Source organism: Paraplanobispora takensis (assembly GCF_016863195.1).
Lineage (GTDB): Bacteria > Actinomycetota > Actinomycetes > Streptosporangiales > Streptosporangiaceae > Planobispora > Planobispora takensis.
In genome coordinates this window covers 1-57,671 of record NZ_BOOK01000024.1, presented here as the reverse complement: position 1 = coordinate 57,671, position 57,671 = coordinate 1, and the positions used below count along the sequence as shown (strand labels likewise).

43 protein-coding genes (1 of these 43 running past the window's edge) are annotated in these 57,671 nt (G+C 73.9%); 33 read left to right on the top strand and 10 right to left on the bottom strand.

The window, feature by feature from the left end; all coding sequences use genetic code 11:
* A protein-coding gene (locus tag Pta02_RS17010; protein WP_239130767.1) for an FAD-dependent oxidoreductase crosses the window boundary here: on the bottom strand, positions 1–541 show its beginning. Its footprint begins 965 nt before the window's first position; the window shows 541 of its 1,506 coding nt (coding positions 1–541); it begins with the start codon at positions 539–541; its stop codon lies beyond the left edge, outside the window.
* 319 nt (positions 542–860) lie between these two features.
* On the opposite strand from Pta02_RS17010, the gene Pta02_RS17005 reads away from it, so the two are divergent.
* The 5 genes from Pta02_RS17005 (at position 861) to Pta02_RS16985 (ending at position 7,291) form a co-directional block, all read left to right on the top strand.
* Complete coding sequence (locus tag Pta02_RS17005; protein WP_239130764.1) at positions 861–2,120, top strand: extracellular solute-binding protein; 1,260 nt, start codon at positions 861–863, stop codon at positions 2,118–2,120.
* A 96-nt stretch (positions 2,121–2,216) separates the two neighbouring features.
* The gene (locus Pta02_RS17000; RefSeq protein ID WP_239130763.1) at positions 2,217–3,122 is read left to right on the top strand and encodes a carbohydrate ABC transporter permease; all 906 of its coding nucleotides are present in this window, start codon (positions 2,217–2,219) and stop codon (positions 3,120–3,122) included.
* Positions 3,123–3,207: 85 nt separating this feature from the next.
* Positions 3,208–4,089, top strand: a complete 882-nt coding sequence (locus Pta02_RS16995) for a carbohydrate ABC transporter permease (RefSeq protein ID WP_203875813.1) — start codon at positions 3,208–3,210, stop codon at positions 4,087–4,089.
* Between the two features lie 52 nt (positions 4,090–4,141).
* Positions 4,142–5,173 (top strand): hypothetical protein, encoded by a 1,032-nt coding sequence (locus Pta02_RS16990; RefSeq protein ID WP_203875812.1) that lies wholly within the window; start codon positions 4,142–4,144, stop codon positions 5,171–5,173.
* A gap of 201 nt (positions 5,174–5,374) precedes the next feature.
* Positions 5,375–7,291 carry an N-6 DNA methylase gene (locus tag Pta02_RS16985; RefSeq protein ID WP_239130761.1) on the top strand — a complete coding sequence of 639 codons (1,917 nt, stop codon included), beginning with the start codon at positions 5,375–5,377 and terminating at the stop codon, positions 7,289–7,291.
* A gap of 45 nt (positions 7,292–7,336) precedes the next feature.
* Here the strand turns inward: Pta02_RS16985 and Pta02_RS16980 are convergent, their stop codons facing one another.
* The 5 genes from Pta02_RS16980 to Pta02_RS16960 all read right to left on the bottom strand — a co-directional run bounded on the left by Pta02_RS16980 (position 7,337) and on the right by Pta02_RS16960 (position 11,567).
* Complete coding sequence (locus tag Pta02_RS16980) at positions 7,337–7,777, bottom strand: nitroreductase family deazaflavin-dependent oxidoreductase (RefSeq protein ID WP_203875810.1); 441 nt, start codon at positions 7,775–7,777, stop codon at positions 7,337–7,339.
* Positions 7,778–7,968: 191 nt separating this feature from the next.
* Entirely contained in the window at positions 7,969–8,274 is a 306-nt protein-coding gene (locus Pta02_RS16975; protein ID WP_203875809.1) for a class I SAM-dependent methyltransferase, read from the bottom strand.
* Between the two features lie 73 nt (positions 8,275–8,347).
* Positions 8,348–9,661, bottom strand: a complete 1,314-nt coding sequence (locus Pta02_RS16970) for a 2-oxo acid dehydrogenase subunit E2 (RefSeq protein WP_203875808.1) — start codon at positions 9,659–9,661, stop codon at positions 8,348–8,350.
* The gene (locus tag Pta02_RS16965) at positions 9,658–10,644 is read right to left on the bottom strand and encodes an alpha-ketoacid dehydrogenase subunit beta (protein ID WP_203875807.1); all 987 of its coding nucleotides are present in this window, start codon (positions 10,642–10,644) and stop codon (positions 9,658–9,660) included. Before Pta02_RS16965 ends, Pta02_RS16970 begins: the two co-directional genes overlap by 4 nt.
* A complete protein-coding gene (locus Pta02_RS16960) occupies positions 10,641–11,567 on the bottom strand; it encodes a thiamine pyrophosphate-dependent dehydrogenase E1 component subunit alpha (RefSeq protein ID WP_203875806.1) in 927 nt (308 codons plus the stop codon). The genes Pta02_RS16965 and Pta02_RS16960 overlap by 4 nt, the downstream gene beginning before the upstream one ends.
* 592 nt (positions 11,568–12,159) lie before the next feature.
* Between Pta02_RS16960 and Pta02_RS16955 the strand changes: the two genes are divergently transcribed.
* The 18 genes from Pta02_RS16955 to Pta02_RS16870 all read left to right on the top strand — a co-directional run bounded on the left by Pta02_RS16955 (position 12,160) and on the right by Pta02_RS16870 (position 40,068).
* Positions 12,160–17,817, top strand: coding sequence for a non-ribosomal peptide synthetase/MFS transporter (locus tag Pta02_RS16955; RefSeq protein WP_203875805.1), 5,658 nt, complete (start codon positions 12,160–12,162; stop codon positions 17,815–17,817).
* A complete protein-coding gene (locus Pta02_RS16950) occupies positions 17,814–17,993 on the top strand; it encodes an MbtH family protein (RefSeq protein WP_203875804.1) in 180 nt (59 codons plus the stop codon). Before Pta02_RS16955 ends, Pta02_RS16950 begins: the two co-directional genes overlap by 4 nt.
* A complete protein-coding gene (locus Pta02_RS16945; RefSeq protein WP_203875803.1) occupies positions 17,990–18,235 on the top strand; it encodes an acyl carrier protein in 246 nt (81 codons plus the stop codon). Before Pta02_RS16950 ends, Pta02_RS16945 begins: the two co-directional genes overlap by 4 nt.
* Entirely contained in the window at positions 18,232–19,725 is a 1,494-nt protein-coding gene (locus Pta02_RS16940) for a class I adenylate-forming enzyme family protein (protein WP_239130750.1), read from the top strand. Before Pta02_RS16945 ends, Pta02_RS16940 begins: the two co-directional genes overlap by 4 nt.
* 7 nt (positions 19,726–19,732) lie before the next feature.
* The gene (locus tag Pta02_RS16935) at positions 19,733–21,373 is read left to right on the top strand and encodes a condensation domain-containing protein (RefSeq protein WP_203875802.1); all 1,641 of its coding nucleotides are present in this window, start codon (positions 19,733–19,735) and stop codon (positions 21,371–21,373) included.
* Between the two features lie 26 nt (positions 21,374–21,399).
* Positions 21,400–22,824, top strand: a complete 1,425-nt coding sequence (locus Pta02_RS16930) for a condensation domain-containing protein (RefSeq protein ID WP_203875801.1) — start codon at positions 21,400–21,402, stop codon at positions 22,822–22,824.
* Entirely contained in the window at positions 22,821–24,311 is a 1,491-nt protein-coding gene (locus Pta02_RS16925) for a condensation domain-containing protein (RefSeq protein WP_203875800.1), read from the top strand. Before Pta02_RS16930 ends, Pta02_RS16925 begins: the two co-directional genes overlap by 4 nt.
* A gap of 34 nt (positions 24,312–24,345) precedes the next feature.
* Entirely contained in the window at positions 24,346–26,310 is a 1,965-nt protein-coding gene (locus tag Pta02_RS16920) for a non-ribosomal peptide synthetase (RefSeq protein ID WP_203875799.1), read from the top strand.
* A complete protein-coding gene (locus Pta02_RS16915; RefSeq protein WP_203875798.1) occupies positions 26,307–29,516 on the top strand; it encodes a non-ribosomal peptide synthetase in 3,210 nt (1,069 codons plus the stop codon). Before Pta02_RS16920 ends, Pta02_RS16915 begins: the two co-directional genes overlap by 4 nt.
* 193 nt (positions 29,517–29,709) lie before the next feature.
* Positions 29,710–31,521 (top strand): ABC transporter substrate-binding protein, encoded by a 1,812-nt coding sequence (locus Pta02_RS16910; protein ID WP_203875797.1) that lies wholly within the window; start codon positions 29,710–29,712, stop codon positions 31,519–31,521.
* Positions 31,522–31,524: 3 nt separating this feature from the next.
* Positions 31,525–32,565, top strand: a complete 1,041-nt coding sequence (locus Pta02_RS16905; RefSeq protein WP_203875796.1) for an ABC transporter permease — start codon at positions 31,525–31,527, stop codon at positions 32,563–32,565.
* A 46-nt stretch (positions 32,566–32,611) separates the two neighbouring features.
* Positions 32,612–33,514, top strand: a complete 903-nt coding sequence (locus tag Pta02_RS16900) for an ABC transporter permease (RefSeq protein ID WP_203875795.1) — start codon at positions 32,612–32,614, stop codon at positions 33,512–33,514.
* Positions 33,515–33,516: 2 nt separating this feature from the next.
* Positions 33,517–34,671 carry an ABC transporter ATP-binding protein gene (locus Pta02_RS16895; RefSeq protein WP_203875794.1) on the top strand — a complete coding sequence of 385 codons (1,155 nt, stop codon included), beginning with the start codon at positions 33,517–33,519 and terminating at the stop codon, positions 34,669–34,671.
* Positions 34,668–35,678, top strand: coding sequence for an ABC transporter ATP-binding protein (locus Pta02_RS16890; RefSeq protein ID WP_203875793.1), 1,011 nt, complete (start codon positions 34,668–34,670; stop codon positions 35,676–35,678). The genes Pta02_RS16895 and Pta02_RS16890 overlap by 4 nt, the downstream gene beginning before the upstream one ends.
* Positions 35,675–36,643 carry a GNAT family N-acetyltransferase gene (locus tag Pta02_RS16885; protein ID WP_203875792.1) on the top strand — a complete coding sequence of 323 codons (969 nt, stop codon included), beginning with the start codon at positions 35,675–35,677 and terminating at the stop codon, positions 36,641–36,643. The genes Pta02_RS16890 and Pta02_RS16885 overlap by 4 nt, the downstream gene beginning before the upstream one ends.
* Before the next feature lie 77 nt (positions 36,644–36,720).
* Positions 36,721–37,638, top strand: a complete 918-nt coding sequence (murQ, locus tag Pta02_RS16880; RefSeq protein ID WP_203875791.1) for an N-acetylmuramic acid 6-phosphate etherase — start codon at positions 36,721–36,723, stop codon at positions 37,636–37,638.
* Complete coding sequence (locus Pta02_RS16875; protein WP_203875790.1) at positions 37,631–38,905, top strand: serine hydrolase domain-containing protein; 1,275 nt, start codon at positions 37,631–37,633, stop codon at positions 38,903–38,905. The genes murQ and Pta02_RS16875 overlap by 8 nt, the downstream gene beginning before the upstream one ends.
* A 167-nt stretch (positions 38,906–39,072) precedes the next feature.
* Positions 39,073–40,068 carry an alpha/beta hydrolase gene (locus Pta02_RS16870; protein WP_203875789.1) on the top strand — a complete coding sequence of 332 codons (996 nt, stop codon included), beginning with the start codon at positions 39,073–39,075 and terminating at the stop codon, positions 40,066–40,068.
* A gap of 4 nt (positions 40,069–40,072) precedes the next feature.
* Here Pta02_RS16870 and Pta02_RS16865 read toward each other — a convergent pair whose 3' ends face one another.
* Positions 40,073–40,894 carry a hypothetical protein gene (locus tag Pta02_RS16865; RefSeq protein ID WP_203875788.1) on the bottom strand — a complete coding sequence of 274 codons (822 nt, stop codon included), beginning with the start codon at positions 40,892–40,894 and terminating at the stop codon, positions 40,073–40,075.
* A gap of 124 nt (positions 40,895–41,018) precedes the next feature.
* Here Pta02_RS16865 and Pta02_RS16860 point away from each other — a divergent pair, with 124 nt between their 5' ends.
* The 3 genes from Pta02_RS16860 to Pta02_RS16850 all read left to right on the top strand — a co-directional run bounded on the left by Pta02_RS16860 (position 41,019) and on the right by Pta02_RS16850 (position 44,330).
* Positions 41,019–41,507: a GNAT family N-acetyltransferase gene (locus Pta02_RS16860; RefSeq protein WP_203875787.1), complete on the top strand. Its 489-nt coding sequence runs from the start codon at positions 41,019–41,021 to the stop codon at positions 41,505–41,507.
* Positions 41,508–41,705: 198 nt separating this feature from the next.
* A complete protein-coding gene (locus Pta02_RS16855; protein WP_203875786.1) occupies positions 41,706–42,185 on the top strand; it encodes an NUDIX domain-containing protein in 480 nt (159 codons plus the stop codon).
* A 177-nt stretch (positions 42,186–42,362) separates the two neighbouring features.
* Positions 42,363–44,330: a hypothetical protein gene (locus Pta02_RS16850; RefSeq protein ID WP_203875785.1), complete on the top strand. Its 1,968-nt coding sequence runs from the start codon at positions 42,363–42,365 to the stop codon at positions 44,328–44,330.
* Here the strand turns inward: Pta02_RS16850 and Pta02_RS16845 are convergent.
* From Pta02_RS16845 to Pta02_RS41925, 3 genes are read right to left on the bottom strand one after another with little or no spacing between them, the layout of a single operon-like run.
* Positions 44,315–45,397 (bottom strand): radical SAM family protein, encoded by a 1,083-nt coding sequence (locus Pta02_RS16845; RefSeq protein ID WP_203875784.1) that lies wholly within the window; start codon positions 45,395–45,397, stop codon positions 44,315–44,317. The two genes, Pta02_RS16850 and Pta02_RS16845, sit on opposite strands and share 16 nt — an antisense overlap.
* On the bottom strand, positions 45,394–46,455 hold the full coding sequence (locus Pta02_RS16840) for a radical SAM protein (protein WP_203875783.1): 1,062 nt from the start codon (positions 46,453–46,455) through the stop codon (positions 45,394–45,396). The genes Pta02_RS16845 and Pta02_RS16840 overlap by 4 nt, the downstream gene beginning before the upstream one ends.
* A gap of 44 nt (positions 46,456–46,499) precedes the next feature.
* Positions 46,500–48,395, bottom strand: coding sequence for an AfsR/SARP family transcriptional regulator (locus Pta02_RS41925; RefSeq protein ID WP_203875782.1), 1,896 nt, complete (start codon positions 48,393–48,395; stop codon positions 46,500–46,502).
* Positions 48,396–48,662: 267 nt separating this feature from the next.
* On the opposite strand from Pta02_RS41925, the gene lanKC reads away from it, so the two are divergent.
* The 7 genes from lanKC to Pta02_RS16800 form a co-directional block, all read left to right on the top strand.
* On the top strand, positions 48,663–51,272 hold the full coding sequence (gene lanKC, locus Pta02_RS16830; protein ID WP_203875781.1) for a class III lanthionine synthetase LanKC: 2,610 nt from the start codon (positions 48,663–48,665) through the stop codon (positions 51,270–51,272).
* Positions 51,273–51,833: 561 nt separating this feature from the next.
* Positions 51,834–51,974 (top strand): hypothetical protein, encoded by a 141-nt coding sequence (locus Pta02_RS16825; protein WP_203875780.1) that lies wholly within the window; start codon positions 51,834–51,836, stop codon positions 51,972–51,974.
* Positions 51,975–52,012: 38 nt separating this feature from the next.
* The gene (locus Pta02_RS16820) at positions 52,013–53,287 is read left to right on the top strand and encodes an MFS transporter (RefSeq protein WP_203875779.1); all 1,275 of its coding nucleotides are present in this window, start codon (positions 52,013–52,015) and stop codon (positions 53,285–53,287) included.
* Complete coding sequence (locus Pta02_RS16815) at positions 53,274–55,346, top strand: prolyl oligopeptidase family serine peptidase (RefSeq protein ID WP_203875778.1); 2,073 nt, start codon at positions 53,274–53,276, stop codon at positions 55,344–55,346. The genes Pta02_RS16820 and Pta02_RS16815 overlap by 14 nt, the downstream gene beginning before the upstream one ends.
* Positions 55,347–55,449: 103 nt before the next feature.
* A complete protein-coding gene (locus Pta02_RS16810; protein ID WP_203875777.1) occupies positions 55,450–56,175 on the top strand; it encodes an iron-containing redox enzyme family protein in 726 nt (241 codons plus the stop codon).
* Positions 56,148–56,336: an aroma-sacti cluster domain-containing protein gene (locus tag Pta02_RS16805; RefSeq protein WP_203875776.1), complete on the top strand. Its 189-nt coding sequence runs from the start codon at positions 56,148–56,150 to the stop codon at positions 56,334–56,336. The genes Pta02_RS16810 and Pta02_RS16805 overlap by 28 nt, the downstream gene beginning before the upstream one ends.
* Positions 56,336–57,671, top strand: a 1,336-nt coding sequence (locus Pta02_RS16800; RefSeq protein WP_203875775.1) for an AAA family ATPase, incomplete at its 3' end; no start/stop codon positions are given. The genes Pta02_RS16805 and Pta02_RS16800, both read left to right, overlap by 1 nt.

The window sequence follows — 57,671 nt, the reverse complement described above, 5'->3', positions numbered from 1 at the left end:
GCGCGCCGCGCGAGATCATGGTCTCGGTGAGCCCGAGCAGGTACTTGCGGGGGTGGAACTGGACCTGGTCCTCGACCCTGACCGCCCCGGCGATCGGGAAGGGCAGCGTGGAGGAGGTCGTGAACGAGGCCGGAAGGCCCGCCTCCGCGGCCGCCTCCGCCTCGGCGCGGACGTCGTCCACGCCGTCCTGCGACTCGACGTAGGTGTAGGAGGGGACCCGTTCCAGGTCGCAGTCGATGCCCAGTTCCCCGGCGGTGGCGACGACGTGCTCGACGGCCTCCCGCTGGGACCGGGCGTACAGGGCGGCGGCCTCCGCGCCGGCGGACTTGGCCAGCTTCGCGTAGATCATGGTGTGCTGGGCCGAGAGCTTGGCCGTGGTGAAGCCGGTGACCCCCGCCGCCACCCGGTCGGCCTCCAGGACCGCGACCGACCGCCCCGCCTTCGTGAGCTCCCAGGCCGCGCTGAGCCCGGCGATGCCCGCGCCGACCACGGCCACGTCGACCTCTATGTCCTCGTTGAGCGCCGGATATGACCGGCCCATAGCCGATTCCATCCAGAAGGATTGCGTCATGGGCTGCCCCTTCCCGGGCGGCGCGACATCACTCCTCGATCCGCGTTCTCTCCAGCTGGTATAGACCAGCTGGGTGGCTCGGGGGTCAGCGTTGCGAAACCGATACAGGGCGGTATGGACCAGGTGGCTTCCGCCACCTAACGTTATCCGCACCGCGGAAGCCCCGGGAGGACGGCCGGTCGGAAGACCGCTGCCGGTCCACCCCCGCCGCTTCCGCTCGCCGAGGGTCCTCGGCACCCAGAACTGGTACGGACCAGTGTGGTCCGTGGATGACCAAGGTGGTAGTCACGTGAACAAGAGACTGGTCGGCGCGGTCACGCTCGGGCTGTCCGCCGCACTGGTAATGACCGCCTGCGGCTCGGAGAGCCCCGCCGGCGGCGAGAAGGCGGCCGACGGCTCGGTGACGCTGAAGCTCGTGGCCGCCGACTACGGCGACGGCCCCACCGCCGAGAACAGCGGTGAGAAGTTCTGGAAGGGCGTCGTCGACGAGTTCCAGGCGGCCAACCCCGGCATCAAGGTCGAGGTCCAGGTCATCAACTGGAACGACATCGACAAGCAGGTCGCCACCATGGTGCAGAACGGGCAGGTGCCCGACATCCTGCAGACCGGCGACTACTCCGGCTTCGTCAAGGACGGCCTGCTGTACAAGACCGACGAGGTCCTGTCCCCGGCGACCTCCTCCGACATGCTGGAGAAGTTCGCCGACTTCGGCAAGGTCGACGGCGTCGGCTACGGCATCCCGTTCGTCTCCTCGGCCCGCGCCCTGTTCTACAACAAGGACCTGTTCGACAAGGCCGGCATCACCGAGGCGCCCAAGACCTGGGACGAGCTCAAGGCCGCGGCCGAGAAGCTCAAGGCCGCCGGCGTCAGCCAGCCGTTCGGCCTGCCGCTGGGCAACGAGGAGGCCCAGGCCGAGTCGTTCCTGTGGTTCATGGGCAACGGCGGCGGCTACAAGGACACCTCCGGCAACTGGGCCGTCGACTCCGCGGCCAACGTCGAGACCTTCACCTACCTCAAGGGCCTGGTCTCGGCCGGTCTGACCACTCCCAACCCCGGCACCAAGAACCGCAAGGACGTCTGGGCGGACTTCGCCGCCGGCAAGGTCGGCATGGTCAACGGCGGCCCCATGTCGATCCCGATCTTCGAGAAGGGCGGCCTGAAGAACTTCGGCGTCGCCCCGATCGCGGGCAAGAGCGGCCCGCTCGACACCACCCTCGGCGTCGAGGACTGGATCATGGCCTTCAACAAGAACGGCCACAAGGAAGAGGTCAAGAAGTTCTTCGACTTCTTCTACGGCGGCACCGCGGCCCAGAAGATCAGCGACACCTACAAGCTGCTCCCGGTGACCAAGTCCGGCATCGAGAAGCTCTCCTCGGACGAGAAGCTCAAGCCGTTCCTGGCCGCGCTGCCCAACGCCACGTTCTACCCCTTCCAGGACCCCAAGTGGTCCGAGGTGAACACCCAGATCAAGCAGACCATCGGCGGCGCCATCGACGGTGACCCCAAGGAGGTCCTCGGGGCCATCCAGAAGGTCGCCACCGCGAACTAGCCCGGTTCGATCCCCGGTCCGATCACCGGCGAACGGATGCGGCGCGCGTCTTCTCCGGGCGCGCGCCGCATCCGGCGCCCACCGAAAGCAGGACTTATGCAGCAGACACTCACCCCGGTGCGGGTGATGCGCGCGCTGGGCCCGCTGGCCTGGATCGGCCCCGCCATCGTGCTGATCGGCGTGGTCGTCGTCTGGCCGGTCGTGGTGATGATCCAGTCGTCGTTCCTGAAGATCAGCCGGTTCGGCGTGGTCCAGGGGGCCAACGGGACCGACAACTACACCAAGCTCTTCGCCGAGCCCGACTTCGCCGGGGTCATGTTCAGGAGCCTGGTGTGGGTGGTCGCGGTGGTGAGCATCACGGTGGTGCTCTCCCTGGCGCTGGCGCAGCTGTTCAACCAGCGCTTCCCCGGCCGCCGCTTCGCCCGCTGGGCGCTGATCGCGCCGTGGGCGGCCTCGGTGCTGATGACGGCGATCATCTTCAAGTGGATGCTCGACCCCGAGGTCGGCCTGATCAACATGATCCTGCACAAGGTCGGCGTGCTGGACGCGCTCGGCGGCGCAGACGCCGACCCGCTGGGCAACGCCTCCACCGCGATGCCCTGGCTGGTGTTCGTGGCGGTGTTCGTGTCGCTGCCGTTCACCACCTACGCGCTGCTGGCCGGCCTGTCGGCGATCCCCGCCGACGTCTACGAGGCCGCCAAGATGGACGGCGCCTCGAAGCTGCGCACCTACTGGTCGATCACGCTCCCGCTGCTGCGGCCCGCCCTGACCGTGGCGGCGCTCATCAACGTGATGAACGTCTTCAACAGCTTCCCGATCATCTGGGCCATGACCCACGGCCAGCCCGGTTACTCCACCGCCACCTCGACCATCTTCATGTACATCCTCAAGGGCTCCGACATCGGCGAGTCGGCGGCCATGTCCGTGGTCAACTTCGGCATGGTCATCATCCTGACCGTCATCTTCCTGAGGGTCAGCAAGTGGCGGACGGAGGTCCGATGACCGAGCCGAGCCAGGCCGTCGGCGAGCACGGCACCCCGGTCACCGAGCACGGCACCCCGGTCACGAGGCCGGCGAAGGAGGTCTCATGACCCTCACCGAGAGCGCCCCCGCGGTCCGCCCGGCGGCCGTGCGGCCCCCCGCCCCGGCGCGGCGGCTCCCGTCGATCAAGACCGCGATCGTGGCGGCGAGCGCCTACCTGATCGCGTTCATCTTCCTGTTCCCCTATCTGGTGATGATCCTCACCGCGCTCCGCCCGCAGGAGGAGCTGCGCGAGGCGACCTTCTTCCCGGAGACGTTCGCCTGGTCCAACTTCGCGAACTTCTGGACCGGCGGGCTGGCCCAGAACCTGGGCGTCACCCTGCAGGTCGCGGCCGGATCGACGGTCCTGGTGCTGCTGGTGGCCCTGCCGGCCGCGTACTACACGGCGCGGCACGAGTTCCGGGGCCGTACGGCGTTCCTGATCCTGGTGCTGATCACCCAGATGTTCCAGCCCACCGCCATGCTGGTCGGCATCTACCGCGAGTTCTACCAGTTCGGCCTGGTCGACTCGATCTGGTCGCTGATCCTGGTCAACAGCGGCTTCAACCTCGCCTTCGCGGTGTGGATCCTGCACGCCTACTTCTCCTCGATCCCGCGGGAGCTGGAGGAGGCGGCCTTCATCGACGGCAACGGCCGCTTCGGGGCGCTGTTCCGGGTGACGCTCCCGCTGGCGATGCCCGGCGTGGTGACCGCGCTGATCTTCACCTTCATCGCGGCGTGGAACGAGTTCGTCGTGGCCCTCACCCTCACCACGACCCCGGCCAACCAGCCGCTGACCGTGGCGCTGAACTCCTTCATCGGCCAGTACCAGGTCGACTGGCAGAACCTGTTCGCGGGCTCGGTGATCGCCACCATCCCGGTCATCATCCTGTTCGCGCTCATCGAGAGGAAGGTCGTCGGCGGCCTGACCGCGGGGTCGATCAAGTGACCGGCCTCCCGGTAGGGTGCACTCCGATCTTGATCTAGCGGAGGCGGGCGGGATGCGGCGGTCGCGGTGGTTCGGGCTCCCGAGGTCCGCGGTGGCCGCGGGAGCCGTGGTGCTCCTCCTGTCCGCCGCCGTGGTGTTCCCGGCCGTGCGGGGAAGCGGATCGGTGGCCGTCTACGGCTACGAGGACGTCCCCGAGGGCGGTTACGGAGGCGCGGAGGCCGAGAGGATCGGGAAGTGCGCGCCCTGGGTCGTCTCCGGGCAGGGCTTCGGGGAGACCCGCTTCGCGGACCGGGAACGGGCCTTCCTCTGCCTGGCGACCGCGGAGCCGGGGGTGCCGCCGCTCTTCGGCGCGGTGCGGGAGAAGGAGGTCCTCGCCCACGGCAAGAGGCTCTGCGGGGTGATGCACCTGCGGACCGAGGACCCGCGCGTCAAGGCGGAGCTGGACAAGACCGGGGACGGCCCCTACTGGAGCACGGTGATGCTCGACGCGCTGGTCTACCTCTGCCCGGACCTGGTCGCCCGGCACGGCCCCGACCGGTTGCGGCCCGAGGCCGAGCTGCTGCGGGAGGAGAAGGAGCACGAGGACCGGGTCGCCGCGCGCTGCCCCGACCGGTGGCGGGGCCCGCGTCCCGGCAGCCGGGTCACCGTCGCGGCCTTCACCGGCGAGGGCGGCGAGTTCACGGTGGGCGACGTCGGCGGGGAGTGGGGGAGCGAACGGCCCGTCCTCGGCGGCCTGGTGGAGGTCTACGAGAAGGTGGTGCGGGTGCGCACCTACGATCTGAACGACTACGCCTGCGTGACGACGATGGACTTCGCCGAGGCGCCGCCGCTCCTGCCGCGGGGCTGGGAGCAGATCGTCGAGACCGGCCTGCGCAGCACCGGTGAGCGGATCGAGGTCGTCGGCTCCGAGGGCGGGACCGGGACGGCCAACCTCGGCGCGGCCGGGCCCGGGGAGTACCGGATCAGGATCTACGCCCGCGACCTCCCCGACGGCGGGCTGGAGGACCTGGAGAAGCCCGGAAGTGAATATCTGGTGGTCGCCTTCCCCGGGCGTTCGGGCGGAACCGTGGTCCACCGCCGCTGAGCTGCGGGTCGACGGCGTGTCCGAAACCTGACTGAATTCGGTCTTGCGCCGCCTATGGTTTCTGAACCGGTACAGGTCGAATGTGAAAGACGTCGCGGAGAGTGCGAAGATGCACGCCTGACCTGCTTTCAGCGACCGGTATCGGGAAAGCGGGGCAGCGCGGCGAGGGTTTCGGTCCGACCTGTCGATTCAACTGGAGGGGTGAGATTGACCACGGAGGACGCTACGGTTACCGCGGGAGACATCGCCAGGCTGGCCGGCGTCGGGCGCGCCGCGGTGAGCAACTGGCGCCGCCGGTTCGGTGACTTCCCCGCGCCGGTCGGCGGCACCGCCTCGAGCCCCCTGTTCTCCCTCTCCGAGGTCGAGACCTGGCTGCGCGCCCAGGGGAAGCTGCAGGAGCTTCCCGGCGACGAGCTGCTGTGGCAGCAGGTCCGCAACTCGGCCGACGACCTCCAGCTGCTCTCCCTCGTCAGCAGGCTGGCCGCGGCCATCGCGCACCGCAAGCTCGGAACGCTGCTCCAAGGGGAGGACGCCGAGATCGCCGGAGCCCTCCCCGAACTGGTGACGGACGAGAGCGACGTCCCGCTGATCCGCGCCACCGCGGAGCTGGCGGCGGAACGCGGGCCGCAGGAGGCGGTGGAGTTCCTCTACACGCGCTACACCCAGGCGCATTCGCGCCGGGTGCAGGTGATCTCCCCTGACATCGCCCGGCTCATGGCGGCGTTCGTCGAGCCCCGGGCCACCCAGGTCTTCGACCCCTCCTGCGGCCACGGCGGGCTCCTGATCGCCGCCGGAGGCGAGCCGGGGAAGGTCCGCACGGTGGGCCAGGAGCGCGACGCCGCCGCGGCACGCCTGGCCGGGGCCCGGCTGGCGGTGCGGGGCATCCCGGCCGACGTCCGGACCGGAGACGCCCTGACCCGCGACGCCTTCCCGCACTTGCAGGCCGACGCGGTGCTGTGCAGCCCGCCGTTCAGCGAGCGCGGCTGGGGCTACGAGGAACTGGCCAACGACCCGCGCTGGCAGTACGGCCTGCCGCCGCGCGGGGAGTCCGAGCTGGCCTGGGTCCAGCACTGCCTCGCCCACGCCAGGCCGGGCGGTCAGGTGGTCGTGCTGATGCCGCCCGCCGCGGCGAACCGGAGATCCGGCCGCCGGGTCCGCTCCCAGCTCATCCGGGCCGGCGCCCTGCGGGCGGTCGTGGCCCTGCCCTCCGGGGCGGCGCCCCAGTCGACCATGCCGCCCCACCTGTGGCTGCTGAGACGGCCGGTCGCCGGTGACCGGGCGCCCTCCCACGTGCTGATGATGGACGCCACCGGGTCGCCGGAGACCGTGATCCCGATGTGGTCCTCCTTCGAGGAGGACCCGCACCGCGAGACGGCGGGCGGCGGCCGTACCGTCCCGGTCATCGACCTGCTCGACGACGAGATCGACCTCACCCCGGCCCGCTATCTCACCCGGTCGGTCGTCAGCCCCGGCGGCGTCGGCAGGACCCGCGAGGAACTGCTGCGCGCGACCGCCGAGCTGACCCGGCTGCTGCCCTCGGCCGCCGAGTCCCCGCACGGCCCCTTCTCCATGACCTCCCTGGGGGAGCTGGCCCGCGCGGGGAGCCTGCAGATCCTGCAGACCCCGGTGCGGATGGAGACCGGGTCGGGGGAGCTGAGGCTGCTGACCGCGGCGGACGTGGTGCTGGGACAGGAGCCGACCGGCCGGGGGAAGGAGGAGCCCGGCCTGGTCATCGCCCGGCCCGGTGACATCGTCGTGCCCGTCGCGAGCCGCGTCCCGGCCGCCAGGGTGATCGACGAGGAGGTCGCGCTCGGCCCGAACCTGACCGTCGTCCGGCCCGACCCGGATTTCTTCGACCCCCACTTCGTCGCCGGCTTCCTCAAGGTCTCGGCCCGCCAGCCGTCCGCCTCGGCCTCGGGCGCCTCCCGGCTGGACGTGCGCCGCGCGCCGCTGCCCCGGCTCTCCCTGGCCGAGCAGCGGCGCTACGGCGAGGTGTTCCGGCAGCTGGAACGTTTCGAGGGCGCGCTGCGCCGGGCGAACGAGGCGGGCGAGCTGCTGGGGCGCATCGTCCTGGACGGGCTGACGAACGGTGACCTGCAGCCCGACCCCCGCCTGTGAGGGCCGTCCCCCGTCACCGCATGCCTGCGCGGAGAGGGCGTGCCCTCACTGCGCGCGTTCGAGGATGACGAGGGGGATGTCCCTGGAGGTCTTGGCCTGGTAGCCGTCATAGGTGGGGAAGACCTCGGCCATCACCGGCCAGAGCGCCCGCTTCTCCTCGGCGGTGGCGGTGCGGGCCCTGGCGGCGAACTTCTCCGGGCCGACCTGGACCTCGACGGCGGGGTCGGCGGTCAGGTTGAGATACCAGGCCGGGTGGCCGGGTGACCCTCCGTTGGAGGCGACGAGCAGGTGGCGGTCGCCGTCGCGGCCGTAGATGAGGGCGGTACGGCGCAGCTTGCCCGACCGGCGTCCCCGGGTGGTCAGCAGCAGGGTCGGCACTCCGTGGTAGAGGTGCCCCTTCGCGCCGTCCGACTCGACGTAGGTGCGCACGTGCGCCGCCACCCAGCCCGTGGGGCTGTCGAGGATCTCTTCCGTACGCCCGTCCATGGGCACCTCCCCGTTGCAATCGATCTTCCAACTGTAGAGGGCGCGCGGCCGTACGGCGCACCCCGGCGGACGGCCGCCCGCACGGGGCCCGCGGCGGCGCGGCCGGTCACCCGGGTCTGCGCGCCCGTACGGCCAGCACGAGCGGCGTCGGCCCGCGGCCCTCGGCGAACCGCTCCAGGATCAGGCCCGCCTCAAGGAAGGAGTGCATCAGCTCCGGCAGGGGCCGGTGCACGGCGCCGACCCTGGCCCGCACCCCCCGGTCCGTCCAGGAGTCCGACGCCCACCGGCCTCCAGCCCAGCGCGCGGACCCCGGCGGCGTGGAAGCCGGTGCCGCAGCCGATCTCCAGGCACGGGCCGCCGCCCGCACCGAGGAGGTCGCGCAGGACCGGACCGACGCCGAGGGGATCGCCGCCGGTCTCCTCATGGGCCCGCCACCCGCCGAGGAAGTCGTTCTCGTACCAGTCGGCGATCTCGTCGTAGGCCGCGGCCGGTGTCATCGGTCTCCTCCTTCGCGTGCGGGCCGGCCCGGGTCCGCCCGGGCCGGAAGGAGCATTCCGACCCTACGGCCGCTTACGGGAGATCCACGGCCTCCCGGCGTTCGCCCGCCGCTGAAGCCGCCGGAGCCACTCCCGCCGGAGTCGCCACCGCCACCGCCGGCGCCGGCGCCGGCGTCGAAGTCGTCGCCGAGGCCGCAGCCGGAACCGGCTCCGGACGCTCCAGCGCCGCGCGCAGCGCGCCCAGGAACTCGCCCGCCTCGCGGCCGTTGACGAACCTGTGGTCGTAGCACAGGCCGAGGGAGACGACCTTCCTGGTGGTGAAGCCGTCGGCCGTCTCGACGACCTCCGGGCGCGGGGCGGTGAGGGAGAGCGCGCAGACCTGGCCGGGGAAGACGATCGGGACGGCCATGGTGACGGCCTCCTCGGTGTGCAGGGTGAGCATGATGGACCCGCCCCGCAGGTCCTCCTCCCGCAGGCTCCCCTCCATCGCGGCCCGGCGCAGCCGCATCAGGTCGCGGGCGATCTCCGCCAGCGGACGCCCGCCCGCGTCCCGGACCACCGGCACGACCATCCCCCGGCCGACGTCCATGGTCACGCCCACGTCGGCGGTGACCGCGGGCCGGGCCCGGCGCTCGTCGACCGGGGCGGCGAAGAACAGCGGGAAGCGCCCGAGCAGCTCACCGGTCGCCTTGACCAGCACCTCGGGGACGCCGATGAGCGCGCGCAGCCGTTTGGTCTCCCGGCGGGCGAAGGCGAGCGTCTCGGTCACGTCGACCCGCATCACGGTGAACGCGGCCGGGATCTCCCGGTGCGAGCGGATCACCACCTCGGCGACCCGCCGCTGCCCCCGCGACAGCTCGATGAGCCCCTCGGCCCCGGACTCCGGGGCGGAATCGGTGGATTCCGTTACCGGGGCGGGCAGGAGGGACTCCAGCTCGGCGCGGCGGATCACCGTACGGCCGAGCGCTCTGACCTGCTCCATGGAGATGCCGTGCTCGTCCATGAAGCGCCGCGCGGGGGCCGTGACGACCGGGTCCTGCCCATCGGGGCCCTCGCCGTCCCGTTCCCCGCCGCCTTCCGCGTGGTCGGCACCCACCTGGCCGTCCGGCGCGTTCCCGGATCCCTCCCGGCCTTCCTGCGGGGCGGCGGCCAGGCCGTCTCCGCCGAGGCGGGCGATGACCTGGCCGGGCTCGCATTCGGCGCCGGCGGGCAGGAGGTGCCGCAGGACGCCGTCCTGCTCGGCGGTGAGCTCCTCGGCCGCCTTGGAGGTCTCCAGCACCGCGACGGGGTCTCCGGCCCGGACGGCCTGGCCGTCCGCGGCGGCCCACTCCACCAGCAGGTAGGCGGAGTCGTTGTTGTTGAGCTTGGGCACCCGGATCTCGGTCAAGAGAGGGCCTCCATGATCGCATGCCTGATGTGGCCGGGCTGGACGAGGACCTCGCGCTCCAGGTGCGGGGCCGCGGGGATGACGCTGGGTGCCGAGGCGACCAGGGTGATCGGCCGCCGCAGCGTGGACCACAGGCGGGGGTGGAGCACCCGGGCGACCTCCGCCCCCCAGCCCCCGCCCTCCGAGCCGTCCTCCACCACGCACACGTGCCCGGCGCGCTCCAGGCCGGGAAGGTCGGGCAGGGGGTACAGCTGCGAGGGGACGAGCAGTTCGCAGACCACGTCCTCCTCCAGGAGCAGGTCCCGCATGGCGGCCAGGGCCCGGTGGGCCATCCCGCCGTGGACGACCAGCGTGCAGTCGGGCTCGGCGGCGCCCTCCAGGAAGACCCGGGCGACCCCGCCGGTCACCTCGTAGCGGAACAGCTCGTCCACCACGCCGTCCTCGTACATCCTGCGCGTGTAGAGGACCTTGTCCTCGAACAGCAGGCAGGGCCGCCCGAGGGCGAGCATGGTCTCCAGCAGCCGGCCGGCGTCGTGGAAGGGGGACAGCTCGAACACGTGCAGGCCGGGGACGCCGAGGAAGTGCTTCTGCGGGCTCTGGCTGTGGGTCGGGCCGTAGCCGCGGTTGCCGCCGGAGGGGCAGCGTACGACCAGCGGGATCGGCACGGGCCTGCCGTACATCGAGGTGGAGGCGGCGGCGAAGTTCACCAGCTGGTCGAAGGCCAGGGTGGCGAAGTCGGCGAACATGATCTCGACGATCGCCTTACGCCCGGCCAGGGCCAGCCCGGCGCCGACCCCCACGACGGCGCCCTCGCTCAGCGGGGTGGAGCGCACGCGGTCGCCGAACCTGCCGGACAGGCCCCGGGTGACCTTGAAGGCCCCGCCGTACGGGTCGGTGATGTCCTCGCCGAGGAGGTGCACGCCCGGGTCTGCCGCCAGCAGATCGTGCAGGGCGCGGTTGAGGTGCTCGGAGACGCGGGTCACGGCCGCTCCCAAACCGACGGGGGCCGGGCGGAGACGTCGGCGGCGGCGCGCTCGACCAGCTCGCGCATCTCCCGGTCGAGGCGGCCGAAGGCCTCCGGGAACAGTCCCGCGTAGCGGGTGTACCAGTCGTGGTCGGCGGCCAGGGCGATCTCCTCGGGGGTTCTGGTGTCGTCGCCCTTGCTGTGCGGGCCGATCCGGTGGGTGGCGAACTCCACGACCAGCGGGACCGACGCGCTGCGCACCTCGGCGACGAGGAGGGCCAGCTCGGCGCGGATCTCGTCGATCTCGGTCGAGGCCGTGCGGTGGTGGGGGATGCCGAAGGCGGCGGCGCGGCCGGCCACGGTCCCGGCCATCTGCGCCGTCGTCGGGGTGGACTGGGCGATCCCGTTGTGCTCGACGACGACCAGCAGCGGCACCTCCCACAGCCGCGCCATGTTGAGCGCCTCGTAGACCGACCCCTCGCCCCAGGTGCCGTCGCCGATGTAGACGCACGTCAGGGCGCCGGTGTCCTTGAGCGTGAGCGCCGTGCCGACCGCGACCGGCAGGCTCTCACCCTGCACCCCGGTGGACAGGAAACGGCGGTGGTAGACGTGCTGGCTGCCGCCCACCCCCGAGCACAGCGCGCCCTCGCGGCCCATGATCTCCGCGAGCAGGCCGTGCGGGTCGGTGTGGCGGGCCAGGAAGTGCCCGTGGCCGCGGTGGTTGCTGAAGACGAAGTCGTCGCCTTCCAGCAGCGGTTTCAGGGCGACGGGAATGTACTCCTGGCCCAGGCAGGTGTGGGTGGTGCCGCTCAGCTGCCCCGCCTCGAACAGGCGCAGCAGCGTCAGCTCGAAGTGCCGGATGAGGAGGAGGAGCCGGAGGTCCTCCTCCGCCGGCGGCGGTGCGCTCCGCGGGCTCGCGAAGGGGGGAAAGGTGTCGATCACGTGTGCGCTCCTGGCATGGCGACCGCGGGCACGCCCGGTCGCCCCGGTACGGGGATCGGGGTGGGAGCGCTCCCAGCGGAGCGTAGGAGGAGTGGAGGGGGCTGTCAATCGATTCAGCGCAATCGTGAAACCCGGTAAATGCGGCAAATCGCCCGTAGCTGCGTAAACAAGTTAACTACTCCTTTACTCGGATTGTTCGGATCCGAAAACATGCGAGAAACCTTGACTCATTTGACGGAGCATCCTTAGCCTCCTCCGTGGGAACGCTCCCACAGATTCGTACTCCTGTGCGAGAACCTGCCACGCCCGGAGGATCTCGCTCATCCCTTCCAGGACTTCGGTCACCCGTGACCGATCTCCTGATCCGCCGACCACCAGGTCTCCCGATCCGCGGACCGTCATGTCCGCTGGCGGGCGGGCCGCCGGGTCTGCTGATCGACCACCTGGGTCATCCACCGCACGGAACGGCCGCCTCCCCCTCGGGACCGGGCCCGCCCGCCCGTGCGGACCTCCGGGACCGTCCACGAGGACGGTCCCGTCCTCCGCCGTCCCGGAACGCACGTGGTTCCCTCATCGCCCGTACGGAGGCGCCGTGACGCACACCGGCCTGTCGCCGGCCAAGAAGGCACTGCTCGCCCGGCGTCTGGGCGGCCAGGCCGTCGCGGAGACCGTCCCTCCGCGCCCGCCCGGCACGCCGCCGCCGCTGTCCCCGGCGCAGGAGCGGCTGTGGTTCCTGGAGCAGTACGCCCCGGGGACGGCCGCCTACACCGTCGCGTTCGCCGTCCGGCTGGAGGGGGAGATCGACCCCGAGGCCCTGGACCGCGCCCTGCACGAGGTGGCGGCCCGGCACGAGAGCCTGCGCATGCGGCTGGTCACCACGGCCGACGGCCGCCCCGAGGTCGTCGTCGACGAGGCCCCCTCGGTGGAGCTGCGGGTCACCGACGACCCCGCCGCGCTCGACGAGGAGCCGGCCCGGTCCTTCGACCTGGAGCGCGGCCCGCTGCTGCGGGCCCTGCTGGTCCGCCTGGCCCCCGGCGTCCACATCCTGCTGCTCACCATGCACCACGCCGTCACCGACGGCTGGTCCTGCGACATCGTCATGGAGGAGCTGCTCACCCTGCACGCCGCCCACCGCGAGGGGCGGCAGGCCGACCTCGCCCCGGTGCGGCTGGGCTACGGGGACTACGCGCACTGGCTGCGCGGGCGCGCCGAGGACGGCGCCCACGACGCCGACGTCCGCTACTGGAAGGAACGGCTGGAGGGGCTGGCGACGCTGGAGCTGCCCACCGACCTGCCGCGCCCGGCCGAGCAGCGCTGGGACGGCGCCACCTGCGGGATCGCTCTGGACCCCGAGCTCAGCGAGGCCGTGGCCGCGGTGGGCCGCGCCTGCGGCGCCACGCCGTACATGACGCTGCTGGCGGCCTTCGAGGTGCTGCTCGGGCGCTACGCGGGACAGCACGACTTCGCGGTGGGCAGTCCCGTCTCCGGACGCGACCTGCCCGAGCTGGAGCGGGTGGTCGGGGTCTTCGTGAACTCGCTGCCGATGCGCGCCGACCTGTCGGGCGACCCGACCTTCACCGAGCTGCTGGCCAGGGTCAGGGAGACGGCCCTGGACGCCTACGCCCACCAGGGGCTCCCCTTCGACCGGCTGGTCGGGGAGCTGGCCGTGGAGCGGGACGTCAGCCGCTCGCCGGTGTTCCAGGTCATGTTCGCGCTGCAGAACTACCGGTCCAAGCCGCTGGACACCCCCGGTCTGACCATGACGCCCTTCCCGGTGGAGATGGGGACCAGCCGGTTCGACCTGGCCCTGTACCTGTTCGAGACGCCCGAGGGGCTGCGCGGCAACCTCACCTACAGCACCGCCCTGTTCCGCCCGGACACGATCGAGCGGATGGCGGCCTGCCTGGAGACCCTGCTGCGGTCGATCGCGGCCGACCCCGGAGCGCGCGTCTCCGAACTGGAGCTGCTCCCGGCCGGGGAGCGCAGCCGGGTGCTGGCGTTCGGCTCCTGCGACCCGGCCCCGTCCTTCGAGGCCGGGCTGGTCCACGAGGTGATCTCCGCCCAGGCCGGGCGGACCCCGGACGCGGTCGCGGTGACGGCCGGCGGGCGGTCGCTGACCTACGCGGAGCTGGAACGGCGCGCCGGGCTGCTGGCCCGCCGGCTGCGGCGGCGGGGGGTGCGCACGGGGGACCGGGTCGCGATCTGCCTGGAGCAGTCGGCCGAGCTGGCCGTCGCCGTCCTGGGCGTGCTCAAGGCCGGGGCCGCCTATCTGCCGCTGGACCCCGACCACCCGCGCGACCGGCTGGCGTTCGTGCTGTCCGACGCCGGGGCGGTCGCCGTCGTGGCCGATCCCGGGCTGCGCGACCGGATCCCGGACGACGCGGTGATCGTGCCGCTCGGCGGGCCGGAGGAGGACGGGCCCGAGGACGCCGACGGGCCCGCGGACGGAGAGCTCCCGGACGGAGAGCCGGTCGGCGGCGGGGTCACCCCCGACGACCTGGCCTACGTCATCTACACCTCGGGCACCACCGGGCGGCCCAAGGGCGTGGCCGTACAGCACCGGCAGGTCATGGTCTACCTGGCGGGCGTGCGCGAGCGGCTGGAGATCGAGCCCGGCGGCGTCTACGGGCTCCTGCAGTCGCTGGCCTTCGACTTCGGCGTGACCGTCTTCTACCTGTGCCTGATGACGGGCGGCACGCTCCACCTCATCCCCTCCCGTACGGCGGGCCGCGAGCTGGCCGCCTACCTGCGCGAGCACGGCGTCGGCCACCTCAAGCTCACCCCGTCCCACCTGGCCGCGCTGCTGACCGACGCGCCCGCCGCCGAGCTCCTGCCGGACAAGCTGCTGATCCTCGGCGGCGAGGCGGCGCCCCAGGGCTGGGCCGCCGAGCTGGCCGCGGCCGGCCGGTGCCGGGTGGTCAACCACTACGGCCCGACCGAGGCCACGGTCGGCGTCACCACGTACGCGGTCCCGCCGGCGCCGCGCCCGGCGGCTCCGGGCGCCGCGGGTCAGGCGGGTGCGGGTACGGCCTTGCCGATCGGCAGGCCGCTGCCCGGCGCCCGCGTCCACGTGCTCGACGACGCGCTGCGCCCGGTGCCCGTCGGCGTCCCCGGTGAGATCTACCTCGGCGGCGACCGCCTGGCCCGCGGCTATCTGGGCCGTCCCGGGCTCACCGCCGACCGCTTCCTGCCCGACCCCGAGGGCGCGCCGGGGGCCAGGATGTACCGGACCGGCGACCTCGGCCGCTGGCTGCCGGGCGGCGACCTGGAGTTCCTCGGCCGCCGCGACCTGCAGGTGAAGATCCGCGGATACCGGGTGGAGCCGGGCGAGATAGAGACCGTGCTGGCCGAGCACCCCGGCGTGGCCCACGCGGTGGTGGAACCGCGGGGCGAGCGCCTGATCGCCTATCTCGTCGGCCACGACCGGCCGCAGACCGGCGAGCTGCGGGCGTGGCTGGCCGAGCGGCTCCCGGATTACATGATCCCGGCCCGCTACGTCTGGCTGGACGAGCTGCCGCTGAAGTCGCACGGCAAGGTCGACCGCTCGAAGCTGCCCGAGCCGGACGCCGGGGACGACGGTCAGGAGGCGGCCGAGTACGTGCCCCCGGCCGCCGGGACCGAGGAGATCGTCGCCCGGATCTGGGCCGAGGTCCTGGAGGTCGACCGGGTCGGCGCGCTGGACGACTTCTTCGACCGGGGCGGGCACTCGCTGCTGGCCATGCGGGTGATCGCCCGGCTGCGCCGGGAGATCCCCGAGCGGACGGTGACGGTGCTGGAGCTGTTCAAGCACCGCACGGTCAGAGACCTGGCCCGGCTGCTCGAAGGCGGCGACGACGGGCCCCGCGGGCTGCTGCACCGGCTCACCCCGGCCCGGACGACGACCTCCAGCCTGGTCTGCGTCCCCTACGGCGGCGGCAGCGCGGTCATCTACCAGCCGCTGGCCGAGGCGCTGCCCGAGGACTGGGCGCTGTACTCGGTGGCGGTCCCCGGCCACGAGCTGGGGGAGGAGTCCCGGCCGCTGGAGGAGGTCGCGCAGGGCTGCGCGGAGGAGATCCTCGCCGGCGTCGAGGGGCCGCTGGTCCTGTACGGGCACTGCGGGCTCGGCGTGATGCTGGTGACGGAGGTCGCCCGCAGGCTGGAGGCGGCCGGCCGCGAGATCGACGCGATCTACCTGGGCGGCATCTTCCCCTTCGCCCGTCCCGGGCGCGGCCTGGGCCGGATCGGCCACCTGATGGACCGGCTGACCAGCGACCAGGGGCGGATCAACGCCCTGGCCGCCGGCGGCCTCGACCTGGAGGACTTCGACCGCGACCAGCTCAAGCTGCTCATCCGCAACCGCCGGGAGGGCACGCGCGAGGCCGAGCGGTACTTCACCCGGCTGTTCGAGGAACGGACCGAACGGCTGCGCGCCCCGATCGTCGCGGTGGCGGGGGAGCGCGACCCGGCGATGGAGTTCTACCAGGAGCGCTATCTCGAGTGGCTGCGGCTGTCCGACACCGTGGCCTGCGTCGTCCTGGACGAGGCCGGGCACTTCTTCCTGAAGTACCGCGCCCGGGAGCTGGCCGCCATCGTGACCGGCACCCACGGGGCCGTCGCCGCGGGCCGTACCGCCGAGCTGGAGCGCACGCAGGACTCCACCTGGTGGCTGCAGGGCTCCGTCGGCCCGCGAACGCAGCCGGACGGGCCGCACACACAGCCGGACGGGCCGCCCGCACGGCCGGACGGGCCGCCCGCACGGCCGGACGGGCCGCCCGCACGACCGGACGGCCCGCGGCTCCAGGTGGTCGACGGGGCCGGCCGTCCGGCCGGGGCGGCGACCGCGGGAGCGCCGGAGCCCAGCATGCGGCGCTTCCTGCTGGTCGCCGCCGGGCAGCTGGTCTCGATCACCGGATCGGCGCTGACGGAGTTCGCGATCCCGATCTGGATCTATCTCACCACCGGCTCGCTGGCGCGCTTCGCGCTGTTCGCGGTGCTCGGGCTGGTGCCCGGCATGCTGGTGGCGCCGCTGGCCGGGGCGATCGTGGACCGCTACGACCGGCGCAAGGTGATGCTCTGCGGCGACGTCGCGGCGGGCGGCTCGCAGTTGATACTGGGCCTGCTGCTGTGGACCGGCAATCTGCAGATCTGGCACATCTATCCGCTGCTGGTGTGCCTGTCGATCGCCCTGACCTTCCAGCGCTTCGCCTACGGCTCGGCCATCCCGCAGCTGGTCCCCAAACGGTTCCTGGGCCACGCCAACGGCGTGGTGCAGATGGTCACCGGCACCGCCCAGCTCGTCGTGCCGCTGATCGCCACCGGGCTGATGGCCTCGATCGGGCTGGAGGGCATCCTGATCATCGACGTGGTGAGCTACGTGCTCGCCACGCTGATCCTGCTGACGGTCAAGTTCCCCGCCGCCATGCCGTGGCGGCGCCGCGAGGGCGTGGTGGCCGAGATGCTCGGCGGCATCCGCCACTCCTGGGGCAACCGCGGCTTCCGCGGGATGCTCGTGTTCTTCGCGGTGCTCAACGTCTTCCTCTCGCCGCTCTTCCTGATGATCTCCCCGCTGGTGCTGTCGTTCGCCACCCTCGACGACGTCGGCCGGGTCTCGTTCGCGGGCGGGCTCGGGGTCTTCCTCGGCGGGCTGGCGATGACCGTCTGGGGCGGGCCGCGCCGGCGCAGGCTCTGGGGCGTCCTGCTGTCCACGCTGGCCCTGGCCGTCTTCTGCCTGGCCATGGGGCTGCGGCAGGACCTGGTCCTGATCTCCGTGGGCGCGTTCGGGATGTCGTTCTGCCTGACCGTGCTCAACGGCGTCTACGCCACGATCATCCAGGTCAAGGTGCCGCAGCGCTTCCACGGCCGGGTGATCGCGCTCAACACCCTGGTGGCCTGGTCCACGCTGCCGATCGGTTTCGGCCTGGTCGCGCCGTACGGCTCGCAGGTGTTCGAGCCGCTGCTGGCGCCGGACGGCCCGCTCGCCGGCACCGTCGGAGCGGTGATCGGGGTCGGGGAGGGACGCGGCATCGCCTTCATGTACCTCTGCTTCGGCCTGGCCATCGCGGCCGTCGCGCTGGTCGCCATGCGGGTGCGGACGCTGGCGCGCTTCGACGAGGAGGTGCCCGACGCCGTCCCCGACGACCTGGTCGGGTTCGAGGTCCTGCAGGACCGCCTCCGCACGGCGCAGGCCGGAGAGGGCACCGCGCAGACCGCCGGCGGCACCGCGGCGGACACCGCACAGAACACCACGGAGAAGGAGGAGGTCCGGGCATGAGTTTCCTGGTGGTGCTCAACGAGGAGGAGCAGTACTCACTCTGGCCGGCGGGCCGGGAGCTGCCCGCGGGCTGGCGGGCCGAGGGCTTCGAGGGCGAGCGGGAGGACTGCCTCGCCCACATCGAGCAGGTCTGGACGGACATGCGCCCGCTCAGCGTGCGGCAGGCCCGCCGATGAGCGGCCCGCTGGCGGACAGGATCGCCGAACTGGTCCACGCCGCCTCCGACGGACGGCTGCCCGCGCAGGAGGTGCTGCGCTCGCAGGGCTCCCTGTCCGCGCTCGGCCTCACCTCACTGGGGCTGCTGCGGCTGATCGACGCGATCGAGGACGAGTTCGGCGTCGTGCTCGACCTCGGCTCCGGCGCCCACATCGACAGCTTCCCGCTGCTGGTCGGCCGCGTGGCGGAAAGCGTCCCGTGACCCCGCGCACGGTTCCCCAGATGCTGGCCCTGCGCGCCGAGCAGGAGCCCGGCGGGGTCGCGATCGTCGTCGAGGGCGAGGGGACGCTGACGTTCGGCGAGTGGGAGCGGCGCTCCCACGCCGTCGCGCACGGGCTCCTCGACCGCGGCGTGCGGCCCGGCGACCGGATCGGCCTGCTGTTCGGCGGCCGGGACTGGGCCGACTTCGCCGTCTCCTACTGCGCGGTCCAGCTGGCCGGGGCGGTCGCGGTGCCGCTGTCGGACCGGCTCGCCCCCGCAGAGGTGCGGCACATGCTCGATCACTGCGAGGCCTCGGCCGTCCTGTGCGGCCGGGACCTGGAGGCGCCGGACGGCGGGCGCTGGACGGCCGCCCCGGCCGAGCTGGAGGGCGGCACGGCCGGCCCGCCCGGCGTGCCCGTCGGGCCGCAGGACCTGGCCCAGATCCTCTACACCTCCGGCACGACCGGGCTGCCCAAGGGCGTGGGCGCCACCCACGCGAACCTCACCTTCGGGTGCGAGACGCGCCCGAAGCGCCGCAGGTTCGGGCACTCGCGGCACCTGCTGCACGCCTTCCCGATCGGGACCAACGCCGGGCAGACGATGCTGATGAACGCGCTGGACGCCCGCCCGGCCATGCTGACCCCGGCCCGGTTCACCCCGGCCCGGTTCACCCGGCTGATCGAGTCGTACGAGGTCGGCACCGTGTTCGTCGTGCCGGCCATGGCCATCGAACTGCTCAACGCCGGGCTGCACGAGCGGCACGACCTGTCGAGCGTCGTGCTGCTGGGCTCGGCGGCCTCGGCCCTTCCCCCCGCGGTGTCCGTACGGCTCGCCGCCGCCTTCCCCAACGCGACGGTGACGAACTACTACACCTCGACCGAGGCCGCCCCCGCCCAGACCATCATGATCTTCGATCCCGCCCGGCCTGACGCGCTCGGCCGCCCCGCGTTCGGCGGCGCGCTGCGGATCACCGGCCCGGACGGCGGGACGCTGCCGCCGGGGGAGGCCGGGGAGGTCTGGATGCGCTCGCCCGCCGTGTCGCGCTCCTACTACCGCGACGAACAGGCGAGCGCCGAGTCCTTCCGCGGCGGCTGGGTGCGCATGGGCGACATGGGCTACCTGGACGCCGAGGGCTACCTCCACCTCGTCGACCGGGAGAGCGACGTGGTGAAGTCGGGCGCGTTCAAGGTCTCCACCCTGCAGGTGGAGGCCGCGCTGTACGAGCATCCGCAGGTGGCGGAGGCCGCGGTGGTGGGCGTCCCGCACCCGGTGCTGGGCACCGTGCTCGCCGCCGCCGTCGTACCCCGCTCGGCCGGGATGTCCGAGACGGGCCTGCGGGCCTTCCTGATGGAGCGCCTGGCCGGGCACGAGCTTCCCGACCGGGTGCTCGTCGTCGACGCCCTGCCCCGCAACCAGTCAGGAAAAGTCATCAAAAGGGAGTTGCGGGGGCTCTTCGGCGCCGCCGTGACGGGTCAGACGGAAGGCACGTGAGATGTCGGTGTCCCTGGTAGAGGAGTGGGAGCGGGCCTCGCTCGCCCAGCACGGAATGTGGATCACCGAGCGGACGGGCGCGGGCGGCCCGGTCTACCGCATGCCGCTCGCGGTCCACCTCGACGGCCCGCTCGACGTGGAGGCGATGCTCGCCGCCTGCGCCGCCGTGGTCCGCCGTCACCCGATCCTCGCCTCGGCGCTGGCCGAGCGGGACGGGCAGGTGTGGAGCGTCCCCGCCGAGGTCGCCCCGCCGATCCTGTTCGAGGACGTCTCCGGCGACGGGCTCGGCCCGGAGGCCGGGGGCACGATCGCCGGGGCCTTCGCGGAGGTCACGGCGGGGGTGACGGCGGAGCTCGCGGCGGGCGTCCCCGGCTCGCCGGAGTGGGTCGCGGCCCGGGCCGCCGAGCCCCTCGACGTGCGGACGGGGCCGGTGTCGCGCTTCACCCTGTTCCGGCTGGGACCCGACCGGCACCTGCTGCTGGTCGTGGCCCACCACGCGGTTTTCGACGGCATGTCGAAGGACGTCCTGCTGCGCGACCTGGCCGCCGCCTACGGCGGTGCCGGCCTCGACCCCCTCGCGGTCCCGTACGGCGAGGCGGCCCGGGCCGAGCAGGACCGGGTGGAGGCCGACCTGGCGGCGGCGGCGGAGTTCTGGCGGTCCCGCTGGCACGACGACCGGGACGTCCTGCTGCCGGGGGCCGGCCGCTCCTCGCTGCGGGCCGCCCCCGGCGACGCGGTGGACCTCGCCCTCGGCGGGGAGGTGGCCGAGGCGGCCGGACGGCTGGGCGTCACCCGCTTCGAGCTGGTGCTGGCTGCCCTCCAGGTGCTCCTGCACGCCTACGGCAACGAGCCGGTCACCGTGGCCGTGGACCTGTCCACCCGGACCGAGGAGACGCGCGACCACGTCGGGCCCTTCGTCAACGAGCTGCCCGTGACCTGCGCGCCGTACGGCACGTTCGCCGAGTTCGCCGAGGCCGTCAGGCGGGAGCTGCGCGCCGTCTACCGCTACCGCCACGTTCCGCTGGCGCGGGCCCTGGGCGGGATCGGCCCGCGCACCGCGCTCACGCCGGTCTCGGTGAGCTACCGGGCGCGCTCCGGCGCTGACCCGCTCTTCCCCGGCCTCGACGCCCGCGTCGAGTGGGCGATGTTCAACGGGACCGTGCGCAACACGCTGCACCTGCAGGCCGTGGACGGGCCCGCGGGACTGTCGGCGCGGCTGCAGTTCAACCCCGCGGTCATCGACCGCGCCGGGTGCGAGGCCGTGGCCGGGCACCTGCGCGCCCTGCTGGCGGCCGTGGCCGCCCGCCCGGACGCCCCGATCGGCGAGCTGCCCCTGCCCCTGTCCGAGTCCCGGCCGGCGCAGACGCCGGTGAGCGGTACGGAGACCGCGCCCGCCGGGCAGCCGGTGACGGGCACCGGGACGGACGCCGCGCTCGTCGGGCAGGTCGCGGCGATCTGGCGTGACGTCCTTGGGCTGGAGGAGGTCCTGCCGGACGACGACCTGTTCGACCTCGGCGGGCACTCCCTGACGATCACCCAGATCATCGCGCAGGTGCGCGACCGGATGGGGGTCGAGCTGTCCTTCGAGGTGTTCATCGACGACCCGACCGTGACGGGGGTCGCCGACGAGATCGCCAGGTCCCGATGACGGCCCGGACCACGCCGGAGCCGGCGGTGACGCCGCAGACCGCGCCCGAGCGGACGGTGAGGCTGGAGTTCGCCGGTGAGCGGGGCGGCGAGTCCCCGCTCACCTGGGGCCAGCGGGCCTTCTGGCGGCTGATCACCTGGCTGGAGGAGGGCGACCCGTACTACAACCTGCCCTGGACCCTGCCGGTCCACGGCAGGCGCGACCTGGACACCGTGCTGAACGCCCTGCGCGGGCTGATCGAACGGCACGAGAGCCTGCGCACCACCTACCGGGAGACGCCCGCCGGGCCGGTCCAGCGCGTGGCGCGCGAGGGCAGGCTGACGGTCGGCGTCCTGGACGCCGGGGACGACAGACCTCTGGCCGTGGCCGGGCGGCAGGCCGCCGCGCTGGCCGCCGAGGGGTTCGACTACGCCGGGGGAGACGCCGGGGAGCCGCTCATCCGGTGCACCGTCGTCACCGGCGCCGGGCGGCCCCGGGCGGTCGCCTTCGCCCTGACCCACCTGGCGGTGGACGCCTGGGCGCTGGAGATCCTCGCCGCCGACTGGAAGGCGCTGCTGGCCGGGGAGGAACTGCCCGCCCCCGCCTGGCAGCCGCTGGACCAGGCGGCCTTCGAGCAGGGCGAGGGGGCCGTACGCGGGCAGCGGGCGCTGCGGCACTGGCGCGCCGCGCTGGAACGGGTCCCGCTGACCCTCTTCGACTTCCCGCAGCGCACCCCCGAGGAGCCGAGGTTCGTCCGGGTCGGCATGGAGTCCGCCGCCGCGGCCTCGGCCGCCCAGACGCTGGCGGAGCGGTGGTCGGTCAGCACGGCCAGCGTGCTGACCTCGGCCAGCGCGGTGCTCCTGGCGACGCTGACCGGTCACCGGGAGGTCGCCATGCAGCTCATCGTGGCCAACCGGCACGATCCGCGGACCGCCGTCATGGTCGGCACCGCCGTACAGGACGGGCTGTTCACGCTGGCCCTGACGGAGGGGACGTTCGCCGACGCCGCGCGCGCCGGGCACGGGCAGGCGCTCACCTCCTACCGGTACGCGCACTACGACCCGGCCGCGATGCGGGCCCTGCGCGCGGAGGTCGGGCGCGCCCGGGGCGGGGACGTCGACCTGTCGGGCTACTTCAACGACACCCGGGCGATCGGCCACTGGCCCAACCTGCCCGCCGGGGACCTGGCCTCCCTGGCCGGGCGGACCAGGACGTTCTCCGTCGGAGCCTGGCCGATGGTGGAGGCGACCGCCTTCTTCGCCACCGGTCCCGCCACCCACACCTGCCAGCTCTACCTGCTGGTCGACACCGCGTTCCTGTCCCGGTCGACGGCCTACACCCTGCTGCGGGGCATGGAGACCCTGCTGGTGCGCAGTGTCACCGGGGACGTGCCGCTCGGTGAGGTCGCCGCGCTGTGCGGCCTGACCCCGGTGACGCGGGACGGGCAGCCCGTACCGGAGACCGCCCGATGACCGGGCGGCATGCGAGCGGGCCGGACGCCGCGGACCTCCGGGCGGCGCTGCTCGCCCGGCTGGCCGAGCTGCCGCCGGAGCGCCGTGAGGCGCTGCGTGCCCTCACCCTGGGCGAGGCGGCACCGGCCGGAGGAGGCCCCGGCAAGAACGCGCCGGCCGGAGGAGGGCCGGGGGAGAACGGGACCGCAGGGGCGTCCCGTTCGTGGCCGCTCTCCCACGGGCAGGAGCGGCTGTGGTTCCTCAACCGCTTCGATCCGGCCGACACCTCCTACAACACCCCCTGGTGCGTACGGCTGCGCGGCGCGGCCGACCCCGGGGCGATCGCCGCCGCCCTCACCCGCGTCGCCGAGCGGCACCACGTGCTGCGGGCCCGGTTCCTGCCGTCCGGCGACGGGCCCGTGCAGACCGTCGAAGCCCCCGGGCCGGTGCTCCTGGAACTCGCCGAGGTCCCGGGCGACCCGGCGCCGGCCGTGGTGGAGTTCGTCAACCGGCCCTTCGACCTGCAGACCGGCCCGCCGCTGCGGGCGGCGCTGATGCGCCTGGACGACGGCGACGCCCTGCTGTGCATCGTGCTGCACCACATCGTGGTCGACGGCTGGTCGCTGGACGTCCTGATGCGGGAGCTGGCCGAGTGCTACGCGGCCGGGCGCGAGGGGCGCGAACCGGTGCTGGAGGAACTGCCCCTGCAGTACACCGGCTTCGCGGAACAGGACAGGGAGCACGAGCGCACGGCCCAGCTGGAGTACTGGACCCGCACGCTCACCGGGGTCCCCGTGCTGGACCTGCCGGCCGACCTGCCCCGCCCGGCGCGCTGGACGGGCCGGGGCGGGCAGGAGCCCCTGCTGGTGCCCCGGGAGGCGCTGATGCGGCTGGAGACGGCGGCCCGGCAGGGGCGCTGCACCCTGTTCATGGCGTTGCTCGCCGCCTACCAGGCCGCGCTCGGGCTGCTGGCCGGTCAGGACGACCTGTGCGTGGGGGTGCCCGTCGCGGGGCGGACCCGGACCGAGCTGGCCCCGCTGATCGGTTACTTCTCCACCACGCTCGCGCTGCGCGCCGACCTGTCGGGCGACCCGTCCTTCGGTGAGCTGCTGCGCCGTACCCGCGCCTCGCTGCTGCGCGGCATGCAGCACGCCGACGCGCCCTTCGAGCAGGTCCTGGGGTCGCTGCGGCTGCCCCGCGACCTGAGCCGCCCGCCGCTGTTCCAGGCCATGTTCAACCTGCACAACATGCCCAAGGACGACCTGCTGCGCCCGACCATGGGCGACCTGGCGGTGGAGGTCTACCCGATGCCGGCGACCGGCCGGACCAGGGCGGAGGTGTCGGTGGACGCCTGGCGCACCGACGAGGGGCTCGGCGGGGTCCTCGACTACGCCGCCGACCTGTTCACGGCCGCGACCGCGCGGCGCTTCGCCCGCGCCTTCACCACCGTGGTGGAGCGCGCCGGGGCGGACCCCGGTCTGCGCCTGTCCGAGCTGGGAGACCTCTGAGATGACGATCGGTGAGTTGAAAGGTGTGCCACGCGTGGTGACGACGCTGGAGCTGATACGGCGCTGGCGGGACCTGGCGCCCGGCGCGGTGGCGGTGAGCGGGCCGTCAGGCCCCCTCACCCACCGCGAGCTGCACGAACGGGTCGACCGCCTGACGGCGGTCCTGCGCGCCCGGGGCGTGGGCCCGGAGGTCCCCGTCGGCCTGTGCATGGAACGCGACGTGGCGATGGTCGTCGCGGTCCTCGCCGTCTGGGCCGCGGGCGGCGCGTACGTCCCGCTCGACCCCGCCTTCCCCGAGGACCGGCTCCGCCTGATGCGCGAGGACGCCGGGGTCGGGCTGGTGCTGACCGGCCCCGGCGTGGACGGGCGGCTGCTCGACGGCGTGCCCCGCGTCCTCACACTCGCCCCGGACGGCACGGTGCCCGGCGGGAGTACGGACCCGGGCGTGCCGGTCCCCGACCTGCCGGTCCCCGGCGGGCCCTCGGGCGACCTGGCCTATCTGATCTACACCTCGGGGTCCACCGGGCGGCCCAAGGGGGTGGCGATCCCGCAGAGCGCCGTGGTCAACCTGATCAGGTCGTTCGGCTCCCTGCTGGCGGTGACCCCGCAGGACCGCTGGCTGGCCGTCACGACCCTGTCGTTCGACATCTCGGTCCTGGAGCTGCTGCTCCCGCTGGCCTGCGGCGCCCGCGTGGTCGTGGCCCCGGCGCGCACGGCGGCCGACGGCCCGGCGCTGCGCGCGCTGGCCGCCGCGGAGCAGGTCACGATCATGCAGGCCACCCCGGCGACCTGGCGCCTGCTGCTGGAGTCCGGCGGGGTGCCCGAGTCGATCACCACCCGGCTCTGCGGGGGCGAGGCCCTTCCCCGTGACCTCGCCGACGCGCTCGGCGGGGCGGGCACGCGCCTGTGGAACGTGTACGGCCCGACGGAGACGACCGTGTGGTCCACGGCCGGGCCCGTCGCGCCCGCGCCGGCCCCGGTCGACCTCGGCGAGGCCATCGCGGAGACGACCCTGTACCTGCTGGGCCCGGACGGGCGGCCCGTGCCGGAGGGGGAGGAGGGAGAGCTCCACATCGGCGGCGCGGGGGTGGCGCGCGGCTATCACGGCATGCCCGCCCTGACCGCGGCCCGCTTCGTGCCCGACCCGTTCGCCGAACGGCCGGGCGCCCGCATGTACGCCACCGGCGACCTGGTGCGGATCGGCCCCTCCGGACGCCTGGAGTATCTGGGCCGGGCCGACCAGCAGGTCAAGATCCGGGGTTTCCGGATCGAGCTCGGCGAGATCGAGACCGTCCTGCGGTCGGCCGGCGGGGTACGGCAGGCCGCCGTGGCGGTGCACGACGGGCCGGACGGCCTGCCCCGGCTGGTCGGCTATCTCGTCCCGGACACCGGCGGATCCGGTGATCTCGCCGGGTCCGAGGATCACGGCGGCCGGGGCGATCCCGGTGCCGGGGTCTCCGACGAGCCGGAGGGGCTGCGTGAGGAGGTGCGCGAGGAGGTGCGCGAGGAGGTGCGCGCCCTGCTGCGGTCGCGGCTGCCCGAGTACATGGTCCCCGCGCATCTCGTGATCCTGGAGCGGTTGCCGCTCACCCCCAACGGCAAGCTGGACCGCGCGGCGCTGCCGCCGCCCGCCGGGGCGCCGGTCTCCGGGGTGCCGTACCGCGCGCCGTCCACCCCGGTGGAGGAGGAGATGGCCGCCGTGTGGGCCGAGGTCCTGGGCCTGGACGGGCCGGTCGGCGTGGACGACGACTTCTTCGAGCTGGGCGGGCACTCGCTCACGGCGGCCCGGCTCGTGGCCAGGGTCCAGGCCCGCCTGGGCGTCGAGGTGCCGATCGCGGAGCTGTTCGAGCACCCCACCGTCGCCGGGCTGGCCCCGCGGCTCGGCGGGTTCGGCGACGGCTCGGACCTGGACGATCTGGCCGCGCTCCGCGGGCAGCTCGACGGCCTCACCCCCGAGGAGCTCGCGGCCCTGTTCGACGAACTGGCGCCGGGCGCATGAGGGCGCCCCTGTCCCCGACCCAGGAGCGGCTCTGGCTCCTGCAGCGCCTCGAACCGGACAACGCCTCCTACACCGTGTACCTCGTGCGCGCTCTGCGCGGGCCGCTCGACCGGGCGGCGCTCGCCGGGGCCTTCGACGACGTCCTGGCCCGCCAGGAGAGCCTGCGCACCCGCTTCACCGAGGAGGACGGCACGCCCTGGGCCGTGGTCGACCCCCCGGCCCCCGCCGTGATCGACTGGCCGGTGGCCCGGGACCGGCGGGAGGCCGAGCGGCTGGTGGCCGAGCGGGTCAACGCGCCGTTCGACCTGGCGCGGGGGGTGCCCCTGCGGATCGCGGTGATCCGCGTGGCCGGCGACGAGCGCGCTTCCGGCGGCCACGCTCCGGACGACGGGCACGGCCGGGACGACGAGCATCTCCTGTGCGTCACGATGCACCACATCATCTCCGACGGCTGGTCGCTCAACGTGATCCTCGACGACCTGGCCGCGTACTACACGGCCCGCGTCTCCGGCACCGAGCCGGACCTGCCGCCGCTGCCCGTCCGGGCCGTCCACCACGCCCTGTGGCAGCGCAGCCGGGCCGGGCGCGCGGTGCCGTACTGGCAGGGAAAGCTCGCCGACCCGCCCCCCGCCGAACTGCCCTTCCGCGGCGAGCGGGCGAGCGGGCACGGGGAGTTCCACGGGATCCGCCTGCCGCCCGCGACGGCCCGGCGGCTGGAGGAGCTGGCCCGGCAGCGGCGCACCACCCTGTTCGCCGTCCTCATGGCGGCCTACCAGGTGCTGCTGTCACGGCACACCGGCCTGACGGACGTCCTGGTGGGCAGCGTGGTGGCGGGCCGCGACCGGGCCGGGCTGGAGTCGATGGCCGGATACGTCTCGCAGCCGGTGGTCCTGAGGGGCGACCTGAGCGGGGACCCGTCCTTCGCCGAGCTGGTCACCCGTACCCGGGGCGACGTCCTGGGCGTGCTCGGCGCCTCCGCCGTGCCCTTCGAGCGGCTCGACACCCCGGCGGAGTCGCTGATGCCGTCGATGCTGATCCTGCACAGCCAGGACGGCGGGCCCCGGCGGGGATTCGGCGGCCTGGAGGTGACCGGGTTCGACGCCGGGTTCCGGCAGGCCAAGATCGACCTGCAGGTCGAGGCGTGGTCGGACGCCTCCGGGCTGGGGATCACCTTCTGCTACGACACCGGGCTGTTCGAGGACGAGGCGGTGCGCCGCCTGGCCGGACGCTTCACGCGGCTGCTGGAGTCCGCGGCGGCCGATCCGCACACCGCCGTCTCGGACCTGCCGATCTGGACCGCGCAGGACGAGGAGGAGATCCGCGCCCTGGCCGGACCACCGGACGGCTCCGGGAGCGCGGACGGCGGTCGGGACGTCACGGGAACGGCCGCGGATCCGGGTGCCGCGCCGACGGCCGGGGATCCGGGCGCCGGGTGGACGGCGGACGGCCCGGCCGTGCCGGAGATGATCGCCGAGGCCGTACGGCGGGCGCCCGGCGCGGTGGCCGTGATCTGCGGCGAGGACCGGGTCACCTACGGCGAGTTGGACGCACGGGCGGACGCGCTGGCCGGGGCGCTCGTGGAGGCCGGGGTGCGTCCCGGCGACGTGGTCGGCGTCTGCCTGCCGCGCTCGGCCGAGATGATCGCGGCACTGCTGGCCGTGTGGCGGGCCGGGGCCGCCTACCTCCCGCTCGACCCGGCCGACCCCGACGAGCGCCTGCTGTTCTCGTTGAAGGACGCCGCGGTCACCCACGTGATCACCCGGCGGGAGCTGCCCGCGGGGACCGCGATCGACCCCGGTGCCGCGGCGGCCCCCGCGGCTCCGGCGAACGGTCCCGGCCGGGGGACACGGCCGGTGGACGCCGCCTACGTGATCACCACCTCCGGCTCCACCGGGCTCCCCAAGGGCGTGCTGGTGGAGCACGGCGCCGTCGCCGCGCGGGTGCGGTGGATGCGCGCGGACTACGGCCTGGGGCCGGGCGACCACGTGGTCCAGTTCGCCTCGCTCAGCTTCGACGCCCACGTCGAGGAGATCTTCCCCACGCTGGCCGCCGGGGCCGCGCTGGTGCTGCTGCCCGACGGCGCGACGAGCCTGCCCGACGTGCTCGGTTCTGCGGCGGGCGGGCGGGTCACCGTACTGGACCTGCCGACCGCCTACTGGCACGCGCTGGTCGAGGAGCTGGAGGAGATCGCCTGGCCGCCGGGGCTGCGCCTGGTGATCCTGGGCGGTGAGCAGGTCAGCGGGGCGGCGGTCGGGCGCTGGCGGGAGCGGTTCGCCGGCCGGGTCCGGCTGGTCAACACCTACGGCCCGACCGAGGCCGCGGTGATCGCCACGGCCGAGGACCTGGACGCCGGGGCGAGCACCGGCCGCCCGCCGATCGGCCGGCCGATCGGCGCGACCTCGGTCCGCGTGCTGGACGGGCGGGGGCGGCCGCTCCCGCCGGGCGCGGCGGGTGAGCTGGTCATCGGCGGGGCCGGGGTGGCGCGCGGCTATCTCGGGCGGCCCGCCCTGACCGCCGCCTCGTTCGTCCCCGACCCGTACGGCCCGCCGGGGGCGCGCCGCTACCGGACCGGGGACCGGGCCCGGTGGCGCGCGGACGGGCGGCTGGAGTTCCTGGGACGGCTGGACGGCCAGCTCAAGGTGCGCGGGTTCCGGATCGAGCCCGGCGAGGTCGAGAGCCGTCTGCTGGCCCACCCCCAGGTCGGGCAGGCGTTCGTCACCGCGCGCGACGGTGAGCTGGTCGCCTACGTCACCGGCTCCGCCGACCCGGCCGACCTGCGCGAGCACCTGGAGCGCGTCCTGCCCCGCCAGCTGGTCCCGACCGCCTGGGTTCGGCTGGACGCCCTGCCCCTGACCGCGCGGGGCAAGATCGACCGCGCGGCGCTGCCGGAGCCCGCCGCGGCGCCCGCGCCGGAGCGCGTCCCGCCGCGCGACGACGCCGAGCGGCTGGTGGCGGGGATCTGGGAGGAACTGCTCGGCGTCACCGGTCTCGGCGTCTTCGACGACTTCTTCGCGCTGGGCGGCCACTCGCTGCTGGCGACGCGGGTGGCGGCGCGGATCCGCCGGGCGACCGGGGTGGAGGTCCCCATCCGGACCGTGTTCGCCCGCACCACCATCGCCGCCCTCGCCGCCGAGGTGGAGACGCTGCTGATCGAGGAGCTGGCCGGGATGACCGACGAGGAGGCGATGAACCTGCTGGGCGGCTGAGCACCCCGGCCCGGCGCGGGATCCGTCCCGCGCCGGGCCCGCGGCCGCCCGGCGATGAAGGAAAACTGCGAAGAAGGAAAGTTACAGAAGCCTCACGCATCGTGGAGATTATTGACGGCGGTTCGGCGCGCCCGTAGGGTCCGGTCAAAGTCCCGATCTTCCGGGCTCCAGCAGACCCCCCACGGAGCGGTTCATGAAGCGTCTAGCAGCGGTAGCGGCGTTGCTCAGCCTTGCCGCCGTCACGGCATGCAGCAGCGCCACCACGCCGGGCACATCGTCCGGCGGCGGCGGTGGCGGCGTCTACACCACGATCGACGGCCTGCGTGCGGGCATCGACGCCAACGCGCCGATCAACCCGTTCAACCCGAAGGGCAACGCGTTCCGCGGCTACAACTCGATGTGGCTCGGATGGACCAAGAACCATCTGACCGACCCCAACCAGTTCTATCCGGGCATCGCGGAGAGCTGGGAGATCGCCCCCGACCAGTCGTCGATCACCCTCAGGCTCCAGCCGGCCAACAAGTGGTCCGACGGCAGGCCGGTCACCGCCGAGGACGTGAAGGTCTCGATCGGCCTGGCCTACACCCAGGGCGGCACCGCCTACGCGCTCGACCCCGCCGTGTCCGGCACCGCCTCCGACGTCGAGGTGATCGACGAGAGGACGATCAAGATCACCCAGTCGGCGGAGAACCCGAGCGTCACCTTCGTGCGGGGCGTCATGGAGACGGTCATCGTCCCGGCCCACGTCTGGGGGAGCCTGCTGCCGGCCGACTTCTGGGACAAGCTGAAGACCGCGCGCGGCGACGGAGCCGAGGCCGAGGCGGCGCGGACCGAGATCACCGGGCTGGCCGAGAAGGTCATCGCCTTCGCCCCGGCCGAGGACGTCTCCGCCGGCCCGTTCACGCTGGAGCGGGTCAACCCGGGCGAGGCCCTGCTGGTCAAGAACAGGCACTTCCACAACGCCGCCAACGTCGCCCCCGACCAGGTGAAGCTGCTGCACTACGCCGGCAACGAGCAGATCTGGAACTACCTGATCGCCGGCCGGCTCGACAACGCCCCGTTCACCGCGGTCCCCGCCGAGGTGATGAAGCGCATCGTCCGGACGCCGGGCAACGGGGTCGTCAAGGGCTACTCGCCGGTCGGCAACGCGCTGGCGTTCAACCAGTCCAAAAAGCCCTACGACAACGTGCACGTCCGCCGGGCGCTGGCCTACCTGATCGACCGCGAGCAGGTCACCAAGGTCGCCTCGCCGGAGGGCGGCATCGCCTCGGTGACCACCTCCGGCATGCACCAGAAGGCCGCCGCCGAGTGGCTGGGCGACGCCTTCACCACGCTGGAGCCGTACAAGGCGGACCCCGCCAAGGCCGAGGAGGAGCTCAAGGCCGCCGGGATGAAGAAGGAGGGCGGCAAGTGGGCGATGCCCGACGGCTCGCCCTGGAAGATGAGCATCCACGTGCCCGCGCCGTTCTCCGACTGGCTGGCCGGGGCCAAGTCCGTCGCCAGCCAGCTGGGCGACGCCGGGATCGACGCCGAGGTCGTCACCACCGCCGACTATCCGCTCTATCTGGAGGAACTGGCCGCCGGCAAGTACGACACCGGGTTCTGGCTGGTCGCGCTCGGGCCGGCGCCGTACAACATCTACCAGCGCCTGTACGGCACGCCGAACGGCTGGCAGCTGTTCGGCGGCAAGCTCAAGCACGTCGCCCCCGGCAAGGAGGGCAACTGGATGGGCGGCCCGGAGACCGTCGAGGTGGACGGCGAGAAGGTCAACCCCGGTGAGCTGGCCGTCAAGCTCAACTCCGCCCCCGAGGCCGAGCAGAAGGAGATCATCGGGACCCTCGCCAAGGCCGCGAACCAGGACCTGCCGGTGATCCAGATGTGGGACTACGTCAACACGCAGTTCGTCAACACCTCGCGCTTCACCGGCTTCCCGCAGGCCGAGAGCGACGCGCTGCGCCTGACCTCCGGCGTCTGGATCCAGCTCGGCATGATCAAGAAGAAGTAGGCGATGGCGCTCATCGGGGTCCGGGCCCGTCCCGGAGCGATCGCCGTCGCCCGGCGGCTCGCGGGCCACCTGGCCCGCGGGCTGGCCATGATCCTGGTCGTCACGTCGGTCAACTTCGTGATCATCAGGAACATCCCGGGCGATCCCATCGCCGCCCGCTACGAGAAGCTCGTCGAGCAGGGCATGTCGCCCGACCAGGCCGAGCGCGCCACGGCGGTGCTGTACGGCTTCCTGCCCAAGGGCAGCCTGTGGGAGCAGTACGCCGACTACATGGGAGGACTGCTCACCCTGGATTTGGGCCAGTCGCTGAGCACGCCGGGGGCCGAGGTCACCGGCATGCTCGCCGCGGCGGCCACCTGGACCGTCATCCCGGTCCTGGCCGGGACCCTGCTGAGCTTCCTGCTCGGCGTGACCATGGGCGTCTACGCCGCCATCCGGCGCTCGGGCCGGCTGGGCGACGTCCTGGCCATCTCCGGCTCGCTCCTGCACGGGGTGCCGCAGTACGTGCTCGCGCTGCTGCTCGGCGCGATCTTCACCACCCTGTGGCCGATCCTGCCGGGCAGCGGGACGGCCGACATCATGATCGAGCCGGGTCTCAGCGTCGAGTACGCCGGCTCGCTGATCCAGCACGCCACGCTGCCGGTGCTGACCTACGCCCTGGCCTCCTACGGCGGCTGGATCCTGGCGATGAAGTCGAGCGTGGTGACCGTGCTCGGCGACGACTTCATCCTGGCCGCCGAGTTGCGCGGCCTCACCCGCGGGATCATCTTCCGCTACGTGGCGCGCAACGCGATCCTGCCGCTGTTCACGATCCTCGCGCTCTCGCTGGGCCTGCTCTTCGGCGGTGCGATCTTCATCGAGCGGATCTTCACCTACCCCGGGCTGGGGCTGCTGCTGCTCGACAGCATCACCGGCCGCGACTACGCGCTGATGGGCGGGGCCTTCCTGCTGATCACGGTGGCCATCGTCATCGCCAACATCGTGGCGGACATGCTCTACACCGTGATCGACCCGCGGGTCCGCTCCGGAGAGGAGTCCGCATGACGGCCCGGCGAGGCGGCCAGGCCGCCCGGAACGCGGGGGAGGAGGCGTGACGGCCCCGATCGTCGTCGCCGGCGGCTCCCGTGCCGCCCTGCGGCGCAACTTCCGGCGCGGCGTCTGGCGGGTGCTGCGGCGCAAGCCCAGCCGGATGCTGGGCGTGGTCATCCTCATCGGGTTCGCGTTCATGGGGGCGGTGGGGCCGCTGCTGTACCCCGAGCGCCTGCCCCGCGACGACGACGCGCTCTACGCCCCGCCGAGCTGGGAGCACCCCTTCGGCACCGACTTCGAGGGCACCGACGTGCTCGCGCTGGTCGTCACCGGTTCGCGGTACGTGCTGATGACCGCCCTGGTCACCGCGCTGATCACCGTGGTGCTCGGCACCGCGATCGGGCTGTTCGCCGGGTTCCGGCGCGGCCGGTGGGACAGCGTGCTCATGCGGATCACCGACATGAAGCTGACCATTCCCGCCCTGCCGCTGCTGCTGGTGCTGTCCACGGTGTGGAAGTTCGAGAGCGCCGTGGAGATGGGACTGGTGCTGGGCCTGCTCGGCTGGGGCGGCGTGGCGCGGGCGGTGCGGGCCCAGAGCCTGTCCCTGCGCGAGCGCGGCTTCGTCGAGGCGGCCAGGGGCCTGGGCCTGCCGACGACGCACATCATCGGCAGGGAGCTGCTGCCCAGCATGGCCCCGTTCATCGCGATGAACATGCTCATCGCCGTCACCGGCGCCGTGTACGCGCAGGTGGGCCTGTTCTTCCTGGGCGTGCTGCCGTTCGAGGCCAACAACTGGGGGGTCATGCTCAACCTCTCGGTGTTCGGCGGCGGCGCGCTGACCTCCACGGCGGCGCTGCCGTACATGATGGCGCCCCTGCTGGCGATCCTGCTGCTCACCCTGGGCATCGTGCTCGTGGTCGACGCCATGGACGAGATCTTCAACCCCCGGCTGCGTGAGGAGTGAGGGTGCCTTCGACCCCATCGGACACCCGTGAGGACAGTCCGCCGGACGCCCCCGGGCGCACGGCGCCCGGCGTCCGGATCGGCGGGCTGTCGGTCGTCTACCGGACCCCGGCCGGGGAACTGCCCGCCGTACGGGGGATCGACCTGGAGCTGCCGCCCGGGACGATCACCGGCGTGGTCGGCGAGTCCGGATCCGGCAAGTCCACCCTGGCGCTGTCGCTGCTCAACGCGGTCCAGCCGCCCGGCAGGATCAGCGCGGGAAGCGTGCAGATCGACGGTCTCGGCGACGTCGTGACGCTGCGCGGGGAGGAGCTGCGCCGGGCGCGCGGGCGGCACGTCGGCTACGTCTTCCAGGCCGCCCAGAACTCCCTCAACCCCCTCAAGCCGGTCGGCAGGCAACTGCTCGACCTGGGCCGCTCGCACGGTGTGGCGGACCTGCGCGCCCTGGTCCGCGAGGCCAGGGACCTGCTCGGCCGGATGGGCCTGGACGGCGCCCGCGTGCTGGACTCCCACCAGCACGAGCTGTCCGGCGGCATGCGCCAGCGCGTCGGCATCATGTTCGCCCTGGTCCTCAACGCCCACCTGGTCGTGCTGGACGAGCCCACGACCGCGCTCGACATGATCACCCAGGCGACGATCCTGCGGATCATCCGGGAGGTCCACGAGGAACGCGGGCTCACCACGCTGGTCATCACCCACGACCTCGGCGTGGTGGCGGAGGTCGCCGACCGGCTGGCCGTGATGTACGGCGGGCGCGTGGTCGAGCAGGGGCCCACCCGGCAGGTGCTGGGCGATCCCCTGCACCCCTACACCCGGGGACTCATCCGGGCGATCCCGCGCCTGGTCGGCGACATCGGCGAGGCCACGGCGCTGCCGGGCCGCCCGCCGACGCTGGCCACGATCCCCGCCGCGGGCTGCGTGTTCAGGGAGCGCTGCCCGCTGCGCATGGACCTCTGCGCCACGCAGGAGCCGCCCACGGTCGCCCACGGCGGGCGGCTGGTGGCGTGCCACGCTGTGGAGGGCGGCATCCGGGAGGAACGGGCCGGCGCGGGGAACCATGGCGGACAGGACGGTGCGGGAGGGCCGGACGGGCGGGACGGTGCGGAGGACCCGGACGGGCGGGCGGTCGCCGCCGGAGCGCGGGAGGAGCAGGCGTGATCACGGGACAGGGCATCACCAAGACCTTCAGGCAGCGGGGCGGCGTACTCGGCGCGCGGGAGGTGAGGGCGCTGCGCGGCGTCGACTTCGCCGTCGGCAGGGGAGGGGCGGTCTCCTTCATCGGCGAGTCCGGCTGCGGCAAGACGACGCTGGGCCGGATCATCGCCGGACTGGAGGGCCACGACTCCGGTGAGATCACCGTCGACGGCGTCGCCATGTCGTCCCTGCGCCCGCGGGCGCGCCGGCCGTACTTCCGCCGCATCCAGCTCATCCACCAGGACCCGTACTCCGCGCTCAACCCGACCCGCACGGTGTACCAGGCGCTGCTGGCCCCGCTGGCCCTGCGGGCCCGGCAGACCGGGCGGCCGGCGTCGTGGGTCGACGGGAGGGCCGGGGAGCTGCTGGACCTGGTCGGCCTCGACCCCGACTACGTGCTGCCGCGCTATCCCCACCAGCTGTCCGGCGGCATGCGCCAGCGGGTCGTCATCGCCCGCGCCCTGACCGTCGATCCGGAGATGCTCGTCGCCGACGAGGCCGTGTCCATGATCGACGTATCGCTGCGGCTGGGCATCCTCGCGCTGCTGAGGGACCTGCGCGAGCGGCTCGGGGTGAGCGTGCTGTTCATCACCCACGACGTGGCGACCGCCCGCTACATCGGCGACGACGGCGAGCTGTACGTCATCTACCGGGGACAGGTCGTCGAGCGCGGCCCCGTGGAGACGATCATCTCCGCCCCCGTGCACCCCTACACCCAGGCGCTGCTGTCGGCCATCCCGGTGCTGCACGGCCTGGAGCGGCCCGGGGCGCAGCCGGTGGCGCCGACCGGGACGCTGGAGGAGGACAAGCCCGACGCGGGATGCCTGTTCGCCCGGCGCTGCCCGTTCGCCACCGCGCGCTGCGCCGAGGAGGTCCCGGTGCTGGGCCGTACCGGTGACATCCCCCAGGAGCACGCCTGTTTCCATCCCGAGGCCCGCAGCGTCGTGGCCGTGCCCGCGGGCCGGGCATGAACCCGGTGGGAGGGGACGGCGAGCCCGCAGAGCGGACCGGCCGGACCGCCCGGAGGACGTCCCCGGAGGAGCCGGCCGTCCGCGAGGCGCACCCCGCGGAGCGGATCGTCCGGGAGGCGCACCCCGAGGATCTGGAGGCCCTCGGGGAGGTGGCCTCGGCGGCGCTCACCCTCGACCCGGGGGAGGGGCCGGCGCTGGTCGCCCGGCTCGCGGCGCCGCCGCCCGGACGCCGCTGGACCGTTCTGACGACGCCCGGGCGCGACGCGGTCGCCTTCGCCTCGATCTCCGGGCGCGATCCCGCCGTCGGGCACATCGACCTGCTCGCCGTACACCCCGCCGCACAGGGGCGGGGGCGAGGCCGGGCGCTGGTCGGCGCGGCCGAGGAGTGGCTGCGGGCCGAGGGGGCGGCCGAGGCCCGTTTCGCGGGCAATCCGCCCTGCTACGCCTGGCCGGGCATCGACGTGCGCTACACCCCGGCCGCCTGCCTGGCCGAGAGCCTCGGCTACGAGCGCTACCACTGCGCCTGGAACATGACGGTCGACCTCGGCGCCGCGGACCTGTCCGGCGGCACGGCGCGGCCGGCCGAGCGGGGCATCACCCTGCACGCGGCCGGTCCCGCGGACCGCGCGGCCGTGGCCGCCTTCGTCGGTGAGCACTGGAACGACGCGTGGGCCTGGGAGGCGGCGCAGGGCACGGGCTGCCACTACGCCGCCCGGGACGGGGAGATCATCGCCTTCGCCGCCTGGGGCGCCCGGCCGGCCTGGTTCGGGCCGATGGGCACCGCACCGGCCGCGCGCGGCCTCGGCGTCGGCCGGATGCTGCTGCACCGCTGCCTGGCCGAGATGCGGGCGGCGGGCCTGGAGAGCGCGCAGATCTCCTGGGTGGGCCCGCTGGGCTTCTACTCCCGCGCGGTCGGCGCGCGGGCCGAGCGGGTCTTCTGGCTCTACCGCCGTGACCTGCGGTGACGGCCGAGTGCCCGATATCGTGAGAAGACGATTTACATATGATGAGCCTTCGATGAAGATTAGCGACATGGGGCGTCATGATTGATCCGTTTGCCGGTCTGTCCACCGAGCAGAGCGATCCCCGCTACAGCCAGATCGACCGGCTCTCGACCGAGCAGGTGGCCCGGCTGATGAACGCCGCCGACGCCACGGTGCCCGCCGCGGTGGCCGAGGTGATCCCGGAGATCTCCACGGCGATCGAAGCGATCGTCGACCGGATGAGGAAGGACGGGCGCCTGATCTACGTGGGGGCCGGGACGTCGGGCCGGCTGGCCGTCCTGGACGCCTCGGAGTGCCCGCCCACCTTCGGCACCGATCCCGAACTGGTCCAAGGGGTCATCGCGGGCGGCGGGCCCGCCCTGACCAGGTCGGTCGAGGGGGCCGAGGACGACGAGGGCGCGGGTGCCGCCGCGATGGGGGAGCGGGAGGTGGGCCCGCTCGACTCGGTGGTGGGCGTCTCGGCCAGCGGGCGGGCGCCGTTCGTCCTCGGGGCGCTCCGGGAGGCCGCCCGCAGGGGGGCGCTGACCGTCGCCCTGTCCTGCAACGCCCGGACCCCGATCTCGGCCGCGGCCCGATATCCGATCGAGGTCATCGTCGGGGCGGAGGTCGTGACCGGCTCGACCCGCCTGAAGGCGGGCACCGCGCAGAAGCTGGTCCTCAACATGATCTCGACGATCACGATGATCGGGCTGGGCCGCACCTACGGCAACAACATGATCGAGGTGTCGGCGGCCAACTCCAAGCTCGCCGACCGGGCCGCCCGGATGGTCAGCGACATCACCGGCGCCGACCTCTCGGTGGCCCGCCCCGCCCTGGAGGCGGCGGACTGGAACGTGAAGGTGGCGATCCTGATGGTCCGGCAGGACCTGGACGCCGACGGTGCGCGGGCCCTGCTGTCGACGTACGGTGACAGCCTGGAGGCGGCGCTGGCCGCCGGAGGGGTGCGCGGTGCCTGAGCCACGGGACGGGCGCGGGGTTCCCGGGCCGTGGGGGAGGTGGGCGCTGCCCGCGCTGCCGGGGGAGTGGGCGCTGTCCGGGCCGCTGTGGTGCCCCGGCGACCTCGGGGCGCCGGGGCGGCTCGGTGCTCCCGGTGATGCCGCGGCCTGCGCGGCGCTGGAGCGGGTGCTCGCCGGTGCCGTGCCGCAGGTGTGCTCCGCGGCGGTGGCGGTGATCGCCGTGGGCGGGCGGGTGGTCGCGGCGGCGGCGACGGGCGAGGCCGTACGGTACGCCGGGGCGTCGGAGGAGCTCGTGCCGGGACCGCCCCCGGCCCGCGGTGACTCGATCTTCGATCTCGCGTCCGTCACCAAGCTGTTCACCACGGCCGTCGTCCTGTCGCTGGCGCAGGAGGGCCGCCTCGATCTCGACGAGCCCGTCGCCGCCCGGCTGCCCGCCTGCTACGCCGGCCACCCGCGCACCACGCTCCGCCACCTGCTCACCCACACCGCGGGCCTGCCGTCCGGCCGCCGGGTGGACCGGGAGATCCCCGGCACGGGTCCGGAGGTCCACGCCGCGCGGATGGAGCGGATCCTGTCCACGCCGCCCTCGCACGCGCTCGGCGAGCGCTATCTCTACTCCGACCTCGGGATGATCACCGTCGGCCGGGTGGCCGAGCTCGCCGGGGGAGCGCCCCTCGACGAGCTGCTCCGCGAGCGCGTCACCGGCCCGCTGGGCCTGGCCGACACCGGTTACCGGCCGCCCGCCTCGATCCTGCCCAGGACCGTCGCCACCGAGTACAAGGCCGAGCGGCCCCACCCGGGCTGCGTGCGCGGGGAGGTCCACGACGAGACCGCCTACGGCCTGGGCGGGGTGGCCGGGCACGCGGGCCTGTTCTCCACCGCCGGCGACCTGCTCCGCTTCGCCGAGACGCTGCGCACCGGGGGAGCCCCCATCCTGGGCGCGGACTGCGTCGCGGAGATGACCCGCGACCACGAGGTCGGGGACCCCGACTTCCGCCACGGCCTGGGCGTGCGGATCGGCGACCCGGCCATCGTCGGCCCGCTGCCCGACGCCTACGGCCACTCCGGTTTCACCGGCACCTCCCTGGTCGTCGACGCGGGCCGTGCCCTGAGCGTCGTCCTGCTGACCAACAACGTCCACCCGCTGCGCGGGCGCCCCGGCATCCGGGCCCTGCGCCACGCCGTCGCCGCCGAGGCGCTGCACCTGTCCGGGGACGAGGCCAGGGACAGGGACGGGGACGGGGACGGGATCGTTCCCGGGTCGTAGACCGCGGTCCCAGAGACCGGACCGGATCGGTCGGCCGGAGGACCGATCCGCCCGGCGGGCCCCCGATGGAAACCTGATCGGCGGGGGACGGCGCGCGGACCGGCGGCAGCCGGTCACGGCCGGACGCCGTCCCCGCGACCATCGGGCGGCACGCGGAGATCGGGCAGATGAGAAAGAAATCGGGGACCGGCGCGGAACAGGCCGGACGCAGGGGCCGGTTGCGGCGGGCGGCCCGGATCGCGGGCGGGGCGGCGGCCGTCCTGCTCGCCCTGGCCGGGATCGCCTACGGGGCCGAGACCGTCGCCGAGACCGGGGACGACACCCGGCATCCGGCGCCCGGCCGGCTCGTCGACGTCGGCGGGCACCGGCTCCACCTGCACTGCGAGGGGCCCCGTTCGGGCGGCCCGACCGTCCTGCTGGAGGCCGGGTGGGGTGAGTCCTCGGCCAACTGGTCGCAGGTGCGTTCCGCGCTCGCCGCCCGCTCGATCCGGGCCTGCGCCTACGACCGGGCCGGATACGCCTGGAGCGAGCCCGGTCCCGGTCCCCGGGACGCGGCCAGGGCCGCGGCGGAACTGGACACGCTGCTGGAACGCAGCGGTGAGACCGGGCCGTTCGTCCTGGCCGCCCACTCCTACGGCGGCAACGTCGTGCGCCTGCTGGCCGGCCGTCATCCCGGGCGGGTCGCGGGGATGGTCCTGGTGGACGTCACCGACGCGTCGGGGCGCTCGGACGCCGCGACCGGGAAGGCCGTCCCGCTGATGATCGGCCAGATGCGCCTGTACGGCCTGGCCGCCCGGCTCGGACTGGTCCGGCTGGCCGGGGACCGGCTGCTCCCGCGGAACACCCCCGCGCCCGGCCGCGAGCACGCGGCGGTGGTCTACGGTCCCGGCACGATGGCGGCGGCCGTACAGGAGGCGGAGGCGAGCATGAGCAGCCTCCGGCAGGTCCGCGCGGCCGAACGGCCGGGCGCCTGGGGGGACATGCCCGCGGTGGTGATCGCCGCCCGGACCGGAGGACCGCCCGGGGCCCACGAGGCCCTGGCCGGACTGTCCACCCGCGGCCGGCACGTCCGGGCCGGCACCGACGAGCACTACGTCCACCTCGCCCGGCCGGACCTGGTGACCGGGGCCATCGCCGAGGTGGTCGCCGCGGCCCGGCCCTGACCTCTCAGCTCTGCGGCTGCGCGGGCAGGGGCGGGGCCGGGACCGGCTCGTGGCGCGGGTCGGCCAGGTCGTGGGCGGAACGGGCCAGCCAGACCGTCATCAGGGCCTCGGAGGCCGCTATGGCACTGTCGTAGACGCCCCCCAGGTCCGCCAGCAGGCCCACCAGTATGAGACCGAGCGGCGCCAACAAGGAGGCCACGCCGTACCGGACGGTGGCCCGCCGCCAGCGGCCGTCGTGTCGCTGCAGCCACAGGACCAGCACCGTCCAGATCAGACCCGCCAGGCCGCAGATCAGAGGCAGCTCATCGGGTATGGGCCGGTCGAGGGGTTCATCCAGCACGGTGAGGACGGCTATGCCGCCGTAGCCCAGCACGCCCGCGCCCCGTACGTGATCGGCATACTTGAAGCCGCGGAGCAGCACAGGCTGGAGCCGCAGCACGACCGCCCACATCGCCGCGGCGTTGAGCACCGCCACCCACCAATGCCACTCCGGCAGGAGGAGGTACAGCAGCCAGGCGGCCGCCGCGCCGTACAGCGCCACCCGCAGCCGCCGCTCGTCCCGATCCAGTCCGGGCGCCGGCCCCGCCAGCGGTCCGCGCAGGCTCTGCCACAGCGCCCACGCCCAGGTCGCGCCGGCCAGGACGAGGATGAGCACGTTCGGCCCCGTCGCCGCGGCGCCTCCGTCGGCCTCGGTGAACAGTGTCAGCCGCCATAACGCGCCTAGATCGCCGGAGATCAGTGCGGCTACGGCGGCGACCGCCACTGCGATGACATACACGGTCGCGACAGACAAGGCGAAGATGCCGAAACGGTAACGGCGGAGCATGTGGCACTTCCTGCGCTAAGGGGGGCGAAAGCCCTCACCCTAGCGAGCTGCACCGTCAAGCCGATCAAGCCTCCCGGTGAAAAGCGACTGGCGGTGACGCCCGCTCGCCCGACATCATGGCCGGATGCTGATCAGGGAAGTCACCGCGGAGGACTGGTCCACCATCTGGCCCTTCTTCCAGAAGATCGTCATGGCGGGTGAGACCTTCACGTATCCGATCGATCTCGGCGAGGAGGAGGCCCGCGGCTGGTGGGTCGTGCCCTCTCCGAACCGTACGGTCGTCGCGGTCGACGAGGCCGGCACGGTCGTGGGGACGGCCAAGATGAACAACAACCAGTGGGGCAACGGATCGCACGTCGCCAGCGCCAGCTACATGGTCGATCCGGCGCACTCCGGGCGCGGTGTGGGCCGGAGACTGTGCGAGTACACGCTGGACTGGGCTCGGGCGGAGGGCTTCCGCGCGATGCAGTTCAACGCGGTCGTGGAGACGAACGTGCGCGCCGTGGCGCTGTACCGGTCGCTGGGCTTCGAGGTGCTGGGCACGGTTCCCGAGGGGTTCCGGCATCCGGTGGAGGGGTTCGTCGGGCTCCACGTCATGCACCGGGCTCTTTGAGGATCGGCTTGGGGATCGGCTTGAGGACCGACGCCGATGCCGCAAGGGCGTCGTGGCCGGCCCCGCCGGTCTCGTGGACCGCGACGGGCCGTCCGTGGGCGGGCACCACGGTCTCGAACCCGGAGCGCGGCGTCACCCGGGCCGCCTCCGGTTACGCTGTGGCCATGACCTGCTCCCTCGCGCGCGAGCGCCGATAGCATGCCGATCTCACCCTTCCTCGCCTCGCTGCGGGCTCGCGTCGGAAACGACCTCCTCGTCCTTCCCTCGGTGTCCGCCTGCGTGTTCGACGGCGACGGCCGCCTGCTCATGGCGCGGCACGAGGACGGCCGGTGGGCGCCGCCGGGCGGGCTGATCGAGCCCGACGAGGCACCCGCCGCCGCGCTGGTCCGCGAGGTCCGCGAGGAGGTCGCCCTGGAGGTGGAGATACGAGGGCTCATCGGGGTCTACGGGGGCCCCGAGTTCCGGGTGCGCTATCTCAACGGCGACCAGGCCTCCTACGTGATCACGGTGTACGGCTGCGCGGTGGTGAGCGGTGAGGTCGTCCCCGACCAGGAGGAGATCAGCGAGGCCCGTTTCATGCCGGAGCACGAGCTCGGCGGTCTGCGGCTGACCGGCTGGGCGCCCCTCGTGCTGCCCGAGGTGTTCGCCTGGTGGCGGGCCCGCCACCAGGCCCCCTGATCGGCCGGGGAGCCGGGCATAACAAAGTTGTCACCCGATTGAACCGGCACACCCGGTCCGTGCGTACACATGATGTCCACAGCCCGGCACCGGCCGGGCGGGAAACTGCAGCAGTCGTTCCCCGCACGGCGCCGAACTCGCGGAAGCGGTGACGACTGCCTGCCGTGGGGGATGCCGATGGGGAAGGCACACGGGCTGGACGCCGGTACGGCGCGGCAGGACGACGACGTCGCGCTCTCTCTCATGAGAGGGGAGCGCGCGCTGTTCGTCGAGGGTGATCTGCAGACCGGCCGGCGGTTGTTCGAGGCGGCCTACGGGGAGGCCGAACGCCGGGGGGACGGGTCCGGCATGGCGCGTGCGGCGCTGGGCATGGGCGGGCTGTGGGTGCACGAGCACCGCATGGCCGCCGACGCCGCGCGGGTGCGGATGCGCCAGCACCGCGCCCTGACGTCGGTCGACCCGCGGTCGTCGCTGGGGCTGCGGCTGCGGATCAGGCTGGCCGGGGAGGAGGACTACCGCACCGGCGGGCACGCCGGGATCCTCGCCATGGTCGCGGAGGCCAGACGGGCGGGCGACGCCGCGGCGCTGACGGAGGCGCTGAGCCTGGCGCACCACTGCCTGCTGGGGCCCGAGCACGGAGCGCTGCGGATGGAGCTGGCCCAGGAGCTGATCGGCGAGGCGTCCAGGACGGACCGCCGCAGCGACCTGCTGATGGGACTGCTGTGGCGCACCGTCGACCTGTTCCTGAGCGCCGACCCGCACGCCGAGCGCTGCCTCGGGGAGCTGCGCGGCCTGCTCGCGCAGGGCGACCACCTGGCGGTCGGGTTCGTCTCCGACGCGATCCAGGTGATGCGCAGCATCCGCGACGGCGGGTTCGAGCAGGCCGAGTCCCTGGCGGCGGCCTGTGCCGAGCGGGGGGCGGCGGCCGGTGACGCGGACGCGACGGTGTGGTACGGAGGACAGCTGGTGGCGATCCGCTGGTACCAGGGCCGCATCGCCGAGCTGGCCCCGATGGTGGCGGAACTGGTCGCCTCGCCGACGCTCAGCGTGATGGACAACTCCTATTCCGCGATCCTGGCGGTGGCGGCGGCCACGGCGGGAGACCTGCGGCCGGCGGCCGGCGCGCTGGCCCGGGTGCGCGGCCGGGACCTGGCGGACCTGCCCCGCTCCAGCACCTGGCTGGTGTCGATGTACGGCGTGGTGGAGGCGGCGCACCTGCTTCGGGACACCGGCTCCGCGGAGCGGGCCTACGCCCTCCTCAGCCCGTTCGCGCGGCTCCCGGTGATCGCCAGCCTGGGGGTGGCCTGCCTGGGGTCGGTCCAGCACTCCCTGGGCGTGGCCGCCCTGACCATGGGGAACGCGGACAGGGCCGTGGAGCATCTGCGTGCGGCCCTGCACGACGACCTCGCCCTGGGGCACTGGCCGGCGACCGTGCTCGCGCGCTCGCGCCTGGGCCAGGCGCTGGCACTGCGCGACGGGCCGCGCGACCCGGGCGCGCGGTGCGAGCTGGACCTGGCCGCGCGGGAGGCGGCGGCCCTGGGCATGGTGCTGCCCGCCGGGCTCCGGCCGGACCCGGGGGGCCCGGTGACCGGGGGCGGCGCGGGGGAGCGGGCGCCCGGGGTCGTGGCCCGCCGCCGCGGCCGGCAGTGGCGGGTCGAGCTGGGTCACCGGGCCGCGCTCGTCGGGCACAGCGTGGGGATGGGGCACCTGGCGACCCTGCTGGCCAACCCGGGTCGCGAAATCCCCGCCACCGAGCTGGCCGCGGGTTCCGCGCTCCGCGGTACGGCGGTCGGCGGGGCCGCGGAGTCCGCCCAGCCGATCCTGGACGACCTGGCCGTACACGACTACCGGCGGCGGCTGGCGCAGCTGCGGGCCGAGATCGACGAGCTCGACTCGGCGAACGAGCCCGAGCGGGCCGCCGCGGCCCGCGCCGAGCGCGACTGGCTGGTGGCCGAACTGGCCGCGGCCACCGGCATGGGCGGGCGCTCGCGCCGCTTCGCCGGCAACGAGGAGCGGGCCAGGATCGCCGTGGGCAAGGCCATCAGGCGCGCCCTGAACCGGATCGACCAGGCCGACCCGGTCATCGGCGGCGAGTTGCGCGCCACCGTGCAGACGGGGGTGCGCTGCTGCTACCGCCCCGGCTGACCGCCCGCCCCGCCGGAGGTGATCGCGTTGAGCGCTCTGAGCAGCGGGTCGCCCGCCGGGTCCGGCAGGCGGGAGGCGATCAGCCAGCAGGGCTCGCAGACGGAGGCGAACTCCCGGTCCGCCAGATCGGCGAGGCGGGGGTCGGCGGTCAGCGGGCCGGGCCCGGCGGTGGCGATCGCGGAGAACAGGGCGTGGTGCCGCAGCTCCGCCAGGGCCGCCCCCGTCTCCGCCGCGCCGCCGCAGGCCCGCCGGAACGCCGCGGGGCCCCGGCCCATGACGACGGCCTCGTTGCAGCAGGCGGACACGACGCCGTCGTAGCGGACGACGGGGGTGCGCGCGACCCTGCACGGGCCGAAATCCCCGCCCCGGATCCGGGGGCGGGACGCGCCGAACCCCGCCGCGCGGCCGTACGGCAGGAGCCCGACCCTATTGAGCTCGGCGGTCTCCGGCCACGAGGGCCCCAGCGCCCTGCCCAGCAGGTCCGTGGCCCGCTCCACCGCCGCCTCGTCGTCGAGCACCTGCACGACCAGCCCCGCTCCCTCCTCGGCGACGGCGCGCGCGGCGGCGGTGAACCGGTCGTCGGCCAGCCGGGCCCGGTGGAAGGCGTCGGTGCTGAGGACCACGCACGAGCAGGCCCGCACCACCCGCCGGACCCAGGCGGGCACCCCGGCGCCCCAGAAGCCGCTGGTGTAGACGACGAGCTGCTTGCCCGCGGAGGTGATCCGCTCGGCGGCGAGGGTGAGGGCGCGCCGCTCGACGAACGGCTCGCCGCCGGAGACGCCGACGAGACGGTGCCCGCCGGCGCACAGGGCCTCCAGGACGCCCTCGAACAGCGTGAAGTCGGTGATGCGGGGGCTGTCGGGACGCGAGTCGACCGAGCAGTGCCCGCAGCCGACCGGGCAGCGGTCGGTGATGAACAGGAGCACGGCCGCTGCGGGGGTGTCCCTGGCCCGCTCGATCTCGGCGAGCCGCAGGCGGGGCGGGACGGACGGGGTGCTCTGCGGCCCGGCGGGTGGAGTGGGCGGGGTGCTCTGCGGTTCGGCCGGCGGGGTGGGCGGGACGCTCATCGGCCCAGGCCGACCAGCTCGCCGTACCTGGCGGAGCCGAAGCGACGGGCGAAACCGGCCGGGCCCTCGGCGAGCTGGCGGTTCCTGGCCTCCCTCTCCAGCAGCGTGAACACCGGGCGGTCGGCGGTGGCCGCGGCGCGCGGGTCGTCCGCGAGCGACCGGCACGTCTCGCAGTAGTCGCCCGCCTGGTGCAGGCCGCTCAACGTGGCGACGGCGCGGGGGCCGACGGCGCGGACCGCCCGGAGCAGGGGACGGGTGACGGAGCGTCTCCTGATCTCCGGCCAGCCGTCCCGGTCGGCGTGCCCGAGCCGCAGGTGCGCGGGAACGCCGCCGCCCCGGTCGACCACGTCCTGGTTGCAGCAGGCCACCACGGTCCCGTCGAAGGTGACGACGGGCCAGGCGGCCATCGTGCACGGCGCGGGCACGGACGCCATCGGGCGGTGGGTGAGGATCCTGCGCCGCCCGTCCGCCCACTTCGCGGCCCGGCCCACCGGACCGACCAGGCCGACCAGGATGGGAACCTGGTCGCCCAGGGCGTCGCGGATGTCGCCGACGGCCTCCGCCAGATAGGGGTCGTCGTCGCTCAGCCCGGTGAGCTGGACGCTGATGTCCCGGTCCTCGGCCTGGAGCGCGCGCAGCACGGCCAGCACCGCCCGGCGCGGGACCTCCTCCTCGTGGAAGGCGTCCATGCTGGCCGCGAAATGGTCGACCGCCTCGATGGCCTTCCTGACCGGGGCCGGGATCCGGGCCTGCCGCGCGAAGAACATGCCGGACAGCAGGTAGGAGCCGGTGCCCGACTCGCGGGCCCGCGCCGCGATCCGCTCGACGAGGTGCGGCCGCAGCAGCGCCTCGCCGCCCGACATCAGCACGAGCCGGGGGTGGAGGCCGGAGGTGAAGGACGAGACGAGCCGGAGGAAGGGCAGCTCCGAATGCTCCTCGCTGCGGAGCGTCGAACTCGTGGAGCAGTGCCGGCACGACAGCGGGCAGCGGCGGGTCAGGCTCAGGAAGACCGCCGAGGCGGGGACGGGACGCAGGGAGAGGATGTCGAGCAGGTGCATGCGGATCTCCTGGTCGGTTCCGGGGTTCTCACGCGGGGCGCGCCTCACGCGGGGCGCGCCTCGCGCGGGCGGGGGGCCTGTTCGGCGGGCACCCCCCGCGCCGACAGGCGGGGCCAGCACGGGACGCGGTAGGAAGGCGCGGCCTCGCGCGCGCCGGCGACCGTCACGACCAGCGCGACGTCGATCAGCCGGTCGATGATCCGGGCCGTCTCCCGCACGGGCAGGCCGAGCAGTACGGCGATCCGGGTGAGGGTGAACGGCCCTGCACCCGCCGCGGCCATGTGCAGGAAGGCCGACCAGGCGGTCTGGTCGAGCTCGTGGCGGTAGACGGCGTCGCAGGTGCGCAGCGCCAGGTCGCCGCCGCCGTGCGTCAGCTCCTCCACGAGGACCCGCGCGTCGCCGAGCCATCCGGCGTACCAGCCCAGCGCCATGTGGCGCTGGGCGGCGAGCCGCGCGCCCGCGATCCTGACCGCCATGGGCAGCCCGCAGCAGGCGCGCGCGATCCGCTCCGCCGCCGCCGGGTCGTCGGCCACCCGCTCGGGCCCGGCGATCCCGGCCAGCAGCTCGACCGCCTCGGCCGCCGGCAGCTCGCCCAGCTCCACGTGCCGGGCGGACTCCAGCGCGCCGAGCCGCCGCCGGCTGGTGACGAGCACGCCGTTGGCGCCGGCGCCCGGCAGCAGGGGCCGTACGGCGTGCTCGCCGGGGGCGTCGTCCAGCACCAGCAGCATGCGCCGCTCGGCCAGGCCGGTCCGGTACAGCGCGGCCCTGTCCTCGGTGGTGCGCGGCAACCGCCCGCCGTGACCGGTGGCCCGCAGCAGCTCGGCCAGCACGTCGCGGACCGGCCGCGCCCGGTCGCCGGAGTCGCGCAGCCGCACGAAGATCTGCCCGTCCGGGAAACGCCCGCGCAGCCGGTGGGCGGCGTGCACCGCCAGCGCCGTCTTGCCGCAGCCGTGCAGCCCGGACACGACGGTGACGGGACCCGAGCCCGGCCGCGTGACCCGCAGCCCCGCCAGCACCTCGCGCAGCGGCCCGGCCCGCCCCGTGAAGTCGGGCAGGTCCCGGGGGAGCAGCGCCGGGGCCCCGCGGTCCGGGCGGCCCGGCGCCGCCGCCTCCGGCGGCTCTCCGGGCGGGCCGGTGAGGGCGACCGGTTCCGGGACGGCCGGAGCGGTCAGTGCCGGGTCACCGGCCAGGAGGTCCCGGTAGAGGCGCTCCAGCACGGGGCTGGGCTGCAGCCCCAGCTCCCTGGCCAGGGTCTGGCGCACCTCCTCGTAGACGGCCAGGGCCTCGGTCTGCCTGCCGCAGCGGTACAGCGTCAGCATCTGGGCGCTGCGCAGGCGCTCGCGCAGCGGGTGGCGTTCGACCTGCTCGCGGATCGGTGCCGGCAGGCCCGTGTGGTTGCCCAGCTCCAGCTCCAGCTCGGCCCAGTCCTCGAAGGCGCCGGCGCGGCGATCCTCCAGCGCGGCCACCTCGGCCGCGATCAGCGGCATCACGGTCAGATCGGGCAGCGGAGCGCCGCGCCACAGCTCCAGCGCCCCGCGCAGCGTGCGCGCGGCGGAGCGCGTCTCGCCCCGGCGCGCCATGGCCCGGCCCTCGTCCACCCGGTGGGCGAAGTCCAGCGCGTCGAGCTGGTCCGGCCGCATGCCGAGCAGGTACCCGGGCGGGCTGTGGGTCAGGTGGCCGCGCGTGGCGGGGCCCAATACCTCCTTGCGCAGCGTGGCGACGTAGACCTGCAGGCTCTTGTGCGCCGTACGCGGGGGATCGTCGTCCCACAACGCCTCGATCAGCGTGCCCGTGGAGACCACCCGGTTGGCCCTGCACAGCAGGGCGGCCAGCAGCGCCCGCTGCTTGAAGGGGCCGAGCGGCAGCGGGCCGCCCCCGCGCCGCGCCTGCAGCGGCCCCAGCACCGCGAAGGTCGTCTCGTCCGTGGTCCCGGTTCGCACGGGCCTGGTGGATACGCGCACGCTGAAACCCCTTTTCCGCCTTCCGCGCCTGTCCGGCTGCGGTGGACATCGACGGCCCGGCCGCCGATCGGGCGCGCCGCCGTCTCCCCGTCTCACCTATAGGCGTTCCAACCCGTGCCATCGCGTTCCGCGTCGCGCGCTCCCCGGCCGGGCGCGGCGCCCGCAAGGGCCCCGAACGTGCGCCTTTACCGAGGTCCAACCGGCGGCCAACCGCTTCCCAGCCGGGGCTGCCTAGCTTCATCGACCATGCAGTACTTCGGCTTCACCCTTGCCCATCCCGACTACTACGAGCCGCCGGAACTCGGTGAGCCCGGCGAGCCGTACACCCCCGCCGCGGCACCCGGGGGCTGGGACCGGCGCTCGCACGGCGTCTGGACGATGTGGACGCCTCCGCGGGCGGTCTCCGCCGACCAGGGCTGGAAGGTGCACGTCTGCAGTTCCCTGGAGAACGCGCAGGCCGTGCTGGACATCGTCGCCGGGGTCTGCGCCGAGCTCTCGATCCCCTTCAAGCACGTGAGCGGCAGCAGGTTCTTCCTGTGGCTCCATCACAAGCACGGTCCCCGCACGCAGAGCGGCAAGTTCTGCGCCCTGTACCCGCCGACCCGGCGGATCGCCCACGACCTGCTCGTCAAGCTGGAGGACCGGCTGGCCGGCTTCGCCGGGCCGTACATCCTCACCGACCGCCGCTTCGGCTCCTCCTCGTCCGTGGCCTACCGGTACGGCTCGTTCCGCGAGCGTCACCGGCTGCGGCCCGACGGCACCCGGCAGGCGACCATGCTCGACCCCGGGGGACGGGAGATCCCCGACGAGCGGCGGCCGACGTTCACGCTGCCGCCCGGGGTCGCCGACCCGTTCGCGCCGGAGCCGGCGGCCGGCGCGGGCGGGCCCGTCACCTTCGGCGGATACACCTTCGAGGCGGTGGTCCAGCACAGCAACGCCGGCGGCGCCTACCTCGCCCGGACCGCGGACGGCCGGCGGGTCTTCGTCAAGGAGGCGCGGGCGCACAACGGCTACTGGTGGGACGGGTGCGACGCCCAGACCCTGCTGGCGCAGGAGCACCGGACGCTGCGGGACCTGCACGAGCTGAGCCCGGGGATATGCCCGGAGCCGATCGGGGTCTTCGCGCACTGGGAGAACAGCTATCTGGTCTCGGAGCTGGTCCCGGGCAGGACCCTGGCGAAGTGGGCGGTGGCGAACCAGCCGAACATCCGGATCGGGCTGCCGCCCGAGGCGTTCGCCGGCTACTACCGGCGCTGCCTGGCGATCCTCGACCGGCTCAAGAAGATCGTCTCCACCCTGCACGAGCTGGGGTACGCGTTCGTCGACCTCAACCCGAGGAACGTCCTCATCGACGAGGACGAAGGGGTCAGACTGGTCGACTTCGAGGCCGCCTGCCGGATCGGCGCGGTGGCCAGACCGATGGGGGCGCCCGGGTTCATGCCTCCGGAGGCGCTCGACCGGCGGAGCCTGGCCGCCATGGACACGCGGCGGTTCGACGAGTTCGGGCTGTCGGCGGTGGCGCAGGCGCTGCTGTTCCCCTCGCACAACGTGCTGGACCGCAACGGAGAGGCGGCCGGTCACCTGTATCGCGACCTCACCGATCTCGCCCCGGTGCCGGACCGGCTCTGGAACCTCGCCACCCGGTTCCGCCGCCGCCCGGAGCGCCCGCTGATGCCCGCCCCCGAGGAGGTACGGCGCGACCCCCTCACCGCCCTGCGGTGGCTGCGGGACCGCACGGCCGACGCGATCGAGGCCGCGGCCCGGCCGGACGACCCGCACCGGATCTTCCCGACGACCCCGCAGGGGCTGACGACCAACACCCGCTGCGTGGCCCACGGCACGGCCGGGGTGCTGCACGCCCTGCGGGCCTCGGGCCGCCCGGTCGATCCGCGGATCGTCGCCCGGCTGCGCGAGGAGTCCCTGCGCGAGCGTGACGACACACCGCCGGGCCTGTTCTTCGGCAACGCCGGCATCGCCTGGGTCCTGGCGGACCTCGGGGAGGTCGAGGCCGCCGGGGAACTGCTCGCCGCGGCCGACCGGCATCCGCTGAGCCGTACCTGCGCCACACTCGGCGGAGGCGCGGCCGGAGTGGCCATGGCCCATCTGTTCCTGCACGGCCGTACCGGCGACGACCGGCACGTCGAGCGCGCGATGCGGACGCTGGCCGCGATCCCCGGGGACGCCGGGCTCGTCCCCTCGCTCGGCCCCGGCGACGCCTCCGGCCTGGTCGAGGGGCGTCCCGGCATCGCGCTGGCCCTGTACTACCTGAGCCGGTTCACCGGTGACCCCGACATGCTGGAGCGCGGCGCCCGGCTGCTGCGCGACGAACTGCAGCACGGCCGGCCGCTGGAGACCGACGCGCTCGGGTTCCGGGTGTCCGAGACGGACGGGCGCAACATGCCTTACCTGTTCGCGGGCAGCGCCGGATACGCCCACGTCGCGGCCCGCTATCTCACGACGGCCGACGACCCCGTGCTGGCCGACGCACTCCGGCGCAGCCTGCGCGCCTGCTCGGGGCGGTTCGCCGTGGCTCCCGCGCTGTTCGCCGGACAGGCGGGGCTGGGCCTCGCCCTGGGACAGGCCGCCGCGCTGCTGGACCGGCCCGACCTGGCGATCCGGGAGATCGAAGCCGGGACCGCGCTCTTCAAGCACGCGGTCCCCGGCCGGAACGGGGTGCGTTTCCTGTCCACCTCGCTCCTCATGCGGTTCAGCGCCGACCTGTGGCACGGCTCCGCCGGTGTGGTCCTCGCCCTGAGCAGGATCCTCACCGGACTCCCGGACCCGCTGTTCACCCTCGACGCGGCCCTCACCAGACCCCCCGTACACCCACATCACCGGGAGAGGAGGACACGATGATCGACGCCCTGAGGCTGCAGGTTCTGCGCGAGCCCGAGGAGAACGAGGAGGAGGCTCCCTGGAGCAGCCTGTCCATCTTCGTCGGCAACTGCGGAAGCGTGGAGTGATCCCGCTCCACCGGCGGATCCCCGTACGAAGCCGGCGGATCCCCGTACGAAGCCGGCGGATCCCCGTACGAAGCCGGCGGACCTCCGTACGAAGCCGGCCGATCCCCATGGAAACGAACCACCACCGGAGAAGGAGAACATCATGATCGACGCCCTGAGGCTGCAGGTTCTGCGCGAGCCCGAGGAGAACGAGGAGGAGGCTCCCTGGAGCAGCCTGTCCATCTTCGTCGGCAACTGCGGAAGCGTGGAATGACCCACCCCGCCGTCGGACCTCTCACGGAGACGGACCGGGAGGAGTGATGTCGCGGCGTCCCGGCACCGTCCGGTGACCGCGACACGACGTCCCGGCCGGGCGGCACCGGATCACGAACCGGTGCCGCCCTTCCCCGCGGTCACGGCGGCGGGATCCGTGCGACCCGTCCCAGGAGAAGCGACCCCCCCGAGGAGGAAGACCATGGACGAAGTGATGTCCCTCAACGATCTGCCCTACGAGCTCGACGACGGAGAGGTCCAGGCGCACATGGAGATGACGGGGAACCTCACCGGTCCCCTCAGCATGATGTCGCTGGTCTGCCCGAACGCCTTCCCGATCTGAGCGGCGGGCCGGACGACATGACGGGGACCGCATCCCTCATGACCCGGGCCTCCGATCTGCGCCTGTACCTGTGGGGGCAGACGGCTTCGGCCTTCGGCAGCACGCTGACCGCCACGGCCACCTCGGTGGTGGCCGTGACCGTCCTGGACGCCGGGCCGCGCGAGGTGTCCCTGATCGTCGCCGGCGCGACCCTGCCGGCCCTGCTGTTCGGCCCGGTGCTGGGGACCCTGGCCGACCGGGTGACCCGCCCGCGGCGCACGCTCGTCCTCGTCGACCTGATCTGCGCGGGCACGATGCTCCTGTGCGGAGCCCTGGCCCTCGGCGGCCTGCTGAGCGTCGCGATCCTGGCGGGGACCGCCTTCCTGCTGGGCCTGTCGCAGGTCGTCCTGAACGCCCTGTACTTCTCGCACCTGAGGAGTCTCGACGTCGGCGACCTCAGCCGGGCCAGGGGGAAACTGCAGACCTCCGAGCTGCTCTCCCGTTCGGTCGCGGCGACGGTCGCCGGGCCCCTGGTGGCCGCGGTGGGCGCGACCCTGCTGTTCGTCATGGACAGCCTCACCTACCTGTTCAGCGCCCTGTCCCTGCGCTCGCTGCGTTCGCAGGACCGCAGGCGGGAACCGGCCCACCCGCGCACCGGGCTGCTGCGCGAACTGCGCGCCGGAGGGGCGGCCATCCGGGCCAACCGCCTCCTGGTCGCGTTCGTCGTCTACGCCGTGCTGTCGAACGTCGCCCTCAGCGGCACCATCGCCCAGCGCGCGGTGTTCATGCTGGACACGCTGCAGCTTCCCGTCGCCCTCTACGGCCTGCCGTCGGTGGCGGCCACACTGCTGGCCGCGGTGGGCACGATGGCGGCGTCCCGGCTGCTCTCCCGCAGGCTGACCCATCGCGAGCTGCTGGTGATCTGCCTGCCCGCCGCCGGCCTGTCCGGTCTGGCGCTCCCGGCGGCGTACGGCCCGCTCTGGCTGGCCATGACGGCGGTCGTGATCGGGACCGCGCTGCCGGTGTTCTTCAGCGCCGGGGCGAACCTGGCGATCGTCGGCGTCCTGTCGGACGACGTCGGCGACGAGTTCTTCGGCCGGGTCAGCTCCCTGATGCTGTCGGTCGCGACGCTGGCCGGCACGGTCGGCGCCCTGGCGGGCGGCCTGGCCGGCGAGCGCTTCGGCGTGCGCGGCGGTCTGTGGCTGTGCCAGGCCCTCGCCGTCCTCGCGGCGCTGATCTTCCTGGTCTCGGTGCGCCGTGGCCGGCTGGATCGGCCCGCTCCGGCGCCCGGCGCGTCACCGAGCGTTCCGGAGCCCGGCCGTGAAGCCCGCTGAAGAGCCGTACCCCGGTCTTCCGCGCTATCCCGAGGCTCCCCGGGAACGGATCGTCGACGACTATCACGGACGTCCGGTCGCGGACCCGTACCGCTGGCTGGAGGAGGAAGGCTCACCGGCGGCCCGCCGCTGGATCGGCGACCAGCAGCTCCTCAGCACCGGATACCTGGAGCGGTTGCCCGGGCAGGAGGACTGGAAGCGGATGGTGCGCGAGCTGGCCGGCGGACCGGCCCCGGTCCCGGCCAAGATCGCCGGATCGCGGGAGTTCCGGCTGAGCCGGCCCGACGCCCTCTCCCCCTGGGAGGTGCTGGTCCGGGAGGGCGGGGACGCCCCCTGGCGGCCCCTGGGCGCCGCCTTCCCGCCGGAGGCCGCCGTCACCCGCTGGCAGCCGTCGCCGACGGGAGAGCACATCGCCCTCCAGGTCGTCCTGGCGGGCGACGAGCGGCAGACCCCGCTGTCGGTGGTGGAGGCGGCCACCGGGCGGATCGTGGAGGAGATCGCGCACACCCGCTACTCGCCGGTCGAGTGGCGGGCCGACGGCCGCAGCTTCTTCTACGTCCGCGGCCGCCCCGGCCGCCCGGGGACGGGCGTCTACCGGCACACGATCGGCGCCGACCCCGCCGGCGACGAGCTCGTGGCCGGGGACGAGGGGGATCTCACCCGCTACCACGTCAGGCTCTGCTGCGACCGGTGGCTCATCCTCACCCTCCGGGAGGGGACCTCGCCGCAGACCCACGTGTTCGTGGCGGACGTCGAGACGGACGGACGGTTGCGGCCGCTGTCGCTCGAGGCGGCCTCGGCCGGCGTCCTGGTCGACGCGGACGGCCGGCTGCTCGCCACCGTCTCCACGCCGGCGGGGTTCGGGCAGGTGCTCGTGGCCGATCCCGTCCCGGGCGGGTGGGGCCCCTGGCGGATCCTCCTGCCGGAGGATCCCGGCGCCGTCCTGTCCAGTGTGGCGCTGGCCCGCACCGCGCGGGGCGGACGGCTGGTCGCGCTGCGCGCCCGGGACGGCGTCAGCCGGATGACCGTCCACGACGCGGTGACGGGCGCGGCGCTCACCGAGGTGGCGCTGCCCGGCGCCGGCACGGTCCTCGGGATCAGGACCGGCCCCGGTCCCGGGGCGCTGACGCTCAGGTACACCGACTGGGCCATCCCCCCCTCGGCGTGGCACCTGGACGTCGAGTCGGGGCGGGTGAGCCCCCTGGACGCGGGCGGCGTCCCCCGGGCGGACATCAGGGTCCTGCACCGCACCTACCGCTCGGCCGACGGCACCGAGGTCCCGCTCACCATCCTGGCGCCCGCCGCCGGGCCGGACGGGGACCGGCCCCGGCCGACCGTGCTCAGCGCCTACGGCGGCTTCGGCCTGTCCTTCCGGCCCAGCTACGAGCCCGACATCCTGGCCTGGGTGCTGCGGGGAGGCGTGGGCGCCGTCGCGGGGGTACGGGGCGGCAGCGAGCGCGGCCGGCAGTGGCACAGGGACGGGGCCGGGACCAGGAAGCCGAACGCGCTGGCCGACCTGCACGCGGCCGCCGACTGGCTCGTCCGGCACGGGTGGACGCGGCCGGAGCAGCTCGCCCTGCTGGGCAGCAGCAACGGAGGGCTCCTGGCCGCCGGCGCCGTCGTCCAGCGGCCGCGGGCCTACGCCGCCGCCGTGAGCGTGGGGGCGCCGCTGGACATGATCCGTTACGAGCGCTGGGGCCTGGGCCGGGCGTGGCGCCGGGAGTACGGCTCGCCGGACGACCCGGCGGCCCTGGAGGCGCTGCTGAGCTACTCCCCGTACCACAATGTCAGCGCGCCGTTCGTGCACGCCGCCGTGCTCCTCGTGGCCGGGGACAACGACACGCGAGTCGACCCCGTGCACTCGCGCAAGATGGCCGCGCAGTTGCAGCACGCCGCCGGCGCCGCCGGGCCCGTACTGCACCACCTGGTGGAGAAGATGGGGCACACCGGCGCGCAGGGAGAGGACGGGGCCCGGCTGGCCGCGAGAATGCTGGCCTTCATGGCCGTGCACACCGGGCTGACCCCGATCACGGACGGGGGAGAGGTCCATGGCCGGTGAGAACCGGGGACGGGGGGAGGGCGCACCCTCCGTGAGCGGGGGCCATACCGGAAACCAACCGGATCCGTACCGGAAGCCAACCGCGCGCCGCGACCCTTGCGCCATGGCGGACACGACGAACGGCACGGTCCCCGGCGCACGCAGCCGGAGCCTCCATGCCAAGATCGAATTGCTCATGCCGGGGCTGCGGGCCGCCGCCGCCCGCCTGTGGGCCGCGCCCGGCCTGCGGCTGCGCTATCCGGCCTACCTGGGGGCCATGCACGCGGTGATCACCGCTTCGGTCCCGCTGATGGAGACCGCCCTGGCCGAGGCGGTACGGCGCGGAGAGCCGGCCCTGGCGGGCTATCTGCGCCGTCACATCGAGGAGGAGCGCGGGCACGACGACTGGCTCCGCGCGGACCTGGCCGTGCTCGGCCACGCCCCCGGCCGGCCCTCGGCCGCGGCGGCCGCCCTCGTCGGCGCGCAGTACTACTGGACGCTCCACCACCACCCCGCGGCCCTGCTCGGCTACATCGCCGCCATGGAGGGCTTCCCGCCGACCGACGCGCTGATGGCGCACCTGCGCGCGGTGACCGGCTTCCCGCCGGCGGCGTTCCGCACGCTGCGCCACCACGGCGAGCTCGACCTCGGGCACCGCGCCGAGCTGGACGCCGTCCTGGACGGGCTGCCGCTCACCCCGGAGCAGGAGCAGGCCGTCGGGCTCAGCGCCCTGCACACGGTGCACGCCGCGACCCGCCTGTTCACCGGCCTGCTCGGCCCGACCGCACAGAACTCCACTGCGGAGGACTTCAAGGAGGAACCGTGGAATTCGACCCCATCCGCGAACTGACCGAGGCGGGCATCGACCTGAGCCCCGGCGGTGAGGAGCAGCTTGAAGTCCTCGCCGGGCTCAGCGAGGAGGAGACGGCCCTGCTGATCTCCATCCAGCTCCAGATGATGGACGCGGCGCCCGAGGTCGAGGCGCACACCATCGGCGGTCTGCTGTTCTGATGGCCACCACCGGCGACGGCGTCGTCCGAAAGGTCGTCTCGGTGGTCTTCTGCGACCTCACCGAGTCCACCGAGCTCAGCGGCGAGCTCGACCCGGAGTCGCTGCGCTCGGTGCTGCTGCGGTATTTCGAGCTGATGCGGGACCGCGTGGAGTACCACGGCGGGATCGTGGAGAAGTTCATCGGCGACGCCGTGGTCGGGGTGTTCGGCGTGCCGGCGCTGCACGAGGACGACGCCCTGCGGGCGGTACGGGCCGCCCTGGAGATGCGGGCCGCGCTGGAGGAGCTCAACGAGGAGGCGGAGGCCGAGTTCGGCGTACGGCTGCGCGCCCGCATCGGCGTCAACACCGGCGAGGTGGTGGCCTCGGCCGAGAACGACACGGGTCAGGGACTGGTGTCGGGGCAGGTGGTCAACGTGGCGGCCCGCCTGCAGACCGCCGCGGCGCCCGGCGAGATCCTCATCGGGCACGACACCCGGCTGGCCGCGGGGCCCGCCGTGGTGGCCGCCGAGACCGGGCCGCTCAGCCTGCGCGGGGTCGACGCCGCGGTCAGGGCCTGGCGGGTGGAGGCGGTGCGGGCCGACGACCCCGCCCTGTCGCGCCGCTTCGACCTGTCCTTCGTCAACCGCCGTGACGACGTCCGCAGCCTGGACGCCCACCTGGCGGCGGTGACCGCCCGGAGAGAGTGCCGGACGGTGACGCTCTGCGGCGAGGCCGGCATCGGCAAGACCCGGCTGGTCCGTGCCTGGACCGAGAGCTCACCGGCCGCGCGCCGGGCCGCGATCGTCTCCGGCCGCTGCCGTACCTACGGGGAGGGCGGCTCACTGCTGAGCCTCGCCGAGGCGCTGCGCCCGCTGGCCGGAGAGGTCGCCGGGCAGATCACCGGAGAGGCCCGGGCCGGACGGGGGACAGATCGGGAGTCGGGGCGGGAGATCGAGCAGGGGACCGAGCGCGAGATCGTCTCCGCGCTCATCGCCGGGCTGCTGGCCGACGGCACCCCCGGCACCAGCCTGGAGGAGACCGTCTGGGCGGTGGGGCGCCTGCTGCGGGCCGCCTGCCGGGACCGTCCGGTCGTGCTGATCCTGGACGACATGCAGTGGGCCGCGCCGCCGCTGCTCGACGCCCTGACCCTGCTGGCGGCCCGAGCCCGCGACCTGCCGCTGCTGGTGCTGTGCCTGGGCCGTCCCGAGCTGCGCGAACGCTGGGAGACGAGCCTCCTGCACTCCCTGGACCGGCTCGGCGAGGACCACTCGCGCGCGCTCGCCCACGAACTGGCCGCCCACGAACTGGCCGCCCACGAACTGGCCGCCCACGAACTGGCCGCCCACGAACTGGCCG

Excerpts from the sequence above, each read along its gene's own strand:
- Pta02_RS17000 (WP_239130763.1), top strand. The coding sequence starts at position 2,217 with ATGCAGCAGACACTCACCCCGGTGCGGGTGATGCGCGCGCTGGGCCCG.
- Pta02_RS16995 (WP_203875813.1), top strand. The coding sequence starts at position 3,208 with ATGACCCTCACCGAGAGCGCCCCCGCGGTCCGCCCGGCGGCCGTGCGG.
- Pta02_RS16990 (WP_203875812.1), top strand. The coding sequence starts at position 4,142 with ATGCGGCGGTCGCGGTGGTTCGGGCTCCCGAGGTCCGCGGTGGCCGCG.
- Pta02_RS16980 (WP_203875810.1), bottom strand. The coding sequence starts at position 7,777 with ATGGACGGGCGTACGGAAGAGATCCTCGACAGCCCCACGGGCTGGGTG.
- Pta02_RS16975 (WP_203875809.1), bottom strand. The coding sequence starts at position 8,274 with ATGACACCGGCCGCGGCCTACGACGAGATCGCCGACTGGTACGAGAAC.
- Pta02_RS16950 (WP_203875804.1), top strand. The coding sequence starts at position 17,814 with ATGAGTTTCCTGGTGGTGCTCAACGAGGAGGAGCAGTACTCACTCTGG.
- Pta02_RS16945 (WP_203875803.1), top strand. The coding sequence starts at position 17,990 with ATGAGCGGCCCGCTGGCGGACAGGATCGCCGAACTGGTCCACGCCGCC.
- Pta02_RS16925 (WP_203875800.1), top strand. The coding sequence starts at position 22,821 with ATGACCGGGCGGCATGCGAGCGGGCCGGACGCCGCGGACCTCCGGGCG.
- Pta02_RS16915 (WP_203875798.1), top strand. The coding sequence starts at position 26,307 with ATGAGGGCGCCCCTGTCCCCGACCCAGGAGCGGCTCTGGCTCCTGCAG.
- Pta02_RS16910 (WP_203875797.1), top strand. The coding sequence starts at position 29,710 with ATGAAGCGTCTAGCAGCGGTAGCGGCGTTGCTCAGCCTTGCCGCCGTC.
- Pta02_RS16905 (WP_203875796.1), top strand. The coding sequence starts at position 31,525 with ATGGCGCTCATCGGGGTCCGGGCCCGTCCCGGAGCGATCGCCGTCGCC.
- Pta02_RS16885 (WP_203875792.1), top strand. The coding sequence starts at position 35,675 with ATGAACCCGGTGGGAGGGGACGGCGAGCCCGCAGAGCGGACCGGCCGG.
- murQ (WP_203875791.1), top strand. The coding sequence starts at position 36,721 with ATGATTGATCCGTTTGCCGGTCTGTCCACCGAGCAGAGCGATCCCCGC.
- Pta02_RS16870 (WP_203875789.1), top strand. The coding sequence starts at position 39,073 with ATGAGAAAGAAATCGGGGACCGGCGCGGAACAGGCCGGACGCAGGGGC.
- Pta02_RS16865 (WP_203875788.1), bottom strand. The coding sequence starts at position 40,894 with ATGCTCCGCCGTTACCGTTTCGGCATCTTCGCCTTGTCTGTCGCGACC.
- Pta02_RS16860 (WP_203875787.1), top strand. The coding sequence starts at position 41,019 with ATGCTGATCAGGGAAGTCACCGCGGAGGACTGGTCCACCATCTGGCCC.
- Pta02_RS16855 (WP_203875786.1), top strand. The coding sequence starts at position 41,706 with ATGCCGATCTCACCCTTCCTCGCCTCGCTGCGGGCTCGCGTCGGAAAC.
- Pta02_RS16850 (WP_203875785.1), top strand. The coding sequence starts at position 42,363 with ATGGGGAAGGCACACGGGCTGGACGCCGGTACGGCGCGGCAGGACGAC.
- Pta02_RS16845 (WP_203875784.1), bottom strand. The coding sequence starts at position 45,397 with ATGAGCGTCCCGCCCACCCCGCCGGCCGAACCGCAGAGCACCCCGCCC.
- Pta02_RS16840 (WP_203875783.1), bottom strand. The coding sequence starts at position 46,455 with ATGCACCTGCTCGACATCCTCTCCCTGCGTCCCGTCCCCGCCTCGGCG.
- lanKC (WP_203875781.1), top strand. The coding sequence starts at position 48,663 with ATGCAGTACTTCGGCTTCACCCTTGCCCATCCCGACTACTACGAGCCG.
- Pta02_RS16825 (WP_203875780.1), top strand. The coding sequence starts at position 51,834 with ATGGACGAAGTGATGTCCCTCAACGATCTGCCCTACGAGCTCGACGAC.
- Pta02_RS16820 (WP_203875779.1), top strand. The coding sequence starts at position 52,013 with ATGACCCGGGCCTCCGATCTGCGCCTGTACCTGTGGGGGCAGACGGCT.
- Pta02_RS16810 (WP_203875777.1), top strand. The coding sequence starts at position 55,450 with ATGGCGGACACGACGAACGGCACGGTCCCCGGCGCACGCAGCCGGAGC.